This window comes from Mariniflexile ostreae (genome assembly GCF_042427585.1).
In the GTDB taxonomy this organism is placed as follows: Bacteria; Bacteroidota; Bacteroidia; order Flavobacteriales; family Flavobacteriaceae; genus Pseudalgibacter; species Pseudalgibacter ostreae.
On the sequence record NZ_JBHMFC010000016.1, the window covers coordinates 1 to 57,671 of the forward strand.

Annotated in this window: 46 protein-coding genes (1 of these 46 running past the window's edge); 23 read left to right on the forward strand and 23 right to left on the reverse strand. The window is 35.6% G+C overall.

The features are described from left to right. Window positions 1–240 precede the first annotated feature (240 nt). Window positions 241–612 carry a putative zinc-binding protein gene (locus tag ACFFU9_RS05205; RefSeq protein ID WP_379860334.1) on the forward strand — a complete coding sequence of 124 codons (372 nt, stop codon included), beginning with the start codon at window positions 241–243 and terminating at the stop codon, window positions 610–612. A gap of 4 nt (window positions 613–616) precedes the next feature. Here ACFFU9_RS05205 and lipB read toward each other — a convergent pair whose 3' ends face one another. Next, on the reverse strand, window positions 617–1,327 hold the full coding sequence (gene lipB / locus ACFFU9_RS05210; protein ID WP_379860335.1) for a lipoyl(octanoyl) transferase LipB: 711 nt from the start codon (window positions 1,325–1,327) through the stop codon (window positions 617–619). Window positions 1,328–1,423: 96 nt separating this feature from the next. Continuing rightward, window positions 1,424–1,582, reverse strand: coding sequence for a YqaE/Pmp3 family membrane protein (locus ACFFU9_RS05215; RefSeq protein ID WP_379860336.1), 159 nt, complete (start codon window positions 1,580–1,582; stop codon window positions 1,424–1,426). A gap of 355 nt (window positions 1,583–1,937) precedes the next feature. Between ACFFU9_RS05215 and lysS the strand changes: the two genes are divergently transcribed. The 4 genes from lysS (at window position 1,938) to ACFFU9_RS05235 (ending at window position 6,342) form a co-directional block, all read left to right on the forward strand. Beyond that, window positions 1,938–3,626, forward strand: a complete 1,689-nt coding sequence (lysS, locus tag ACFFU9_RS05220) for a lysine--tRNA ligase (RefSeq protein WP_379860337.1) — start codon at window positions 1,938–1,940, stop codon at window positions 3,624–3,626. Window positions 3,627–3,761: 135 nt separating this feature from the next. Continuing rightward, window positions 3,762–4,499, forward strand: coding sequence for a polyphosphate kinase 2 (gene ppk2 / locus ACFFU9_RS05225; protein WP_379860338.1), 738 nt, complete (start codon window positions 3,762–3,764; stop codon window positions 4,497–4,499). A 35-nt stretch (window positions 4,500–4,534) separates the two neighbouring features. Continuing rightward, a complete protein-coding gene (locus tag ACFFU9_RS05230; RefSeq protein ID WP_379860339.1) occupies window positions 4,535–5,743 on the forward strand; it encodes a hypothetical protein in 1,209 nt (402 codons plus the stop codon). 119 nt (window positions 5,744–5,862) lie between these two features. Further along, entirely contained in the window at window positions 5,863–6,342 is a 480-nt protein-coding gene (locus ACFFU9_RS05235) for a DUF4890 domain-containing protein (protein WP_379860340.1), read from the forward strand. 84 nt (window positions 6,343–6,426) lie between these two features. On the opposite strand, the gene hemL is transcribed toward ACFFU9_RS05235, so the two are convergent. The 4 genes from hemL to ACFFU9_RS05255 are packed head-to-tail and all read right to left on the reverse strand — an operon-like array spanning window position 6,427 to window position 9,773. Continuing rightward, on the reverse strand, window positions 6,427–7,713 hold the full coding sequence (hemL, locus tag ACFFU9_RS05240) for a glutamate-1-semialdehyde 2,1-aminomutase (RefSeq protein ID WP_379860341.1): 1,287 nt from the start codon (window positions 7,711–7,713) through the stop codon (window positions 6,427–6,429). A gap of 21 nt (window positions 7,714–7,734) precedes the next feature. Then, window positions 7,735–8,529 (reverse strand): glucosaminidase domain-containing protein, encoded by a 795-nt coding sequence (locus ACFFU9_RS05245; RefSeq protein ID WP_379860342.1) that lies wholly within the window; start codon window positions 8,527–8,529, stop codon window positions 7,735–7,737. Between the two features lie 4 nt (window positions 8,530–8,533). After that, window positions 8,534–9,445 (reverse strand): 1-aminocyclopropane-1-carboxylate deaminase/D-cysteine desulfhydrase, encoded by a 912-nt coding sequence (locus ACFFU9_RS05250; protein ID WP_379860343.1) that lies wholly within the window; start codon window positions 9,443–9,445, stop codon window positions 8,534–8,536. Beyond that, entirely contained in the window at window positions 9,435–9,773 is a 339-nt protein-coding gene (locus tag ACFFU9_RS05255) for a hypothetical protein (RefSeq protein WP_379860344.1), read from the reverse strand. The genes ACFFU9_RS05250 and ACFFU9_RS05255 overlap by 11 nt, the downstream gene beginning before the upstream one ends. Window positions 9,774–9,822: 49 nt before the next feature. On the opposite strand from ACFFU9_RS05255, the gene ACFFU9_RS05260 reads away from it, so the two are divergent. Further along, window positions 9,823–10,002 (forward strand): C1orf53 family protein, encoded by a 180-nt coding sequence (locus tag ACFFU9_RS05260; RefSeq protein WP_379860345.1) that lies wholly within the window; start codon window positions 9,823–9,825, stop codon window positions 10,000–10,002. Window positions 10,003–10,098: 96 nt separating this feature from the next. Further along, complete coding sequence (locus tag ACFFU9_RS05265; protein ID WP_379860346.1) at window positions 10,099–10,647, forward strand: DUF4136 domain-containing protein; 549 nt, start codon at window positions 10,099–10,101, stop codon at window positions 10,645–10,647. An 86-nt stretch (window positions 10,648–10,733) separates the two neighbouring features. Here ACFFU9_RS05265 and ACFFU9_RS05270 read toward each other — a convergent pair whose 3' ends face one another. Next, window positions 10,734–11,483 carry an enoyl-CoA hydratase/isomerase family protein gene (locus ACFFU9_RS05270; RefSeq protein ID WP_379860347.1) on the reverse strand — a complete coding sequence of 250 codons (750 nt, stop codon included), beginning with the start codon at window positions 11,481–11,483 and terminating at the stop codon, window positions 10,734–10,736. Between the two features lie 34 nt (window positions 11,484–11,517). Here ACFFU9_RS05270 and ACFFU9_RS05275 point away from each other — a divergent pair, with 34 nt between their 5' ends. After that, window positions 11,518–11,925, forward strand: a complete 408-nt coding sequence (locus ACFFU9_RS05275; protein ID WP_379860348.1) for a rhodanese-like domain-containing protein — start codon at window positions 11,518–11,520, stop codon at window positions 11,923–11,925. Here ACFFU9_RS05275 and ACFFU9_RS05280 read toward each other — a convergent pair. The 3 genes from ACFFU9_RS05280 to alaS form a co-directional block, all read right to left on the reverse strand. After that, window positions 11,907–12,521: a DUF4230 domain-containing protein gene (locus tag ACFFU9_RS05280; RefSeq protein WP_379860349.1), complete on the reverse strand. Its 615-nt coding sequence runs from the start codon at window positions 12,519–12,521 to the stop codon at window positions 11,907–11,909. The genes ACFFU9_RS05275 and ACFFU9_RS05280 overlap by 19 nt on opposite strands. Before the next feature lie 585 nt (window positions 12,522–13,106). After that, window positions 13,107–14,084, reverse strand: a complete 978-nt coding sequence (locus ACFFU9_RS05285; protein ID WP_379860350.1) for a GSCFA domain-containing protein — start codon at window positions 14,082–14,084, stop codon at window positions 13,107–13,109. Between the two features lie 116 nt (window positions 14,085–14,200). Beyond that, the gene (gene alaS / locus ACFFU9_RS05290) at window positions 14,201–16,813 is read right to left on the reverse strand and encodes an alanine--tRNA ligase (RefSeq protein ID WP_379860351.1); all 2,613 of its coding nucleotides are present in this window, start codon (window positions 16,811–16,813) and stop codon (window positions 14,201–14,203) included. A gap of 212 nt (window positions 16,814–17,025) precedes the next feature. Between alaS and ACFFU9_RS05295 the strand changes: the two genes are divergently transcribed. From ACFFU9_RS05295 to ACFFU9_RS05315, 5 genes are read left to right on the forward strand one after another with little or no spacing between them, the layout of a single operon-like run. Next, entirely contained in the window at window positions 17,026–17,997 is a 972-nt protein-coding gene (locus ACFFU9_RS05295; RefSeq protein ID WP_379860352.1) for a M23 family metallopeptidase, read from the forward strand. Continuing rightward, the gene (locus ACFFU9_RS05300) at window positions 17,997–18,326 is read left to right on the forward strand and encodes a MerR family transcriptional regulator (protein WP_379860353.1); all 330 of its coding nucleotides are present in this window, start codon (window positions 17,997–17,999) and stop codon (window positions 18,324–18,326) included. The genes ACFFU9_RS05295 and ACFFU9_RS05300 overlap by 1 nt, the downstream gene beginning before the upstream one ends. A 12-nt stretch (window positions 18,327–18,338) precedes the next feature. Further along, complete coding sequence (locus ACFFU9_RS05305; RefSeq protein ID WP_379860354.1) at window positions 18,339–18,923, forward strand: LemA family protein; 585 nt, start codon at window positions 18,339–18,341, stop codon at window positions 18,921–18,923. Between the two features lie 13 nt (window positions 18,924–18,936). Next, the gene (locus ACFFU9_RS05310; protein WP_379860355.1) at window positions 18,937–19,377 is read left to right on the forward strand and encodes a TPM domain-containing protein; all 441 of its coding nucleotides are present in this window, start codon (window positions 18,937–18,939) and stop codon (window positions 19,375–19,377) included. Between the two features lie 9 nt (window positions 19,378–19,386). Further along, complete coding sequence (locus ACFFU9_RS05315; RefSeq protein ID WP_379860356.1) at window positions 19,387–20,205, forward strand: TPM domain-containing protein; 819 nt, start codon at window positions 19,387–19,389, stop codon at window positions 20,203–20,205. Between the two features lie 189 nt (window positions 20,206–20,394). On the opposite strand, the gene ACFFU9_RS05320 is transcribed toward ACFFU9_RS05315, so the two are convergent. Beyond that, on the reverse strand, window positions 20,395–20,940 hold the full coding sequence (locus tag ACFFU9_RS05320) for an inorganic diphosphatase (protein ID WP_379860357.1): 546 nt from the start codon (window positions 20,938–20,940) through the stop codon (window positions 20,395–20,397). A gap of 349 nt (window positions 20,941–21,289) precedes the next feature. Between ACFFU9_RS05320 and ACFFU9_RS05325 the strand changes: the two genes are divergently transcribed. From ACFFU9_RS05325 to ACFFU9_RS05340, 4 genes are all read left to right on the forward strand, one after another. Continuing rightward, window positions 21,290–21,664 carry a hypothetical protein gene (locus tag ACFFU9_RS05325; protein ID WP_379860358.1) on the forward strand — a complete coding sequence of 125 codons (375 nt, stop codon included), beginning with the start codon at window positions 21,290–21,292 and terminating at the stop codon, window positions 21,662–21,664. 77 nt (window positions 21,665–21,741) lie between these two features. Beyond that, window positions 21,742–22,146, forward strand: a complete 405-nt coding sequence (locus tag ACFFU9_RS05330; RefSeq protein ID WP_379860359.1) for a DoxX family protein — start codon at window positions 21,742–21,744, stop codon at window positions 22,144–22,146. A gap of 1 nt (window position 22,147) precedes the next feature. Continuing rightward, window positions 22,148–22,573, forward strand: coding sequence for a DsrE family protein (locus tag ACFFU9_RS05335; RefSeq protein WP_379860360.1), 426 nt, complete (start codon window positions 22,148–22,150; stop codon window positions 22,571–22,573). A 10-nt stretch (window positions 22,574–22,583) separates the two neighbouring features. Next, window positions 22,584–23,597, forward strand: coding sequence for a TQO small subunit DoxD (locus ACFFU9_RS05340; RefSeq protein WP_379860361.1), 1,014 nt, complete (start codon window positions 22,584–22,586; stop codon window positions 23,595–23,597). 116 nt (window positions 23,598–23,713) lie between these two features. Here ACFFU9_RS05340 and ACFFU9_RS05345 read toward each other — a convergent pair whose 3' ends face one another. Together ACFFU9_RS05345 and ACFFU9_RS05350 are read right to left on the reverse strand one after the other, a co-directional pair. Further along, window positions 23,714–26,218 (reverse strand): DUF5686 and carboxypeptidase-like regulatory domain-containing protein, encoded by a 2,505-nt coding sequence (locus ACFFU9_RS05345; RefSeq protein WP_379860362.1) that lies wholly within the window; start codon window positions 26,216–26,218, stop codon window positions 23,714–23,716. 63 nt (window positions 26,219–26,281) lie between these two features. After that, window positions 26,282–27,259, reverse strand: a complete 978-nt coding sequence (locus tag ACFFU9_RS05350) for a pyruvate dehydrogenase complex E1 component subunit beta (protein WP_379860363.1) — start codon at window positions 27,257–27,259, stop codon at window positions 26,282–26,284. A gap of 223 nt (window positions 27,260–27,482) precedes the next feature. On the opposite strand from ACFFU9_RS05350, the gene ACFFU9_RS05355 reads away from it, so the two are divergent. The 4 genes from ACFFU9_RS05355 to ACFFU9_RS05370 all read left to right on the forward strand — a co-directional run bounded on the left by ACFFU9_RS05355 (window position 27,483) and on the right by ACFFU9_RS05370 (window position 30,995). After that, window positions 27,483–28,229 carry an electron transfer flavoprotein subunit beta/FixA family protein gene (locus ACFFU9_RS05355; protein ID WP_379860364.1) on the forward strand — a complete coding sequence of 249 codons (747 nt, stop codon included), beginning with the start codon at window positions 27,483–27,485 and terminating at the stop codon, window positions 28,227–28,229. A gap of 86 nt (window positions 28,230–28,315) precedes the next feature. Next, entirely contained in the window at window positions 28,316–29,275 is a 960-nt protein-coding gene (locus ACFFU9_RS05360; protein ID WP_379860365.1) for an electron transfer flavoprotein subunit alpha/FixB family protein, read from the forward strand. A gap of 120 nt (window positions 29,276–29,395) precedes the next feature. Continuing rightward, window positions 29,396–30,016 (forward strand): bifunctional nuclease domain-containing protein, encoded by a 621-nt coding sequence (locus ACFFU9_RS05365; protein ID WP_379860366.1) that lies wholly within the window; start codon window positions 29,396–29,398, stop codon window positions 30,014–30,016. A gap of 154 nt (window positions 30,017–30,170) precedes the next feature. Next, window positions 30,171–30,995, forward strand: a complete 825-nt coding sequence (locus tag ACFFU9_RS05370) for a thymidylate synthase (protein WP_379860367.1) — start codon at window positions 30,171–30,173, stop codon at window positions 30,993–30,995. A gap of 61 nt (window positions 30,996–31,056) precedes the next feature. On the opposite strand, the gene ACFFU9_RS05375 is transcribed toward ACFFU9_RS05370, so the two are convergent. The 10 genes from ACFFU9_RS05375 to ACFFU9_RS05420 form a co-directional block, all read right to left on the reverse strand. Then, window positions 31,057–33,774, reverse strand: a complete 2,718-nt coding sequence (locus tag ACFFU9_RS05375) for an outer membrane beta-barrel protein (protein WP_379860368.1) — start codon at window positions 33,772–33,774, stop codon at window positions 31,057–31,059. Between the two features lie 179 nt (window positions 33,775–33,953). Continuing rightward, window positions 33,954–34,820, reverse strand: a complete 867-nt coding sequence (locus ACFFU9_RS05380) for a hypothetical protein (RefSeq protein WP_379860369.1) — start codon at window positions 34,818–34,820, stop codon at window positions 33,954–33,956. A 117-nt stretch (window positions 34,821–34,937) separates the two neighbouring features. Continuing rightward, window positions 34,938–36,179: a glycoside hydrolase family 88 protein gene (locus ACFFU9_RS05385; RefSeq protein ID WP_379860370.1), complete on the reverse strand. Its 1,242-nt coding sequence runs from the start codon at window positions 36,177–36,179 to the stop codon at window positions 34,938–34,940. Window positions 36,180–36,514: 335 nt separating this feature from the next. Then, entirely contained in the window at window positions 36,515–38,176 is a 1,662-nt protein-coding gene (locus ACFFU9_RS05390) for a RagB/SusD family nutrient uptake outer membrane protein (RefSeq protein ID WP_379860371.1), read from the reverse strand. Window positions 38,177–38,217: 41 nt separating this feature from the next. Beyond that, window positions 38,218–41,331, reverse strand: a complete 3,114-nt coding sequence (locus ACFFU9_RS05395; RefSeq protein ID WP_379860372.1) for a SusC/RagA family TonB-linked outer membrane protein — start codon at window positions 41,329–41,331, stop codon at window positions 38,218–38,220. A gap of 35 nt (window positions 41,332–41,366) precedes the next feature. Further along, the gene (locus ACFFU9_RS05400) at window positions 41,367–42,887 is read right to left on the reverse strand and encodes a fasciclin domain-containing protein (protein WP_379860373.1); all 1,521 of its coding nucleotides are present in this window, start codon (window positions 42,885–42,887) and stop codon (window positions 41,367–41,369) included. A gap of 61 nt (window positions 42,888–42,948) precedes the next feature. Then, the gene (locus ACFFU9_RS05405; protein WP_379860374.1) at window positions 42,949–44,622 is read right to left on the reverse strand and encodes a fasciclin domain-containing protein; all 1,674 of its coding nucleotides are present in this window, start codon (window positions 44,620–44,622) and stop codon (window positions 42,949–42,951) included. Window positions 44,623–44,635: 13 nt separating this feature from the next. Then, window positions 44,636–46,096, reverse strand: a complete 1,461-nt coding sequence (locus ACFFU9_RS05410; RefSeq protein ID WP_379860375.1) for a RagB/SusD family nutrient uptake outer membrane protein — start codon at window positions 46,094–46,096, stop codon at window positions 44,636–44,638. A gap of 22 nt (window positions 46,097–46,118) precedes the next feature. Beyond that, window positions 46,119–49,358, reverse strand: coding sequence for a SusC/RagA family TonB-linked outer membrane protein (locus tag ACFFU9_RS05415; RefSeq protein ID WP_379860376.1), 3,240 nt, complete (start codon window positions 49,356–49,358; stop codon window positions 46,119–46,121). A gap of 22 nt (window positions 49,359–49,380) precedes the next feature. Beyond that, window positions 49,381–51,711 (reverse strand): fasciclin domain-containing protein, encoded by a 2,331-nt coding sequence (locus ACFFU9_RS05420; protein ID WP_379860377.1) that lies wholly within the window; start codon window positions 51,709–51,711, stop codon window positions 49,381–49,383. An 864-nt stretch (window positions 51,712–52,575) separates the two neighbouring features. Here ACFFU9_RS05420 and ACFFU9_RS05425 point away from each other — a divergent pair. Together ACFFU9_RS05425 and ACFFU9_RS05430 are read left to right on the forward strand one after the other, a co-directional pair. Then, window positions 52,576–55,869, forward strand: a complete 3,294-nt coding sequence (locus tag ACFFU9_RS05425) for a SusC/RagA family TonB-linked outer membrane protein (RefSeq protein ID WP_379860378.1) — start codon at window positions 52,576–52,578, stop codon at window positions 55,867–55,869. 14 nt (window positions 55,870–55,883) lie between these two features. Beyond that, window positions 55,884–57,671 carry the 5' portion of a RagB/SusD family nutrient uptake outer membrane protein gene (locus tag ACFFU9_RS05430; RefSeq protein WP_379860379.1) on the forward strand. 87 nt of this gene lie beyond the right edge of the window, so 1,788 of the gene's 1,875 nt are visible here — the first part of the coding sequence; the start codon lies at window positions 55,884–55,886; its stop codon lies off the right edge, out of view.

Sequence of the window (57,671 nt, forward strand, 5' to 3'; positions counted from 1 at the left end):
TATCAATGTTGTCGAAGTCTAGGCTTCACCGTATATATTAACCTTAATTCTCTCTTTTATTCTTTCTGATTATATATCAAATTTAATAAAAGACAAACTTAAGAAGTATTTAGATCCATTCCGTTAACAGGTGGTTTTATGACTTTTGTCATTCTTTTTAAAATCGAAAACTTCCATTTTTGTTGAGGACAACAAATTGCCTCAGGCTAGATTACGTTTTAAGCACTAAAAAAAATAATTATGTCTCCAAAGAAACAAAAAAAACTTCCTATTATATATTCTTGTTCTGGCTGCAGCAATGTAGCCCAACTTGCCAACGATATAGCACTTAAAATAAATGCTGAAGGCATTGCTGAGATGTCGTGTATTGCGGGCGTTGGTGGTAAGGTAAAGTCTCTAGTTAAAAAAGCACAATCCAATAATCCTATCGTAGTTATAGACGGCTGTACATTGCAATGCGCAAAAGCCTGTTTGGAAGGGATAGCTGTTAAACCCACAGAACACATCATTCTAACAGATTACAACTTTAAGAAAGAAAAGAATTCTAAGATGAATTTAGAAGATGAAATACAGATTTACCAAACTATTGTAGAGAAAATCAATAGTTTATAAAGATTTAGCCTGGGCTGTTTTTAAATTCTGCTTCAAAAAGAGTTGCAAAGTGCTTTAATAACTTCATTTTAACCTCGGCTTCATCAACGGTTTTTGTTGCCAGCTCTACATTTAAAGACGTAACGGCTTTACCTCGAATACCACAAGGAATAATATTATCGAAATAACCTAAGTTGGCATTTACATTTAAGGCAAAACCATGCATGGTTACCCAACGGCTTGCCCGCACGCCCATAGCACAAATTTTACGTGCGAATGGAGTACCTACATCTAACCAAACACCTGTTTCACCAGGGCTTCTTTCCGCTTTTAGTCCGTACTCTTCTAATGTTAAAATAATGGTCTCTTCTAGAAAACGTAGATATTTATGTATATCGGTAAAAAAATTCTCCAAGTCTAAAATAGGATAGCCCACAATCTGTCCTGGCCCGTGATATGTAATATCTCCACCTCTATTGGTTTTATAAAACGTAGCACCTCTATCTATAAGTTGCTGTTCATTTAATAATAAATGGGATATATCGCCACTTTTACCTAAAGTATAGACATGCGAATGCTCGACAAACAAAAAATAATTTGGAGTTGGCAACGGTGTCTCTGCCTTTCTGTTTTGGATTTTTGTATCTACAATACCTTTAAATAATAACTCTTGATAATCCCAAGTTTCCTTGTAGTCTTTTAACCCTAAATCCTGAAGTTCTATGTACTTATTCATAAGCTACAAAATTACATTTTTTATCTGGCAAAGCGCCTTACCCTCAAAAAAAAAGCAAAGTCTATTACATGCTCCATAATCGCTTCTATAGATAAACTAAGATTTTGGATTATTGAGTATGACTAATGCTGCTATAACACCAGGAATCCATCCGCATAGCCACAATAAAAAAACAATTAATATAGAACCGCAACCTTTCCCTATAACGGCTAAAGGCGGACAGATAATACACAATAAAACGCTCCAAAAACTCATTTTAAATTTGGGTTTAAAATTTACGGAGCTAAATTTACTCATTTAACAACTATAATGATAGTTTACATCCATTTTAGTTTCAACACTATAAATTTTAAAAACACTATTCTTAATGCATTTTAAATAGCATACCGTTGCTACCCGCTATAAACCGCCGCGTTAGGGATTGAAGAGGAAAGCCCACAGCACGCACCGATGATTATCGGTGTGTGCGAGGACTTAGAACGGAAAGCCCGCCCCTTCCGATTTCTATCGAGAGGGGAACGCCCTAAAAAATCATAATTCAATGATCGCAAATCGTAAATCAAATGTTTATCTTTGTGCCTTTAAAAATTTATACCGAGAAAACTAGAATATGTCGCAATTATCAGAGCAAGAGCTTCTACGCAGAGAAAAATTAACAAAATTACGAGACCTGGGCATTAACCCGTATCCCGCAGACCTGTATCCTGTAGACTTCACGTCTAAACAATTGAAAACCGATTTCGAAAACGGAAAAAAAGTAATTGTTGCAGGGAGATTAATGGCCGTTAAGGTACAAGGAAAAGCAAGTTTTGCTCAATTGCAGGATGCCGATGGCAAAATACAGGTGTATTTTAATAGAGATGAAATATGCCCTGGAGAAGACAAGGTTAAATATAATGACGTCTTTAAAAAACTATTGGATTTTGGTGACTTTATTGGTGTTGAAGGAGAATTATTTACAACGCAAGTTGGCGAGAAAACAGTTAAGGTTAAAGATTTTACTTTATTGAGTAAAGCTTTGAAACCTTTGCCCTTGCCTAAAGAAAAAGATGGTGTTGTATATGATGCCTTTACCGATGCCGAACAGCGCTACCGCCAACGTTATGCAGATTTAGTGGTAAACCCACATGTGAAAGAGGTTTTTGTAAAACGAACGAAATTGTTTAATGCCATGCGCCAGTTTTTTAATGATGCTGGATATTTCGAAGTAGAAACCCCTGTTTTACAACCCATTCCAGGTGGTGCCGCGGCAAGACCTTTTATGACGCACCACAATGCACTGGATATTCCATTATATATGCGAATTGCCAACGAATTATATTTAAAGCGACTGATTGTTGGAGGTTTTGACGGGGTGTATGAGTTTTCTAAAAACTTTAGAAATGAAGGCATGGACCGCACACATAATCCAGAGTTTACTGCCATGGAAATTTATGTAGCCTATAAAGATTACAACTGGATGATGGATTTCTGCGAGCGTTTGTTAGAGCATTGCGCTACGGCTGTAAATGGAACTTCAAAAGCAACTTTTGGAAAGCATGAAATCGATTTTAAGGCGCCTTACCCTCGCATTACTATGGCAGAAGCCATTAAAAACTTTACCGGTTTTGATATTACAGGAAAAACCGAAGAAGAAATAAGACAGGCCGCGAAAGATTTGGGTATTGAAGTAGACGACACCATGGGTAAAGGCAAACTTATTGACGAAATTTTTGGTGAAAAATGTGAAGGCAATTATATCCAGCCTACTTTTATTACTGATTACCCGAAAGAGATGAGCCCTTTATGTAAAGAACACAGGGAAAATCCTGAACTAACAGAGCGCTTTGAACTAATGGTTTGTGGTAAGGAAATAGCTAATGCGTATAGCGAGCTAAACGACCCCATAGACCAACGCGAACGTTTTGAACACCAATTGAAACTTGCAGAAAAAGGTGACGATGAAGCAACGGAGTTTATCGATGAAGATTTTTTACGTGCCTTAGAATACGGTATGCCTCCAACATCGGGAATGGGTATAGGCATGGATCGATTAATTATGTTTTTAACCAACAACCAGTCCATTCAAGAAGTATTATTCTTTCCACAAATGCGACCAGAAAAAAAGATAGAACTAAGCGATAATGAAAAAGCTATTTTAATGGTTTTAAAACCAGAGAAAAGCATGTCTCTTTCAGATTTAAAAACACAGTCTGGATTAAGCAATAAAGCTTGGGACAAAGGCATTAAAGGATTGACCAAGCACAAGTTAGCAAAAGTAGAAAAAATGGATGATACGCTTGTAGTTGAACTTATTTAGCGTGTCTGTAATTTATTTACAGTATTAACTTTATATATTATAAAAAGGAATTAATTTTGATTAATTCCTTTTTTGTTTCATTCAAAAAAGTATAACAAAATTATTTATTTTTTCATATCTTAAAAATGCTTTGATATGCACTTACATGCCTTAGAAAACGACCAAGAGTTCTTGAATCTTCAAACAGAAATGGTTCGCATGCAAAATTGGTTAATTGAACACAAAAAAAGATTGATAATTGTGTGTGAAGGTCGGGATAGTGCAGGAAAAGGTGGTGCCATCATGCGCTTTATACGCTATATCAATCCACGTTTTTATCGCGTGGTCGCCCTCAATAAACCTACAGAAAACGAAAAAGAACAATGGTACTTCCAACGCTACATCCGCCATTTTCCAAATCCGGGTGAAATGGTGTTCTTTGATAGAAGTTGGTATAACCGAGCTGTTGTAGAACCAGTAATGGACTTTTGTTCTAAAGCCCAATATGATTTATTCATGAAACAGGTGGTCCAATTTGAAAATATGCTTACCGAAGATGGCATAGTACTTATTAAATTCTGGTTTTCTATTGACCAAGACGAACAAAATAAACGTTTGGAAGAACGGAAATCCAATCCCCTTATAAGCTGGAAGCTAAGCACGGTTGACTTGCAGGCCCAGTTAAAGTGGGACGATTACACATTCTATAAGGATGAAATGTTTAGACTTACAGGTACCGTAAACTCACCCTGGGTCGTTATTAAAGGAAATGATAAGGATTTAGCAAGAAAAGAAGCCATTCGATACATATTGAATAATGTAAATTACGAATTAAAAGGCATAACCAACGAACGCTTAGAACCAAACCCAGAAATTGTGAGTTTAAAAACATAGAAAAACAAATGAATGTTGCTCCTCCACTTTTGTAAATGTTAAAAAAAATATTTCTTGTCGCTTTTATTTTTAATACCATCTTAAATGCACAACATAAAGATAGTTACTCCATAAAGAACGGCATTGACCAAAGTGGTGTTTTACCAACACATCACTTTGGCATTTTTAGTTCTAGAATACATCAAAACTTCAAAACAACATCTTTAAAAAAAGCCAAGTTATCTGTCGCCTATACTAGTGGCAATACGTTCCACCCCTTTGTAGAGGCCTATCTGCCAAAAAGTCCTGAGCTTAGAAAAAAACTAAGCCAAACCTTATGGAATTTGCGTAAGTTTGATTTCATAGACCAGGAGACCACACCCGCAACATACATGAATATCGTTGTAGATGCTGTAATTAAAGAGTTTAGATTTCGAGTAGATATTCCTTTAAATAAAAAAAACGAATTAAACATGTCGTTGCGATCACACCTTATTACAAAAGGCAATTATCCATTATCTTTTTTTTCAAGTGATGAAACTATTGAATGGTTCCATTCCCATATAGCTGGAGGAGAAGACCCTTATGGACGTCGGTATTATGGTTTGAATCGGGTAAATTTTAAATACACAGATAGGAATGGTCGAGTAATGAAACTTTATAACAATGCTTTTTTTATAAGTGGAATTGAGTTTAGCCATCATTATTATCCGTCATTTCTTTTTAATACTACACATAACATCCATTTAAATTTAGGTTCGCATCTAGGGTTAAACACCTCAACATTCAATGCTTCAATAGATTTAGGTGTTTCGGTAAATGGAGTAAAAAAAATAAAATTTAAAAACAAAAATGAATTTCATGTTGGAGTCGGCCTCAATATTCTTCGAAAAAATATCCTCAACTTTAAAGACGTGATGGATTTAGGTAATAATCGCATTCTAGGAAATGTAGTAGGGAATATTGAATTTACAAAGTACACCAAAACCAAAAGCTATCATGCCTTTGGATTAGATTATCAACTTCAAACCAGATACAATAAACAAGAAGAAGCCAGTTATTACAAGTTATTAGGAAAATGGAACGAAGTAAACGCTGGTTGGCACCATGGTGTGTCTACACTTTATAAGTCCTTATCTACTTGGACTTTTATCTATACCTATGGTCGACCAAGTTATAAATTCTCTTTATTTTTCATGCAAGACCTTTCGGTAAATAATGCACCAGATTTTCAAACAGGCATTAAATTAACACTTCCTATTTAAAAAAGTACTGTTTCTTAGATTGTATCCTACCTGTTAATATGCCGTTAAAAGAGACTACTACATTAAACTTTTATAAAATAACAAAGTCCTAGTACCAAATAAACACAAAAACAATACTTATGAAAAAATTAGCGATAATTGCACTTGCCTTTATTACTTTACAGGCTACTGCACAGAAAAAAGCCAACTCGCAAAGAGAAGGAAGAGATCGAACTGAAAAATTTCAAAACATCTCTGCCGAAGACATGGCAACTTTACAAACAAAAAAAATGACCTTACATTCAGATTTAAATGAAAAGCAACAAAAGGCCATTAAAGCATTAAACTTAGAAAATGCGACAACTAGGAAAGCTAAAATGGAAGCTCGAAAAGCTTCTAAAGAAAAAGGGAGTATCCAAAAACCTTCTCAAGAAGATCGAGTTAAAATGATGAATGAAAGATTAGACCATCAAATAGCCATGAAAGCTAAAATGAAAAACATCTTGAACGAAGAACAGTTTGAAAAATGGGAAAAACAACATATGCGTAATGCGCACAACGATAAAGGCTCTAAAAGAAGACAGGGCAAGTCCCGTAAAGCCATGCAAAAGCAAGGATAATATATTAAATTAGTTTTAGTTTAGTTCGTTAAATTGTTAAAAAGCATTTCTGTATCCAGAAATGCTTTTTTATTACAGTCGCCTTTAAAGGCTTTTGGCAACATGATTGACTGCAGAAATAGTCTTATCTAAATCTTTATAAGACAATGCATCGGCAATAAACCACGTTTCAAAAGCACTTGGCGCAATATAAATGCCCTGTTGTAACATGCCATGAAAAAAGGCTTTAAAAGTATCGTTATTCCCATTTGCTGCAGTGTCAAAATCTATCACTGCATCTTCTGCAAAATGTACAGAAATCATAGACCCTACCCTATTAATGGTATGCACCACATTATTATCATTTAAAACCTTAGCCATGCCTTTGTGCAAATAGCTTGTTTTTTCTTCTAATCGATTAAAAATTTCGGCATCTGTATTTAGTTCTGTAAGCATCGCCAAACCAGCAGCCATAGCTAATGGATTACCACTTAAAGTCCCTGCTTGATAAACAGGTCCTATTGGTGCCAAGTAATCCATAATCTCATGCCTAGCTGCAAAAGCGCCTACAGGCAAACCGCCCCCTATTACTTTTCCAAAGCAAACAATATCTGCCTTTACATCAAATAATTCTTGGGCACCACCTTTTGCTAATCTAAAACCAGTCATTACCTCATCAAAAATTAAAAGAATGTTATGGGCATCGCACAGTGTTCTTAATTTTTTCAAAAAATCATCTTTTGGCGGAATACAGCCCATGTTTCCAGCTACTGGCTCTATAATTATACAAGCAATTTCATCTGTATTAGATGCTATAAGAGCTTTTACATTTTCAATATCGTTATATTTTGCAAGTAACGTATCTTTTGCTGTACCCTGAGTAACCCCTGGACTATTAGGAACACCAAAGGTACTAGCCCCACTTCCAGCCTGTATTAAAAATGAATCGCTATGCCCGTGATAACACCCTGAAAATTTAACGATTTTATCTTTTTTAGTAAAACCACGAGCCAGTCGCACAGCACTCATACAAGCCTCTGTTCCCGAATTTACAAAACGGATTTTATCAATATGAGGCACCATAGATACGGCCAACTCTGCTATTTTAGTTTCAATTTCCGTTGGCATCCCAAAAGAGGTTCCTTTTTTTGCTTTTTCAATAACAGCATTTACTACCGGTTCATAGGCATGGCCTAAAATCATGGGGCCCCATGAGTTGATATAATCTATCAATGTATTGCCATCTTCATCAAACAAATACGCGCCTTTTGCTTCTTTCACAAAAATAGGCGTACCCCCAACACCTTTAAAAGCTCTTACTGGAGAGTTTACACCTCCAGGAATTACGCGTTCTGCTTCTGAAAATAAGGCACTGCTTCTTTTATAAATCATAAGATTGATATGTTTTTTTTACTATTTAACTCTTAAAACTTGACCTATGCCAATGTTCGCATCTTGAAGGCCGTTCATTTTCTGAAGCTCCTTAACAGTCACATCATAACGTCTGGAAATAGAATATAAGGTATCGCCTTTTACAACAGTATGGCCTTCCGTGCGAACGGTCGTGTCATGTTCAATTTCCATGGCATAGGAGTCGGCACCTAAAACCTCCATATCATATTCATGTAAGTTATAGCGCTCTATTAAGCTAATCAATTTCTGTGGATATTTTTTATCTGTTGCATAGCCCGCTGCTCTAAGCTCTTTGGCCCAACTTTTATAATCTCCTTTTTTAAATGTAAACAATTTAGCATAGCGCGATCTCATGGTTAAAAATAAAGAGTGGTCGCGAAATGAGTACTTGGCGTCATGATATTTTCTAAAACACTCCCCTTTTGCATCGTCGTCATGATAAATTCTATCGCCCGTCCATTCATGGCATTTAATTCCGAAATGGTTATTCGCTTCTACAGAAAGTCTCCCCATACCAGAACCAGATTCCAAAATACCCTGTGCCAAAGTAATACTAGCGGGAATATGATACAAACGCATCTCCTCTTGAGCAATGCCTTTATAGGTGTCGATGTATTGCTCTGTAGCATTAGCATATACTTTTTTAGGTATTTCTAAAACGCGTTCTGAAGGTTCTTTAATAACCACATGCTCTATTTTAGCACGCTTATGATGGTTTTTTTTTGCGACTGTTTTTTTTGAGCCACAGCTATAAAACAACATCCCTACTAAAAAAAACATTATAATTTTATTCATATCACTATTCAATTAAAGGCCAATTTTTTTGTTTCAGAGTCTTGTTCATACCGATTATGCCCTGTAATCCACCAGTGTGAATAACAAGTATTTTTGATTTATCTGGGAAATAACCTTTTTTAATTAAATCGAAAATTCCATACATCATTTTCCCCGTATATACGGGATCTAATGCTATGTCATGATCTTTTTTAAACTGATTTATAAAATCAATCAAAGCTATATTTATTTTAGCATATCCCCCAAAGTGATAATCTAGAATCAGACTCCAATTTTTCTTATTTGCAAATTTACTAATATCTTCTTGTAAAAAGTCACCTTTTAATGCAGGAAACCCTAAAACCTGTTGGCGGGACTTCGAACTATTAATTAGTCCAGAAATAGTGCCACCGGTACCTACAGCACTGCACACAAAATCGAAATCGACATCACCTGCATTCAAGATTTCTTCACATCCTTTAACCGCCAAAGTATTGGTGCCGCCCTCTGGCAACAAATAAAAATCATTATAAAAATGCCTGAGTGCCGTTAAAAAGGATTCTGAATGTTTATGTCGATATGCCTCTCTGGACACAAATTCAAAACGCATTCCACAAGACGCAGCAAAAGACAATGTGCTATTTTCTTTTATTTTAGACCTCAGCTCTTCACCTCTAATCACACCAATCGTTTCAAAGTCGAACATTTTTCCTGCATAGGCCACTGCTGCAATATGGTTGGAAAAGGCTCCGCCAAACGTAAGGAGCTTTTTAAAGCCTAAACGCTTTGCTCCTTCTATATTGTATTTTAACTTTCTGTATTTATTTCCTGAAATAAAGGGATGAATGGCATCTTCTCTTTTTACAAAAAGTTCTACCCCATAATTATTGGGAACTAAAATGCGTTGATTAACACTATTTTCCAACTTAAATACCATGCTTGCAAATATACTTTAAAAATTGAAAACACGAACGCTTTTGCAGGTAGTCCAGATTAAACTCTTGAGCATAAGCTTCGCGTTCAAAAGAAATATTTCGATAAGCGGCATCATGATTTTTATATTGTATAAACCGAACAACATATGCCAAGATATACCACACATAAAAAGGGATAATGAAGAGTTCTAATTGCTGTTTTAAATGAATTTTTTCATGATTAAGCAAAACCGATCGATTTTTAAAACGTTTATGTTTTAAAATGACGAAAGGAAAAATGGTAATTCCCAAATAGCCTTTCGGCACTAAATATTTTGAGATAACAATCATGCATTAAGCATCTCAAAAATTAGTCCAAATTACATTATCTTTGTTATATATGAAGAAAATAATTCCTGTAGAAGAAGGCGATTTTTATTTAACCCCAGAAGGCTATCGTTGTTTTACAGAACGTTATCATTTAAAACGAGGGTATTGTTGTGAAAGTGGTTGCAGACATTGCCCTTATGGATATAATGCAAAAACCAATACAACATTAAAAAATAAATCCTTTAAATAGTTTGTTTTTTGATAACAAGCAGAATATTAAGGCATTAATAACAAATGGTATGATTATTGATGTTTTTTAACCCAAAGATAACCAATAAAAAAAGCTATGAAAAAATCAATTTACATGTTACCGCTTTTAGTAATACTATTTGTGGTGAGCTCTTGCAGCTCTGTGAGAGTAGCGGCTGATTATGATAAAAAAGCAAATTTTAATGATTATAAAACCTTTGCTTTTTACAAAACGGGTATTGATAAAGCTGAAATCAGCGATTTAGATAAACGGCGGATTCTTCGTGCCATTGAAGCTGAACTTTTAGCAAAAGGGCTTAGTAAATCTGAAAATCCAGATTTACTTGTAAGCTTATTTACAAAATCACATCAACGTGTTGATGTTTATAATAATGCCTGGGGCTACGGTGGCTGGGGATGGGGAGGATATAGCCCTTGGGGATGGGGTTATAATATGCAGCCTTCGGTATCCACATCTGCAGAAGGCACATTGTATATAGATTTAATTGATGCCAGTAAGAAAGAATTGGTTTGGCAAGGCATGGGCTCTGGATATCTGACCCAAAACATGGAAAAGAAAGACGACCGTATTAAAGAATTTGTTACAAAAATTATGGAGCGTTATCCTCCTGATACTGATAATTAAAAACTTCCAAAAAGCGACTAATATTTAAAATTTAGTCGCTTTTTTTTTTAGATAAAGATTACGACTGTAGCGTTTTAGTCAACTTGCTATTTGAATCGCTTTAAGGTCGCTTTGGTAAAAGCACTTAATACAAGCGCCCCACTTATTTCGGCGCGCTCGAGCAACAAGGTCTCCCAATGGTCGGTGTTTTGCCAAAACACCGTTTTCATTTCTTTTAATGCCTCTGGATTATACCCGCTCAATTTCCCAGCCAGTATTTTTACGGCATCATCCATAGCTTCGGTTGTTTCGTATACCTCTGCATACAATCCTTTTTCTTTTGCCCATTGGGGAGAAAAAAACGCTTCCGCATTTAAAGTCATTTGCGATGTAGCACTCAATCCCATTTTTCTTGAAACTGCTGGTTCAATAACAAAAGGCCCAATGCCAATACTGAATTCGCTTAATTTTATCGCGGCATATTGAGTTGCTAAACAATAATCTGCTGCTGCTGCCAACCCCATACCACCTCCAACTATTTTCCCTTGAACACGCGCAATAATAAGTTTAGGGCAAGTACGCATGGCATTGATAACATTGGCAAAACCCGAGAAAAAAACCGTCCCTGTTCCAGCATCTTCAATACTTAGCATTTCATCAAAACTGGCACCAGCGCAAAACGTACGATTCCCTCCACTTTTTAATACAATAACTTGTATAGCATTATTTTGACCTGCTTCTGAAATAGTTTTTGCCAATTCCCTCAAAATAGTACTGGGTAACGCATTGTGACTAGGATGGGAAAATTCAATGAAACCCACTTTGTTTTCTATACTTAAGCTTACATATGCTTGCATGTGTTCGTAATATAATTAGTGTTTTATCTAAAGGATGAATATACATAAAAAATCACATAACCTTTATACCTACTATCCTTCTTGTTTTAAAAAAAAATTCGTATTTTGTTGTAAAATTGGAGCTATGGGGTTTTGGGATTTTATTTTTGGAGCAAAAAAAAGACAAGTTACATTGTTTCTAGAAAATGGCGCTACCATACTAGATGTTAGGAGTAAAACCGAATATGATGCTGGAGCCGTACCAAAATCGATACACATCCCATTACAAGAGCTACACAACAACATTGCTAAATTAAAAGCCATGAACACTCCTTTTGTGGTGTGTTGTGCTTCTGGTGTTCGATCGGCAAAAGCAACAAAATTTTTAAATTTGAATAATATTCAAGCCACTAATGGCGGAGGTTGGATGAAACTAAGTGAAACTTATAATTTAATAGACTGAAACACCTCCATATTGGTAATGGGTTCTTTATTATATTGTAATGTCCAACCTAGAGAATTTGTAAGAATATAAAATTTAGAAAGCTCACTAATCAGTCTATTTTCAGCATTCTTCTTTAAATCAGAAGCGTCTATTTTTTTTATAAGTGAAGCATTTACCTTGTTTTTAATATCGTTATAATCTGAGCCATCAAAGGGATTTAAAAAATCTGCTTTAATATCATAATATTCTAAATCTGGATTTATTTTAATTTCTTCTTTTGGAATGCTTAAAATGGTAAGCGTTTTAGTCGATTCATCAATGTCAAATTCAATTTTACTTAAATCGTAGGCTACAGTAACCTCTGCGTTTACAACTACCAATGCTTTTTTTTCTGTTGTGATAAAAGGACCAAAAAGCGCTTTTGAGTTTTTATAATTGAACACTTGGCTAAAGTGCCCTTCTGTTACAATAAGCTTTCCTACATTTTTAATTTGCTTTTGAATAAGCGCTGAGTTTTCTTGAAGAACAGCATGGTCTCGTTTTTTAGAATCACAATACTTAAACGTGAATAAAACAACCAAGGTAATAACAACACCAAATAGAATTTTTCGCATGGACTAATTTATAAATTATAATGGAAAAAAAACCTTTAGTTTTTAAAATAAAAAAACATCAGTTTTCTTCGACATAAGAAGCCTAAACCAATGCATTTATGAAATATTACTTTCAGGACAAAAATAACCCCTTTTTATCAAAAGCATATTACCGTAAGGTTAAGTAAGTGTTATGGTTTATGTTAAATAATTCCGCTTTAGCATTTTTAATGCCTTCAACGCATACTGAGATTAAAATTTTTGACTCATATCTTTAATATCTTTCTAATGTTCCTCAAACTCTAAATATCCTTGCACAAAGTGAGTGTCTCTAAGCAGCACCTCACCTTTAAAAAAAACATTCCTTCTAAAATCTATTTGAACTAACCGTATTCAAAATCATTCAAAAAAAAAATACCCATTGTTCAACTTATTAAAGAAAGGACAATGGGTGTTTCAAAAATGAACAGATTAATAGCATCCTAAATTTAAATAAAAAAGTCACTATCGAACTAAATTTTCGACAAAGTGTTATTAAAAAAAGATTAAGCAGCACTGCCTAATGGCCAAACATAATAAACCTTACAATAAAAACTTACTTTAAGATTACTTAGCATGGAACACTATGCAAGAATGCTGTTTTTGAAGCTTTATTTTTCTATATTCTAATTTTTGAAGAAAGCCCCGATGCGCTTCCGAATTTGCATTAAATGGTTTGTGAAGAATACTCTTTTGTACACCATCAACTTCCTCCATTGTTTTTAATGCTGATTCTGACATCCAAACCTGTTGAAACTTCTCCCATACATATTGAATCGCTGTTTCATTAGGATGAATCATATCTTCTTTATAAAAACGATAATCTCGAAGTTCATCCATCATAATTTCATAGGAAGGAAAATAGAATGCGTTACAGCTTGTGATGCACGATTGTTGGTTTAAAAATTGATGGATTGCTGTAATTAAATGCGCCTTACTCTGCATGTTTTCGATAAAGCCATCTTTTAAATGTCGTATGGGTGACACTGTGAAAACTACAGATGCGTTGGGATTGATTCTTCCTATTAAATCCACCATGGCATGAAGAGATTGACAAATAGCCTCCACCCGCAACAATTCTTTTTTAAATTCTTTTTGTGATACTTTATGGCAATTAGAAACGATTTCGTCACTTTTTACAAAACGATATACCCAGGCTGTCCCCAATGTAATAATAATGTGAGAAGCCTTTTCGAGTCCTTTATACGTGGCATCAAGCTGCTCATTAAGCTTATTCAACAATCTGTTCTTGGAGCTATGGCTTAATTTTGAATGTGCTTCAAAACAATGCCATTGTTCTGTATGGAAAAAAACATCTTTCTCAGAGTATTTTTTTTTATTTATGGCCTTTGAAATTAAAGTTTCAATGGCTTTTGGATGAAATAAGATTCCTAAAGGGTTCTGTAAATTATAAAACTTAAAATACGCTAACTTTTTACCGATATTGTCTGAAAAACAGGAGCCTATTAATACAATTTTAGAGTTGTAATCTATTAAAGCATTAGGCTCCTGTTTTTTTAAAGCTATTTGAGTTTGAAGTTTCATTTTTTATATTGCGATTTTTTTTTCGTGTTAAGTCAATAAAAACAGCCAATATAAAAGGGACTCTATTTTAAATGGAAACATTACCATTTAACCAAATTACCTTAAGCTTTATGTGTTTAAATTAAAAACTTTTTCGCTGCTTCTAGAGCTTCAGCAATCCCTTCTGGATTTTTACCTCCCGCAGTGGCAAAAAATGGCTGTCCGCCACCTCCACCTTGGATATATTTACCAAGCTCTCTAACAACCTGCCCGGCATTCAATCCTTTTTCAGAGACTAATGGTTTTGAGATGTAACAAGACAACAAGGCCTTTCCATCTTGTTCTGTTGCAAATAAAAGAAATAAATTTTCGAATTTACTTCCCATTTCAAATGCCAAATCTTTTATACCTGAAGCATCTAAATCTATTTTTTTTGCTAAAAACTGTATGCCATTTATTTCGGTAAGTGCAGCCTCAAGCTCCCCTTTCATGTTTTTGGCTTTATCTTTTAAAAGAACTTCAATCTGTTTTTTAAGATTAGAATTCTCTTCCTGTAAACTGTGAAGTGCTTTCACGGGTTCTTGAGCATTGTTAAGCATTTCTTTCATTTTAAAATACACCCGATCATGATCAAAATAAAAATCCTTTACTGCATCATTAGTTATGGCTTCTATTCGTCTGATTCCAGAAGCCACAGCACTTTCTGATACAATTTTAAAGTGCCATATATAAACGGTATTCTTAACATGTGTTCCTCCACAAAGCTCCATAGAGCTACCAAATCGAATGGTTCTAACCGTATCGCCATATTTCTCGCCGAACAAACTCAAAGCACCATCTGCAATTGCAACTTCTTTTGGCACATTTCGTTTTTCTATCAATGGCAAACGCCCTTCAATTCTCGCATTTACAAAGTTTTCAACATCTCGCAACTCTTCTGTAGTTAATTTTGAAAAATGCGAGAAATCAAATCGTAAATGTTTCGACCGCACCAAACTTCCTTTTTGTTCTACATGAGAACCTAAAACCTCACGCAATGCTTGGTGCAAAAGATGTGTAGCTGTATGGTTGCACTCTGTTCTATAGCGTTGTTTTCCATCGACAGCCGCTTTAAACGTTTGTTTAACATCTTTCGGTAAGTTTTTCGTAAAATGGATGATTACGTTATTCTCCTTTTTAGTATCCAATACATATACCACATCGCCATGAGGATCCTCTAAGTAACCTTTATCACCTACTTGGCCACCTCCTTCGGGATAGAATGGGGTTAAATTAAACACCAATTGGTACATATCACCCTCTTTTTTAGACGTAACCTTTCTATATCTCGTTATTTTAACTGTAGCCTCTAGGGTGTCGTATCCAATAAACTCCTCGACGTCGTCTTGTTGTAAGATCGTCCAATCATCGGTAGACATTTCACTAGCTGCACGAGAACGGTTTTTTTGTTTTTGAAGTTCTTCATTAAAACCTTTTTCATCAAGGTGCAGTCCTTTTTCCGCAAGAATTAGAGCCGTTAAATCGATTGGAAACCCATATGTATCATACAATTCAAAAGCTTTCTCGCCTAGAACGGTATTACCCGATGTTTCTTCAACAATTCTATTTAATAAAACAAGCCCTTGATCTAAAGTACGCAAAAACGACTGTTCTTCTTCTTTTATAACATTTTCAATAAGCTGTTTTTGTGTTTTTAATTCTGGAAAGGCATCGCCCATTTTTTTACTCAACACATCTACCAGTCTAAAAATAAAGGGCTCTTTTTTGTCTAAAAAAGTAAATCCGTAACGAACAGCACGACGTAAAATTCTTCTAATAACATAACCCGCCCCTGTATTACTAGGCAATTGACCATCTGCAATGGAAAATGCAACGGCACGAACGTGATCGCAGATAACGCGAATGGCTACATCTTCCGCTTCATTAACACCGTATTTTTTTTCTGTTATCACTTCAACTTCACGAATTATGGGCGTAAACACATCGGTATCATAATTAGATTGCACCCCTTGCAACACCATACATAAACGCTCAAAGCCCATTCCTGTATCAATATGCTTGTTTGGCAAAGGCTCTAGGCTACCATTGGCTTTTCGGTTGTATTGCATAAAAACCAGGTTCCATATTTCTACAACTTGCGGATGGTCTTGGTTTACCAAATCTTTACCAGGTATTTTCGCTTTTTCTTCTGCAGAACGGATATCCACATGGATTTCACTACAGGGTCCACACGGTCCTTGATCGCCCATTTCCCAGAAATTATCTTTTTTATTACCCTTTAAAATACGGTCCCGATCTACAAAGGCACTCCATAATTCGAAGGCTTCAGTATCCATAGGAAGCTTATCTTCTTCGTTGCCTTCAAAAACAGTAACATATAATATGTCTTTATCGATTTTAAAAACCTCTGTAAGCAGCTCCCAGGCCCAAGCAATAGCTTCTTTTTTAAAATAATCACCAAAACTCCAATTGCCAAGCATTTCAAATAAAGTATGATGATAAGTATCATACCCTACCTCTTCTAGATCGTTGTGCTTACCTGAAACTCTCAAACACTTTTGACTATCAGCAATACGATTGTTTTTTGGCTGTGCATGTCCTAAAAAATATTCTTTAAAAGGCGCCATCCCAGAATTTACAAACATTAAAGTAGGATCATCTTTAAGCACCATAGGTGCCGATGGAACGATGCTATGTTTTTTTTCTTCAAAAAAACTCAAAAACTGTGATCTGATATCTTGTGACTTCATATACTTCCTAAAACTCTTGGTCTAACACTTTAATTTTTACAAACACGACTTAAATTTATCATAATTTTAAGGGCAATGCTACCTATTTTAAACTTTTATCACTTAGTTTTACTAAATTTACAGTGAATAATATTTTGTAGGTTTGCTCGTTTACTTATAAAAACTGACGATTATCGTCCTAAATTGAATGCAAAAATAGTATAATTTAAGTAATGAATAAGGTAAAATATTATTACGATTCTGAATCGCTTTCTTATAGAAAAATAGAACGCAAAAAAAGAACAACGTTTAAATATGCCTTTGTGTTTTTTTTGGCCGCTGCCCTTTTTGGATTTATTACGGTTTTTATAGCAGGACAGTATGTAGAGTCCCCTAAAGAAAAAGCCCTAAAAAGAGAGCTACAGAACATGCAATTGCAATATGAGTTATTTAATAAAAAAATGGCGCATGCCGAATTGGTTTTAGAGAATATAGCAGACCGAGACAATAATATATACCGCGTTTACTTTGAAGCAAATCCTATTCCTGAAGAACAGCGCAGGGCCGGATTTGGTGGTGTTAATCGCTATAAAGACTTGGAAGGTTTTGATAACTCGAAACTAATTATTGAAAGTAATAAACGTTTAGATATTCTTCAAAAACAAATAGTTGTACAATCTAAATCGTTAGACGAAATTGCAAAACTTGCAGAAGAAAAAGAAAAACTTCTGGCTGCTATTCCAGCAATCCAGCCGGTTAGGAATGAAGATTTAAAACGTATGGCTTCTGGTTTCGGGATGCGGTCTGACCCTTTTACAAAAGTAAGAAAAATGCACTGGGGCATGGATTTTTCTGCACCAAGAGGCACCCCCATCTATGCTACGGGTGACGGTGTAGTGGTAAGAGCAGACAATAATGCCACAGGGTACGGCAACCACATTAGAATTGATCACGGTTATGGTTACGAGAGCCTGTATGCCCATTTGTTCAAATATAATGTCAAGAAAAACCAAAAAGTAAGTAGGGGCGACCTTATTGGCTTTGTGGGCAGCACAGGACGATCTCAAGCTCCTCATTGCCATTATGAAATCTTTAAAGATGGCGACCGTATTAACCCTATAAACTTCTATTACGGTAGTTTAACGGCTGAAGAGTTTAATAAACTTTTAGAACATGCGTCTTTAGAAAACCAATCTCTCGATTAATGCATATAGACCTTCCTGAAAAAAGATATTATGGTATTGGAGAAGTAGCCAAAGCATTTGGTGTTAACGCCTCTTTGATTCGCTTTTGGGAAAAAGAGTTTGATGTTATTAGACCTAAAAAGAATGCAAAAGGAAACAGGAAATTCACTCCAGAAGATATAACTAATTTAAAACTCATCTACCACCTAGTAAAAGAACGTGGTTTTACATTGGACGGTGCAAAAACATATTTAAAAGATGGAAAAAAAGAAAGACTTGCTAACTTTGACATTATTAATAAATTAGAAGATATTAAAAACCAATTAATTAAAATAAAAGACCAACTTTAAACCTTTACGATTATGAAAAAATGGATTATACCTGTAGTATTAATTGTTATTATAGCCTTTTGGGGCATGAGTGTTAACAACACAGCCGTAGGACTTCAAGAAGATGCCACCAAATCGTGGGCAAATGTAGAAAGCAGTTACCAAAGGCGTAATGACCTTATTGGGAACTTAGTTAAAACAGTACAAGGCGCAGCAGATTTTGAAAAAAGCACTTTAGAAGCTGTTATAAACGCACGTGCTAAAGCAACTTCTGTAACCGTAGACCCTACAAACATTACCCCTGAGCAATTGGCCAAGTTTAACGAAGCCCAAGGTGGGCTATCAGGTGCCTTAAAAAGCTTATTAGTAACCGTAGAACGTTACCCCGACCTTAAGGCTAGCCAAAACTTTCTAGAACTACAAAGTCAATTGGAAGGCACCGAAAACAGAATTAATGTGGCTCGCGACCGGTTTAATGAAGCTGTAGCCCCTTATAACAAACATGTTAGAACCTTGCCAAACAAATTAATTGCTGGCGTGCTAGGCTTTAATGAAATGGGGTATTACAAAGCAGATGCTGGAAGTGAAAATGCTCCAGATGTAGATTTCGAATTCTAAAAACCTATCAAACATGCCCAATTCCGTTGAGAAATTTTTAACACCAAGTGATGAACAAGATATTGTAGAAGCTATTAGAATAGCAGAATTAAACACCTCTGGCGAAATACGTGTGCATATAGAAAAAACCTCTAAAGGCGACCTAGACCGTCGTGCTTTAGAGGTCTTTCATGCTTTAAAAATGGACAACACCAAGCTTCAGAACGGCGTTCTTATTTATGTGGCGGTTGAAGATAAAGCATTTGCCATTTATGGCGACAAAGGCATTAACGATTTGGTTGAAAAAGACTTTTGGAACAGTACTAAAAACAAAATTGAAGCCCATTTTAAAACAGGGAAATTTAAAGAAGGCCTGGTAGATGGTATTTTAAATGCTGGAGAGCAACTTAAAAAACACTTTCCTTATACCGATTTAGATATCAACGAACTCTCTAATAACATCTCTAAAGGATAATCTCGCAACATGTATCTTCTTAAAACTAGTTATCAGCTTTTTACCAATACAAGACGTATAACACTTGCTTTTATTATAACCCTATTGGCTTTTGGGACTTGCTATGCGCAATTTGATATTCCGAAAAAACCAAAATCCCAAACCAGTGTTTACGATTATATTAATTTATTGTCCCCTTCAGAAAAAACAAATTTAGAACAAAAACTCATTCAGTACTCCGATACCACATCCACTCAAATTGTAGTGGCCATTATAGGGTCTACAAAAGGTGAGAACATTAATTACCTAGGGGCACAATGGGGGCAAGCTTGGGGTATTGGTCAAGCAAAAGAAGATAATGGCATTTTAATTTTACTGGCCAAAGATGATAGAAAAATAGCGATAAACACTGGTTATGGTATTGAACACCTATTAACCGATGCCTTATCCAAACGAATTATTGAAAGAGATATTATTCCCTATTTTAAGCAAAATAATTATCCCGGCGGATTAAACCGTGGAGTAGATGCCGTATTTGAAGTCTTAAACGGCGAATATAAAGGGTCGAGAAAAGTATCAGATTCTGGGTTCCCTATGGAAATAGTGTTTATTCTCGTTTTTATATTTATTGTCATTTTATCATCTATTTCTAAAAACAGGCGTGGAGGCAATGGATCCAATGGCGGTAAATCTTCTGGAGGCTTCAGTATTTTAGACGCCATTATTTTAAGCAGTATGGGACGCAGCAGTTCAGGAGGAGGTTCTTCTGGAGGTTTTGGTGGCGGGGGCTTTGGCGGCGGTTTTGGTGGTGGTGGTTTTGGTGGTGGCGGAGCTTCTGGAGGCTGGTAGCATGGTTTGCATGATTAGGGCTGTTCCACATCAAAAGCAAAATACCGCTATCTGATTTAAACGCCGTACTTTTAAAACAGCCAACAAGGCTGTTAAGACTAAGAAATAGTTAAATATGGATTGTAAAACTTATATAAGAAAGACTGCCTTTTTAGACAGTCTTTCTCGTTTTTTTATCAGCCTTAATAATTATATTGTAAAGGTGCGGTTTTTCTTGTGATCGCTGTCGTCGTAGCGCTTAACACACTCTTTATAGATTTCAATTGCAGCTTTAGCATCGCCCCAACCACCTGTATCGACTTTTTTCTTTTCTAAGTCTTTATAAACCTTAAAAAAGTGCTCTATTTCCTTTAACCTATGCGGATTTAAATCTGAAATATCATCTTTATTACTCCATATAGGATCCGAAACGGGAACACAAATAATCTTTTCATCAGGCCCTTTCTCATCGGTCATATAAAAAACACCAATAGGCCTAACTTCCATAACCACCATAGGATAAGTAGGTTGATGCCCTAAAACCAAGACATCTAAAGGGTCTTGATCTAAAGCTAATGTTTCCGGAATAAATCCATAATCACCTGGATACATCATGGAAGAAAATAACATACGATCAAAGCGTATTTTATTCAACACAAAATCATATTCATATTTATTTCTACTTCCTTTAGGAATTTCAATTAAAACATCAAATGTTACTATTTCCTTCTTTTTATCACTTCCTTTATCACTCATAATTTCTTGGTTTTACGGTCTTCGCTATAAAATGCTAATGGGTTGTTTCACGAAAACCTATCTGCTTTATTATAAAGTTTTGAACTTTTAAGCCTGCAAATATACTTAACCGTAACCCGTTGAACAATAAAACTTATTTGTTTTTATATGAATATTTCAAGAGTTTAAAATTGTTTCAACAATTACATGACATCATTTTTATATTTAAGATAAAAAAACTGATAATAGAGCATATGTATATATTCTTTGCATCAAATTAAACATGCTCTTTGCTTTTATTAAGAAAGATATAACAAACATTAACATAAACGCAAAAAAAAGATATGTGCTTATGCTATATATTCGCATTGTGAAAACAAACACAAATAGAAGGTTTTTATTATGGTCCGTATTAGGACTAATCATGCTATTGGTTTTTTCTCCATGCCAAGTTAGAAACGCTATGCAGTCTGCTTTCGGACTTGAGCAAACAAGCGTTTTAAATAAAAGCCAAACCACAGTACAGACTTCTTCTTGTGCCATTATTGACCGTTTACAAAGCTCCAATACACTCTCCAAAACCAAAACGAAAGTTACCCTTAGTTCTGGTTTAACAACCTCCTTATTTACGCTGGCCAAGTTTTTCCCAAAAAAGCAAGCGCTTACCTCTCTTACAAAATGGCATACAACCCTTCCTGTAGTTCCCTTGTATATTTTATTTAAAAATCTTAAAGTTTATCTGTAAGACCCTTTCAATATTGAAAGACAACCACCTTATGTCCTCGTTGCCATAAGATATTATTATTACAAATAGATAAACCAATGAAAACTCAACGTAAAACACTTGAGGTAAGCTATACATCCATAGTTATACTTCGGGTAATGCTTAGCCTTATATTTATTGTAGCAAGCTTAAGCCATCTTATAAACACAACCGCAGCCGTATCCAGAATTAAAAATTCGAGCATGGCATTTATAGGTCATCTTTTAGGTCCTCCTAAAGTATCTGTAATTGTTAGTGGTATTGTTATGCTTATCGGTGGCCTAGCCTTACTTGTAGGCTATAAGGCCAAATATGCAGCCCTAATGCTTATTGCCATATTGATCCCTATTACATTAACCATTCAAGTGGGACAAATGTCTAGTATAGGGCCCTTATTTAAAAACATTTCCATTTTTGGCGGACTTCTCTTTTTCGCCATTAACAAATCATTAAAACCTTTTTAAAATGAAAAAAACACGTCTGTATATTTTTGTTTTTTTAACGTCTATTTTTGGCGTTAAAGAAACACATGCCCAAAGCGATTTTAACAAAAAAAAGCAGCACTATATAGTTCTTACTAAAAAAACAGAACAATTAAACCCCATAATACTTGCCGCAAAAGCACTAGCGCTAGAGGATGGAGAAAAACATGGTGAATTCCATATCGTGGTTTGTGGGAAAACTGTAGAAGACTTAATAAATACGGTAAAGATGAAGCCCCTAATAACTATGGCCAATCAACAAGATGTTAAATTATTTGCTTGTGGTTTTTCACTTAAAAAATTCAACATCAACGCTCAGGAATTACCCCATCCTATTAAAGTGGTTGAAAATGGTATTTTATATCATTTTCAACTTCAGAAGAAAGGCTTCAAATCCATAACACTTTAAAGATATAAACATGAAAATAAACATAAAAAATGATTCAGGGCTTTTAGCTCTTGTAGTAAGACTTGTTATTGGCTGGACATACTTTTCTGCATTCTACAGAAGAACAATATTGGCCGATAAATTAGACCCCGAAGTAGCAGGGTATATTGGTGAAAAATTTAATCACTTCTTACCTAATGCCTTAGGAATAAAACCTATAATTCAATATTTAGTTGAAAACCCCGATGCACTTTTGCACGCCATGGTCACTTTTACCATAATAGAAGGTATTGTAGGCTTATTGATGATTCTAGGTATATTTACCCGTTTAATGAGCATTGGTGTGTTTGGCTTAGCCATGGGAATCCTGTTAGGTTCTGGTTGGATTGGCACCACATGTTTAGATGAATGGCAAATTGGCGTCTTAGGCATTGCAACAGGGTTTATGTTGTTTTTAACAGGCAGTGGCAAGTATTCTCTTGACAATTACCTTATTAAAAATAACATTTCAATAACAAAAAAGAAATGGTTCCCTTGGTTGGCTTCTGGTAATCTACCGATTAAAGACACTGTATTCCCTAAGTTTGTATTGGTGGGTGCTATTTTAATTTTCGGACTTACCTTATACACAAATCAAGTGTTTCATGGTGGTTTATTTGGCACATTACACAATAAATCTGTTAAGCCTAAATTGGAAATAACAGCAGGTACATTTAACAATAACCAACTATCTTTTGATGTTTATAGAACTGAAGGTGTTGATGTTTACGGGGCTTGGATTATAGGCATTGAAGTAAAAGACCAACAAGGTAGGGTGCTATTTAATCTTGAGCATGATGATCTGGCAAGTCTAAATTCAAATCAAATAGACAATTATTATATTGCAAAAGTAAAGCCAGGAAAACACAGTTTAGTTATTCCTTTAGGCTCAAAAGCAAAAATAAGTTTAGATGATATTGCTTTTGGCTCTTTCCCAAAAGGAAGCTACAGATTAAAAATTACAGATATTAGTGGTGCAAGCTGGGAGCATACCATAACGAAATAATAACGTCAAAAACACCTATATCTAATATCTAACAATCTCCTAAAAAAGGGATCAAGTCTTCTTTTTTAGGAGATTGTTTTTTATATAAAATATGCTTATTTTCAGAAAGAGCACTTTTAAAAATTAAACCCAAAAGTACCTGTAACCCCAAATTTACGGGCATCTGGATAGTTTACAGCGTCTTTATAGTTTCCTCTAAAGTTAAAGTCAATCCTAAATATCTTAAAAATATTACCCACGCCAAAGCCATATTCCCAGTAGGGCTCGTCGTTTGGTGCTACTAATACAATATTATTAGGATTGCTAGTTGTATTTAATGCTATGTTTTCTTTTGAAATTTCACCCCAAACCCCACGTAAGCTAATAATTTCGCGAAGGTTTAGTTTACGCAAGAGTGGAATTCTAGAAAAGAAACGACCATTAAAGTTATGTTCAAAATGAAAGGACGCATAGGTATCCGATACAAATTCGTAATAATCTAATTGAGAAAAAGTATTATATATTGAAAAGTACGATTGATTCCCTGGAATAGCACTTAACAAACCAAGAGGCACTTCTCCAAAAGTTTTTCCAGCCTCAATAGTGGTGTATAATCTACCTAAACCACCAATCTGCCAAGGCTGTAAATATGAAAACTGTACTTTTGTATAATCAAAATCACTTTCAAAAACACTTTTATCACCACGACTTACTTGGGCTAGAATACGAGGAAACCCATCGTTTGCCTCACTCCGTTCCACGCCATAACCTGTCATTTTACGTTTAGGAAAATAAGACACCGACAAAGTACTTTCATACTGCTTAATTTCGCTTTCCACACCATCAGGCGTGTTATAATCTAAACTAAACGTAGGCGAAGCGGAAGATAAGGTTCTATAATTGCCCCCTACTCTAAAAATAAGATTACGCAAAGGCTCCACTTCTAATGTTAAGGTGGTTAAATTAACATTGGTCAATTTATCATTTGTACCAGTACCCACAATAGATGAAGATGCTAAACTCCTTCCCAGCACATCTGTAGAAGTAGTTAAACTGGCTCCAATTTGCTCTATATCACGCCTATTGCCTCCGGATATAATAAATCTGCTTTTTTTATCAAGTAACCATTTACCAGAAATGCCGTATTTAAATTTATCATCTTTAAGACCATATGCTGTAAACCCTTCCAGTCTCCAAAGATCATTCGTACCAAAATAAGTACGACCACCAGCACGCAGCCTTATACCCTCTACCTCATTAAACCCAAAAGTGGAGAAAATAGGACCATAATCTAAAGGAAGGGTATTGAATTCTATATAGCCAGAACCCAAAATACTTCCTAAATTATAAAGCCGCTTAAATTTCTTAACTGTTTTTAGTGTATCCAGCATTTTATAAACGCCTTTTTCATCTTTATTTAAATCTTCTAGGCGGTTTTCTTTCCAAAACGCATCATCCCTATTGTATAAGTCTTTATTGTAATTATAAACCTCTTGGTCATAAAACTTTTTATCCTTTGGAACATTAAATTTATAATTTTTGTACAAAGTAGTTCGCTTACCATATACGCCTCGTGATTTTTCTTTTTTAGCAAAAGCAAAATCAGACATCATATAATCGCGTTTCACAAGAAACAGAGAATCATTTAACACTTCAAAATCTTGTTCAATATAAATTTCTTTTACCCAGTTGATATTGGCACTTTTTGAAGCTTGCAAGTTTATTTTCTTTATTGCAAATGTGGTATCGGCTACCCAGAAATTTCCTTTAAAGGTTAGCTCGTTTTTCCGTCTTGGATAATAAATAATATTATAGCACCATTTATTTTCGATAAACGAACTATCGGATAATACGTAATTATACGTGTTGATACCTGTTTTAGATAAAGGGCTCACAAAACTTTTATCGAAAAACTTCAAATAATTATCATACACATTAAAATCGGAATACAAGTCACCAATAAAATCGATAATAATTTGATTTTCACTAAAACCTGAGTTTTTATTGCCTTCTAAAACTTCTTTTTCCTTTTTTAGCTTCGTATCGCCATATACTTTAGACACTGCTTCATTAATAAAAATAGGCAAATAGGTTTTACCGGTAATTCGAGACGTATCGACTTCATTAAAAACAAACTCCATCCCTTTAAACAACTTACTAGTAATAAGCGCGCTGTCTATCGTATTAAGATCAAACTCAACTTTCTCATATTTATCGTAGTGATATTGATCAAATTGCTTAAGGCCATTTTGCCGTTTATGCTCCCAAATTTTCCTAAGGATATCTATGGCTGGATTGTTTTTTTTAGGCTGTTTTCCAGAAACAATCAGCACTTGATTTAACTGCGCCGTTTCTTCTTTAAGATTAAACTTTAAATCGTAATTTACTTTTTTATCCAAAGCTATCTGCAAGGTTTCATACCCTATAAATGAAACCGTCATAACCGGCCATGTAGATTTAGATTCTAGATAAAACTTACCTTGTTCATTCGTTATCGTGCCTTCGGTAGAGCCTTTAAATATAACATTTGCATAAGCGACGGGCTCATCAAACTCATCGAAAACATAACCACTAACTTTTGTTTGTGATATGAGAGACCATGCTCCAAAGAAAAAAAACGCAATAAGGATCCTTAATTTCATAGTAAAAAAAAACTTCATCAACAGTCCTGCTAATGAAGTTTATATAACGTGAAAATATTGTGTTTATTTATATAATACTTTTTTTACAGCTTTGATAACCTCATCTTTATTTGGCAACCATTCTGCAAGTAAAACCGGTGAATATGGTGCTGGAGTATCGGCAGTATTAATTTTTATCACTGGAGCATCTAAGAAATCAAAAGCTTCAGACTGAACAATATAGGTGATTTCTGTAGAAACGTTTCCAAACGGCCATGCTTCTTCTAAAATAACCAATCTATTGGTTTTTTTAACAGATTTTAAAATAGCTTCTTTATCCAAAGGTCTAACAGTACGTAAGTCTATGATTTCACAAGAAATACCTTCTTTTTCCAATTCATCTGCTGCTTTGTATGCTTCCTTGATGATTTTTCCAAAAGAGACAATCGTTACATCCGTTCCTTCACGCTTAATTTCTGCTACACCAATAGGAATGATATATTCGCCTTCTGGCACCTCTCCTTTATCACCATACATCTGCTCACTTTCCATAAAAATAACCGGATCGTCATCTCGTATAGCAGCTTTTAAAAGGCCTTTAGCGTCATAAGGATTAGAGGGCACCACAACCTTTAAACCAGGCGTGTTTGCAAACCAATTCTCAAAAGCCTGTGAATGTGTTGCTCCTAATTGACCAGCAGAACCTGTTGGGCCACGAAAAACAATGGGACATTTGAATTGTCCTCCAGACATTTGACGGATTTTAGCAGCATTATTAATAATCTGGTCGATCCCAACTAGAGAAAAGTTAAAGGTCATATACTCTACAATAGGCCTGTTACCCGTCATGGTAGACCCAATGGCAATACCTGCAAAACCAAGTTCTGCAATAGGCGTATCGATCACTCGTTTTGGCCCAAATTCGTCTAACATCCCTTTTGATGCTTTGTAAGCACCATTATATTCTGCTACTTCCTCACCCATTAGATAAACACTTTCATCTCTGCGCATTTCTTCGCTCATGGCTTCGCAAATAGCCTCTCTAAATTGAATTGTCTTCATTGAATATATTTTAAATCGAGTTGCAAAAATAACAATAAAACCATTAGTATTCTTAAAAGATTACTGTAATTTTACTATGCATGCATATTAAATAATTAAAATAAAATAATTAACTTCGTAGCCTATAGTTACGGCATTTACTACATAGATGACATTCAGAACGCTATATGTAGTTTATTTCCGTGTTTTATAATTATAAATATACGAATTAAAATGTTTTAATATGAAAATATTAGTGTGCATAAGCCACGTTCCCGATACAACTTCAAAAATTAATTTCACCGAAGCTGATAGTAAATTTGATACCAACGGTGTACAATTTGTAATAAACCCTTACGACGAATTCGGTTTAACCCGAGCGATGTGGTTTAAAGAAAAACAAGGCGCCCATGTTACGGTTGTAAATGTTGGAGGGCCAGAAACAGAGCCCACCTTGCGCAAAGCCTTAGCTATTGGCGCAGACAGTGCTATACGCGTGAATAGCGCAGCAAAGGATGCTTTTTTTGTAGCTAAGCAACTGGCTAAAGTAATACAAGACGGCGATTACAATCTCATTATAGCGGGCCGTGAGTCTATTGATTATAATGGTGGCACGGTACCTGGTATGGTAGCAGCACTAATAGACTCCAATTTTATAAACAATTGCATTGGTCTAGAAATAGATGGTGAAAATGTAGTGGCCATACGAGAAATTGACGGTGGTAAAGAAACCATTTCTACAACACTTCCTTTAGTTATTGGCGGACAAAAAGGCTTGGTAGAAGAAAGCGACCTAAAAATCCCTAATATGCGCGGCATCATGACGGCGCGCCAAAAGCCATTAACGGTTTTAGAACCTACACCAGACGGTGCGCAAAGCACATCGGTTTCATTTGAAAAACCTGCACCTAAAGGCGCAGTTACCTTAGTGGACGCAGATAATTTAGATGAATTGATAACCCTACTTCACAACGAAGCAAAGGTAATCTAAGGCCCAAAAATACAGCTATAAATTCCTAAATTATTGGCCTTTGTTGCCATTAACTTTCGGGATTGAATCTTAAAATTTAAAAAAATATGTCAGTTTTAGTATATACAGAATCCGAAAACGGTAGCTTTAAAAAAATCGCTTTTGAAGTGGCCTCCTATGCCAAAGCCGTTGCAAATGCACTAGGAACAACAGTAACTGCGGTTACCATCCATGCAGACGACACATCAAAATTAGGCGCTTACGGTGTGGATAAGGTTTTAAACATAAACCTTCCCGATTTAAAAACTTTTGATGCCAAATTGTATGCCGCCGCTATTAAACAGGCTGCAGAGAAAGAAAGCACTAAAGTTATTATTCTCAGTTCTAGCATAAACAGCAAATACTTGGCACCGCTACTGGCTATTGGTTTACAGGCTGGCTATGCCTCTAATGTAGTTCAAGCCCCCATAAGCACGGCACCATTTAAGGTAAAACGTTCTGCCTTTACCAATAAAGCTTTTGAAATTACCCAAATAGATACAGATATTAAAATTATTGGTGTTTCCAACAATTCCTTTGGTTTGGTAGAAAACAATGTTAGTTCGGAATCTGAAGATTTTGAGCCATCATTACCAAGTTCTGGAATAAACGTAACATCTGTAGATAAAGCCACCAATAAAGTATCCATTGCCGATGCTGAAATAGTGGTTTCTGGTGGTCGCGGTTTAAAAGGACCAGAAAACTGGGGCATGATTGAAGAACTTGCCGAAGTTTTAGGAGCAGCCACAGCATGCTCTAAGCCCGTATCAGATTTAGGTTGGAGGCCACACGGTGAACATGTTGGACAAACCGGAAAGCCTGTTGCCTCAAACCTATATATAGCTATTGGCATCTCTGGTGCTATACAGCATTTAGCAGGCATAAATGCTTCAAAAGTAAAATTGGTAATCAACAACGACCCCGAAGCTCCTTTTTTTAAAGCTGCAGATTATGGCGTTGTAGGCGATGCTTTTGAAGTTGTTCCAAAACTTATAGAAAAATTAAAAGCTTTTAAAGCCCAGCAATAAATTATTTTTTTATAAATTGTATAACCAAATAAGGACTGTTTAAATTTATTTTTATACCTAAAACTGCATGAAGCAGTTGGTAAAGTCTAAATTTAAACAGTTCTTTGCGTTTTTAAATTTATGAGCTTAGTAAGATTAAATATTAAAGGAATTTCATACAGTCAAACACAAAATGGCGCCTATGCACTCATTTTAAATGAAGTGGATGGCGAACGTAAACTCCCTATTGTTATTGGGGCCTTTGAAGCACAGTCTATTGCTATTGCTCTTGAAAAAGAAATTAGTCCGCCACGACCGCTAACCCATGATTTGTTTAAAAATTTTGCCGATCGGTTTGATATTGTAGTCAAGCAGGTCATCATCCATAAATTGGTAGATGGTGTTTTCTATTCTAGTTTAATTTGTGAACGTGATAAAATTGAAGAAATTATCGATGCACGCACCAGTGATGCCATTGCTTTAGCACTTCGTTTTCAAGCTCCGATTTTTACCTACAAAAACATATTGGATAAGGCAGGGATCTATCTTAAAGTAGACCGAAAGAAAGAAGATGAGTCTACCCAAGACAGTATTCTGGTAGATGATCTTTTAGCAGATGAAATGGAGCCTACCAAAACATCAACTACGGAAAGCTATAAAACGAAAAGTACAGAAGAGCTTCACAATATGTTAAATGAAGCAGTTGCCAATGAAGATTATGAAAAGGCTGCCAATATTCGTGACGAAATCTCTAAACGCTAATCTCCATTTTCAATTAGCGCTTTAGACCAGGCGTTAGTGTTTTTTAAAACACTTTTATTTTAAACTGGAAAGACGGACTTCTTCTATATTTATAGTGATTTTTAAATCTATTTTTATTTATTCAAAAAAATAAAGTTTTTACACCTCTTTAGCTATGCAACAATACCATGACTTAGTACAGCACGTTTTAGAAAACGGCAACGACAAAGGAGATCGTACAGGCACGGGCACCAAAAGTGTTTTTGGGTATCAAATGCGTTTCGATTTAAGCGAGGGTTTCCCTATGGTAACCACTAAGAAACTTCATTTAAAGTCTATCATTCATGAATTACTTTGGTTCCTAAAAGGCGATACTAACATACAGTACCTTACAGAAAACGGTGTACGCATATGGAATGAATGGGCCGATGACAAAGGCGACTTAGGGCCTGTTTACGGCCATCAATGGCGCAACTGGAACAATGATGAGATTGATCAAATAAAAGACATTGTCGATACGCTAAAGAGCAACCCAAATAGCAGGCGCATGATGGTTTCTGCATGGAACCCTTCAGTATTGCCAGACAGCTCAAAATCTTTTTCAGAAAATGTTGCTAATGGAAAAGCCGCTTTGCCCCCTTGCCATGCCTTTTTTCAATTTTATGTTGCCAATGGCAAATTATCCTGTCAGCTTTACCAACGCAGCGCAGATATTTTTTTAGGAGTGCCGTTTAATATTGCATCTTATGCTTTATTTACCATGATGATGGCTCAAGTTTGTGGTTATGAAGCTGGAGATTTTATCCATACGTTTGGAGATGCCCATATCTATAGCAATCATTTCGAACAATTGGAACTCCAACTATCTAGGACATTGAAGCCGCTTCCAAAAATGATTTTAAATCCTGAAATAAAAGATATTTTCGAGTTTAAATTTGAAGATTTTACATTAAAAGATTACGACCCACACCCTCATATTAAAGGGGCTGTTGCTATATAAAAAAAACGCTTTCTAATTTTATATTTAGAAAGCGTTTTTTTTTATAAGATAGCCTTTATTTTTACAAGGCATAAGATCGACCACCTCTTGTTTCACCAGCTTTCCCCAGACTATTGAATTTCCAACTAAAACTAAGCATAAAATATTGCTGCAAAACAGTACTTTGTGAGTCTTGAATGTAGTTATCTGTAGCCACACGAATAGCATTTGTACTCTGATTCAACAAATCATACGCTTTTAAACTGACCATCCCCTGCTCTTTAAGTACTGCATATGCCAAAGTAGCATTCCAAAACCAAGCACTTTTCTGAAAACCAGGAGCAATATTTGGATTATGGTTAAACTGGATATTATTTCGCCATTCAAATCCTTTTGGTAAAAAAGTAGCTGTATTTAAATTTAGCGAATGGTTGATGAATTTTTTATTCTCAAAACGTTCAATATCATAAGATGTTTTATTAAAGGCCAATCTGTATCTTGGATTAAATTCCATAACATCTTTCCAAATAAAGCGCATACTGGCCGAAGGGGTAATAGACACGTTTTTACTGGCATACTGAATCGTATTGCTAAAATTTACCGTGCGATTAAGCCCTGGTCCCATACCAATATTAAACTGTATGGTTCTTAACGAATCTACCGCCACCTTTTTACTATACGCGATATAACCATTATAGCGGTAAGAACCATTCACGTTTGTATACGTTGTTTGTTTAACAAGAGCTTTATTAATTGTTGATTTTGAAACCACTTTATCCTCTTCAAAATAGGCATTTAAATACCCATAAAAACCAGATCCCTTTTGAAAATCATAGGCATTGTAGCGCATATATACCCGATGGTTCTTTTCTGGATTCAAATTAGGGTTTCCAACAACCGTATTTAAGGGGTTGGACACATTTTTAAAGGCCTGCAGTTGCGTTAGTCCTGGCGCATCGCTATTTAATGAATAACCAAGCCCAAAAGATTCTTTTGAACTAAACTTATATCGGAGCCTATACCGCAGCTCCATGGCATTAAAGTCACGGCTTAAGTTAAACATAGGTCTCAGGTTGTCTTTACTTTCTAAAGTTCTGGATACATATTTCGCTTCTACACTTGTTGATAGTTTTTCATTTCTAAATTCTAGCTTCACCGAAGGTTTAGACGTTTCGTTTACATATTCAAAAGCCGTGCTTAAGTCTGTATTAAAAAGCGTGTAAGAATGAGCAATACTGTCTTTATCAAAAGTACTTTTTATATCCTCCTGTTTATTTCGATTATAGTCGTATTTTAAATCCACAAAAAAAACATTACCTACCAATGGCAACCTGTAAACCAGGTTAGAATTGAAATTACTAACCTCTTTTTGCTCTTCCGTTTGTTGATTTCTAGAAATAGTCTCTGGATTATCTCCATAAACATGGGTTTCAGAGTTTAAAAAATCATGTCTTTCCCTAGTGTTAAAACTGTTTCTTATTCTAAACTTCAAGAAAGCACCTCTAGACCCAAAGCGTTTGGTCACATTTATATCATTATCAATAGATTTGGCTATGGTTTCCACATTAGAATTTGATGTAGACTCATTAGTTACCACATCCATTTCATTTTTAGAGTTCTCATGTTGCGAAAAAACGGTCTGATTTTTAGAATATTTAGCTGAAGGCTTGATATGAATCAACAAGGTAGGATCTACTTTTATATCATATTCTAAATTCATACTATGATTTTCGTTATCACTATATGAATTGGATTTTAAATCTGTAAAATAACGTGAGTCTGGTAAAATATTTTCCCTTTTTCTTGTGGATTGATTTTCAGAGTTACTTCCAGAGTAAAAGTAATTTGCAGAAAACTCTTTTCCTTTTCCAAATTCATCGGCATAATTTGCTCCGATATTTTTAGATTCTGTAATGCCTTGTCCACCCCCAAAGGACCTACTGTCTATACTGCCTCCAAACATTTTACGAATTTCCCCAAAACTAAAACCGGGGGAATTAACATTGTTGCCCCCTGCCAAAACACTTATACGCTGGTTATTGTTAAATTTATTGAACATGCCCGCAAACTCATATCGATTATCGGTACCTGCTCCAGCGGCCACACGTCCAAAAACACCTTTATTATGTTCTTCTTTAATAACTAAATTCACGGTTTTACTCTCCCCATCCACAGTTTCGCCAGTAAATGCTTGATCTTTAGATTTAGTGTCCAAAATCTGTATTTTCTGTATAATGTCTTTGGTTAAATTTCGGGTAGTTATTGTAGGGTCATCGCCAAAAAAAGGTTTGCCGTTTACGAATATCTTATCTACATCCTTTCCATTTACTTTGATATTGCCTTCTTCATCAATTTCAACGCCAGGAAGTTCTTTTAACAAATCTTCCACATTAGCATCTTTTTTTGTTTTGAAAGAACTTACATTAAACTCTAAAGTATCTTTTTTAATGGTAATTGGAGCTGTAGACCGTATGACCACTTCATTTAAAGCATGACCATCAACCTGCATGTTAATGGTATTTAAATTAATTTTAGATTTATCGAGGGCTATAATTTTAGAATACGTTTGATACCCTACATAAGAAATAGAAAGTTTTAACTGTTTATCGTGTGACTTGTTTTCTAATAAAAAAAAGCCATTTTTATCTGCAATCGTATAGGTTACGAGAGTACTATCTTTAATACGCTCTAAATAGACCGTTGCAGCTTCTAAAGGTATGCTATCTTCTTCAGAAATCAATGTTCCTGAAATTTCAAAAGCTTTAGATTGCCCATAACCCCATGTGATGAAAAATAACATTGTACAAAACAAAAAAAACCTCATTACTAAACTGATTTTCAACATTAAAACAAAAATACCCCGCTAAAATCGAGTTGTTGTTAAAATAATTTTAAAATAAAAACCGCTTGTTGCCTATCTGGCAATAAAAAGCAATCCCTTATCGATTTTTAAAATCTATTTATGACTTATAATGCGTTTTAATCTACTGGGGTTTCTATAATTTTTCTAGCATCTTCTGGACTTGTTTTTTGTTTCCCTGTAAGAAGATATATGATCATACCAGCATCTGAGGGGTCGAAATCCCCCTTTTTCACACAGGTCAGCTGTCTTTTATACAACCAATCTAATTGGTTTGCGACTGTTTCTGAAGCAAGGCGAATGGGCGATGTTTTAATCCAATCGAACATCGCCATTGGTGCTTTCATGCCTTCATAATCTTTCCCTCCATTTTGATCCACTATTCTATCAAGAATAAGTCCTGCTTCTTCAAATTCTTCTTTAATATCATTCCAAGTCCAACCTGAGTGTTGCTCCCATTCGTATGGTTTGTCGGCATGCCTATCGTTCCAATTGGAATGCGAAATTAACCTAACATATTTTAATTTCGTTTTTTTAGCGTTTGCAATGGCACTACCTACAACATGCATAGGCCCTGCAGCCACAATCGTTAATGGATTACTAGCTTTAGATTTATTAATTTCTTTAACAATAGCTGTTATGGCTTTGGTAGAATCTGCTACAGCTTCTATAAAATTACTATTCTTAAAATTAAAAATCTTCTGTCCTTCCAATGCACTGATCTGCATTTCTTTTAATGCATTTTTCTTAGCATAATTGCTCCCCCAAATATGATCACTAAACGTGTAAACAGTCAGTTTGTCTTGAAGTCCTCTGGCTGCTAACAATGCTAAGGTAAATGGTGTTGCTGCCCAATCATCATGATCGTGTTCGTTTCCATCTGAACTCACTACAATGCGACCTATTGAATAAGGGATGGTCTGTGAAAAAACATTCGAACTTAAAATCGAAAAAACACTAATAATCAACATCCTAAGCTTTATCATATTTAAAATTTTATAGATTATACAATTCCTTGTTTTTTGATTTCAAAAAAAAATACCGATTACAGAACGAATCTATAATCGGTATTAAATAAAAAAACAATATCGGCACACCAATAATTAGTTTTTATTTACTGCAACAGCATCCTTTTGTTTAGAGTTATTCAACTTTTTTAAACGTAGTAATGCTTCCATATAATAATAATCTGCATAAATTATAGGAACATCGATTTCTGAGTTTTTAGGATAATGTCCTGTAGAATGCAATAGCAAAGCTTGATTTACATCGCCACTTAAATAATTATTGGTAGACAACTCTTCTAAATAGCTTTCAGCAGCATTAAAATACTTTTGCTGTAAAGCTTCATCTTTCACCAATTCTGAAAGCTCTAACAAACCGCATGCCGCAACTGCTGCTGCAGACGCATCTCTAGGTGCGTTTGGTATTTTAGGATCATCAAAATCCCAGTATGGAATACCATCTTCTGGCAAGCGATCCATATAGTGGTCTGAAACCCTAATGGCCGTATCTAAAAAGGCTTGCTCTCCAGTTTCTCTGTACGCCATAGCAAAGCCATAAATGCCCCATCCTTGGCCTCTAGCCCACATAGATTCGTCTGCATAGCCTTGATGCGTATAACCTCTTAAAAACTCACCTGTACCCTCATCAAAAGACCCTACATGATATATAGAATTATCCTCACGTACAATATGTTCCATCGTTTTCTCTGCGTGGCTTTTTGCTATATCATACAAGCTCTTATCTCCTCCATTTTTAGCTGCCCAAAACAACAACTCTAAATTCATCATGTTGTCGATAATAGTATTGTATTTATAATTATGCATTTGGCTGGGCCAAGACAAAATCGTTCCTACTTTAGGATTATATAACGTCGCTAAAGTATCGGCTGCAGAAAGCAAGATATCTTTATACGCTTCGTTTCCAGTTAATCTATAACCATTACCATAGCTGCAATACACCATAAACCCAATATCATGATTATCAGCAGGAGCATATGCTATTTTTTTAAGCGGATTGGTAAAACTTTCAGCTTGTTCTTTTAAGTATTCATCGCCAGAAGCCTCGTAAGCATACCACAGCACACCTGGCCAAAAACCACTACACCAATCTTCTACATCAACAAAATTCCAATTGGTTTTATCGTTATCAATATTTCTCGGAAAACTATCTACACTAGACAGTGTTTTGACGGTTTCTTTAGTTTTTGAAACATTTAAGTCTAAAACTGTTTGAGGATTAAATCCTGAAACCTCCTTCTCTGAGGATGTTTCTTTTTTTGTCGAGTTACAAGCCAACACTAAAAATGCAGCTAAAACTAAAAAGGGCTTTATTCTATTCATATCATTAGGTTTAAAAAAAATCATGTTTTAATAATCTACAGAAACATATTTAATGCGTTTTCTACTTTTTAGGGCCTAAAAAAACCTATAAATTAAAACATTCAAAAAACGTATATTTCTGAAAGGCAATTTTAATTAGAATGCCCTATATCAATAATAAATTATCATCCAAAGACTATAAAACATCACTCTTTTCGGTGTATTTAGCAGTGTACTCCTTTGTTTTCTATGGTTTCCAAAAAAACACTGCTAATTCGAGCACATATTACCCCCTTATATAAATATTTAGAATTGACTAATTCCTGTCTGCTGTAAAAACAAAATTCTTGTATTAATTAATTGTTTTTTGGAACAAAATTCTCAGGAATGGTTAATGGCAAAAACCAATTATCTGGATTCATTAATTTTTGTTGCACTTGATTTGCTGTAGCCACATCGCCAACCGTTCCAAATTTACTAGCCACAGCGTCTGCTAATATGCTTGGGTTATTATTACGCATTGAAAAACGAAGTAAATCTTCCCATCGCGTACCTTCAAAGGCTAATTCTAAAGCAGCTTCATTAAGAATAAGTTGTCCAACGGCTTCAATGGCATCCATTTCACTTAAATTAGGATCCACGCTTACAGCTGCCATATCCACTCGCCCTCTAATGCCTTGGTTTCCAGCGGTAGGTACCCCACTAGAATTAGCGGTATAATACTCCCCTATTGGAAAGTTTAAATAAGGTTCAACATTAGTAAATAAGGGCGCAGCGTTTGCTGGCTCTGTAGTATTAAAAATTCCATTTACAATTGCTAAAGCTTGCTGTGGGTAGCCCGCGAAATTAATAGCCTCTGCAAAACGAAGATAAATTCTTGCTGCTCTGTTCCAGGTAAAATACTCATAATTATACTTGTAAATTCTAGCTGTTTCCTCTGTCCAAGAAAAATTTATGACGCCTACAGTGCCCGTAACAGAGCCTAAAAGCCTATTATCTCCTGGGAATTGAGGTAATTCTGAATCATAAGGCACCCCTTCAAAACTTTTCTTCTGAGAAAGCCAATTTTGTAATATTAATGCAGAAGGTTTCATTTGTTTTGTAATGATGTCAAAACCACCATTTGGTTGTCTATACTGATCGCTAAAAGCGACGTAATTGATGATTTCTTGTGAAGCGGGAAGCTCCAAACTAAAAATAGAAGGCCAACTAGTTGTAGTACTGTACTTTCCACCACTAAGCGTTGTATTTACTGTGTAAGCTGCTAAATTATAAAGAGAAGCACCACCGTCTACATTTTTATCTAAAAAGGCTTTATAATGTATAGCTGCTGATACATAATTTTTTTTCCATAAATATAAATCGCCTAAAAGCACATCGTTATCGGGTATCATATTAAATATATTATAGCCCAATGAACTTTCATATTTTGTAACATTTTCAATACCTGTAACAGATTCTAAATTTAGGATCAATTGATCGATTCCCTCACTAAATGTAAGCAAGGGATATTCTTCTTTTAAATGATCTGTAGTTGCAATAGGTTTTGTAATATAGGGCAGCTTACCGTAATGAATTAGAATTTGCATTTGTGCCCAGGTTCTAATACGCATAATAGAAGCATAATCGTCTTCTAAAACCCCATCATAAGCTTCTATATCCATCCCCTTTAAAGCAAAATTGCAATTGTTAATGATAGAAAACAATATGGATGGATCTACATAACTATTGTCTGCGGTTATATTATGGGCATTGATTTGCCTAAGATCATCTTCCGTATCGGGAGTAACATCTACTAAATCGGCCCTCATTTCGCCAAGCGCTACATATTGCCCAACGATATCTTGCATTTGTGATAGCACTCCAAATAGTGCGGATCTCGCATCTAACTTATCATCGCCTAAATAATCTTCTTCTAACAATACTTCTTCGGGTTCAACGTCTAACAGACTTTCACAAGACGTAAATAAAGCTAAAGTAACCAGTAGGCTTAAAAAAATATTTGTATACTGTTTCATGTGTTTTTTTTTAATGATTTCAATCTTCGTATTCCATAAAATTACAGTCCTAACCTAACCCCTACTAATACAGAGCTGTATTGAGGCGTAAACCCAGCATCTATGCCCTGTAAATAACTTGTTTGAGAGGCACTTACTTCTGGATCGTAACCTAAATAGTCTGTTATTGTAAATATGTTATTTGCTGTAACATAAAACGTTGCGTTAAAAGCATCTGGACTATATGATAGCGATAATGTTTTAAGACGAATATAAGAACCGTCCTCTATCCATCTATCTGAAAATCTTGAGTTGCCAACAGCGTCTCCATATACCGCACGTGGTATACTTGTATTTTGGTTATCTACCGTCCAGCGGTTTACAGTGGCTAAACTTTGGTTAGAAAACCCATCCATAGATTCTGTTTTCCATCTTAAAGCATTGTAAATGTCGTTCCCTTGACTAAATGAAAACACTGCCGATAAGGTGATTTTCTTATAAGTAAATGTATTATAGACCATTCCCGTAAAATCTGGGTTAGGATCACCAATTACCACTCTATCATCTTCGTTGATGACATTATCAGAGCCATTCGTGTTTACGAATCGAACATCACCAGCAACAAAAGGCTGTTCAAAACCTTTAAGATCTCTCCATACCAAACCATCAGTAGATGCCTCGGTTGCATTGTTATAAATACCATCTGTTTGGTAACCATAAAACAAGCCTAATGCGCTTCCTTCTTCATTTAAAATAGTTGCATTTATGCCTGCAACATCAATAATCTGTCTCGCCCCAGGAAGGGATGTGATTTCATTTTTATACTTAGATATATTACCACCAATATCCCAACTAAAGCTAGGCGTATTAAATACACGGGCATTCATGCTAAATTCTAGCCCAGTATTTTTTAGTTTTCCATCATTTGACATATAGTTCCCTTTACCATAAACGGGATCTAATTGCGTAGTATTAAGCAATCCATCTGTTACGTTATTAAAGTAATCGAAATTAAACGATAAGCGCTCATTAAACAAACCTAGATCCAAACCTAAGTTAGCCTTAGTGGTTTCTTCCCATCTAATAGAACTGTTAGCAATATTGCCGTTTACAAGACCCGCACCCTCTAAAAATCTTCTAGAAACAAAGTAAGATTCCGCATTATAATTGCCAATACCATCATTACCCGTTAAGCCATAACTGGCGCGCAATTTAAGTTTATCTATAGCAGCATAATCGTTCATAAAGGTTTCTGAAGAAATTAGCCAACCTGCACTAACAGCAGGAAAGATGCCAATAGGCTTATCATCTCCAAAACGAGATGAAGCATCGGCAGAAATATTATAACTTACAAAGTATTTATTTAAGAACGCATAGTTTGCATTACCGTAAATAGAACCATACTTCCAATTCCCTATACTACCTGATGTTACATTCGTTAATTTATCGCCACCATCCAAGGATGTAAACTGGTCATCTCCAGAGTTACCGCTTATAGAGTATGAGTTTTCGTATTGATTTGTATTAAACCGAAATCCTAAGTTTACCGAAAAATCATGAATATCATTTACATTGTGTTTATAGTTAAGTCTCGTATCATTATAAAATGCAAACAAACTTTCGGCATTTACTTTTGATGTTCTATACAGTGCATCACCAAAATCATTATATTCTGTAGAAAGTCCTAAATCTGGTAAAAACACATTTTGTCTGTTTTTTATGTAATTAACCCCTACTAAGGAATGAACATTTACTTTTTCTGATATTTTGTATCCAAAATCTAAATGGCCATATAAGTTATAATCCTTCGCTTGAAAGGTTGCATTATCTATAATAGCTCTAGGGTTACTAAACCCACCTATATTGTCTATATCCTCATAAGATTCTGTTACAACCCCATCTGCGTTTGGTATAAACGGCGATAAAAAAGGCGCCTTATTAAGTGCTGAAAAAATAGGCGACGTACTTAATAAACCATCATCAAATAAGTTACGCGTTGTATAACTTACACTTAGATTTGTTTTTAAAGACAACCTTTCTGTAATGCTCGTTTCTGCATTAAAACGTGTTGTAAACCTATTAAAATCGGCATTAGACAACACACCTTGATTGGATGAGTAACCAATAGATAAGCCATATTTTGCCACCTCATCTCCTCCAGTAACCCGTAAGTAATATTCGTTTACAAAGTCGTTACTAAAAACTTCTTTTTGCCAATCTGTAGCGTTATGATACTTTTGATAATCTTGAAAAGCAGTATTTTCATTAAAGAAAGGCAAGTTACTTATCTGGTTACTTGTATAAAGGCCCGAGTTATTCAATTGATTGGATAAATAAGAACGATATTGATTATTGTTCATCATAGGCAGGTTTTTTGGTGCAAAATTTAAACCACCTTGAACATAAAAATCTATTTTAGTTGATACATCGCTAGTTTTATTCGTTTCAATAAGTATAACGCCGTTAGCCCCTCTTGAACCATATATAGATGCCGCATCTTTTATTACGGTTATATTAGCAATATCCTTTGGATTCATATCCGATAGCGGATCGTAACTATAGCCGTTTATTAATGTATTATTAGTAAATGTATTGGTTTCAAGCATCATTCCATCCACAATAATTAAGGGCTGGGTCGATCCGTTTAAGGTATTATACCCTCTAATAAAAATATTGGCACCAATTCCAGGAACACCTGAGCGCATTATGGCTCTAGTACCACTTATTTCGCCATTTAATATATTGGCAACAGACTCTTTTGGTGTAGATATATCTACTTTTTTAGTATCTATGGCACCCACAACCGATGTGTTTGATTCTTGTCCTAAAGGCATATGAACTGTTTTATAATAAGAATTGAAGTCGTTATTATAAATAGCTATTTCCACATTCTTGCGTCCTTTTAACGCTACCTCTTTTGTTCGGTAATTAGGACTGCTAATTGTAAGGGTTGCTCTTCCATCTGGAATTTCTATAGAAAACTTACCGTTTTCATCTGTTAGTACAGATGAAAAAGAACCTATCCTAACATTTATTCCCGCCAATTCTTTCTTATTGGCCGCATCTATCACCGATCCTGTTACAGTATTCTTAGATTTAACCTGTGCTTGTAGTGCAAAAGTAATCCCCAAAAATAAAATACAAAAAAGGATATACGTGTTTTTTAATTTCATCATAGTCAGATAATAATTCATGTTAATATTTAGTTGGTCTATTCTACTGGAACTAGTTCTGCGTAATCAATGCCAAATCTGCGATCATATAGTATCAACTCAGGCTCACTAACATCCACAAACACCTTTAGCTTTACAGCAAAGTCGTTGTTCTCCTCTTGGTTTATGTATACTGGTATCGTGTAGGTGTCTCCTATCTGAACAACATTATCCTCCTGATTACCCACTACAACAAATGGTATTTGATGAACCACTTTGTTTTTATCCGCATCTGTATAGCTAAACTCAAATCTCAATTTAGTCTGTTTAGAAGCGCCTACAGGCACAAATTTAAGGTTCAACTTATAACGTGCGGACAATACATTTGTAAACGCTATTTCAAAGTAATTGTTCGTTTGCGCTGCATTTGGATTTTGATCTAAGCTCACAATATTATAAAACTGACCTGAAGCAGAGGTACTAAATTTTTTCTGAACGTTTAAAGCTAATACATCGCCAATAGTTCTTCTTTCTGAGTTTTCTACTTCATAACGAATCGCTTTATAAATAACATCTTCAGGATTGTAATTTAACTCATTAACAACAAACACATTCCCATTACTTAAAGAGACGTTTTCAGTTATATCGCTTGGGTTTAATGTGACTAAACTCCCTTTAGTAGTATAAACCGGAGCACCACTTAAGTTATCGGCATCTAATCCAATAAAATTTAGATTACTAAAAATGGTTCTGTTTGTATTGGCTTTTATAGAATCTTCAATAGGATAGTTATAATACTCTTTAAATCTATTATAAATTCCCGTATAAGCAGGTTCTGTTAAACCAACAAAGGAGTAACGTTGTTCTTCCGAACTTAAATCCCCAATCGTTTTAAAAAAGGTGTTTGATGGAACAAAAATAGAATCATAAACCGCTTGCCCTAATGAATTGGTCCCTACCTTAACACTGTTCTGTTGGTCGAAAACCGTTTCATTATATTGAGAAAAAAACGTTAGCAATGAAGGAAATTCACTTGCATTATCATTCAGATAGCCCCAAATATTTGGGCTCACCTCTAAAACCTCGTTAATTGTATGTACAACACCATTGGAAGCCAATATATCTTTTTCTATAAGATTTAAACCACCAAAAGTTGACCCCCCCGTTGTATTATTAAATTCAATATATTTATTATTGAACATTTTAACAAGCGCTTCTGGGTTACTTGATGTGTTATAAGAAAACGAACTGATATGATTTCCTATAAGTTCTTTTAACAGGTCTGGATCATTTAGCACCTCACTAGAAACCTCTGAAAACCCTGCATTTGTTGGAGCCCAAACGGTAAACGCTTGAGAGGTTTTTAATTGACTGCTATACCCCGTTTGTTCTAAATACCCAACAAACGTTGAATACTCTGGGTTTTCAGACAATACGGTGAATATGCTTTTTTCCAATCTCTCGTCTTGCTGATCGTAGTGCTCGTCCCATGCCTCTTCTTTACAGCTTACTGTAAAGAAGATACAAACGACTACCAGTAATCGACTGAAATTATATACGTGTTTGTTTTTATTTTTCATTATAAATTCTTTAGTTATCTTTTTGATTAATTCACAGGAATTCTATTTTTTAACCGTCTCCCTAATTGTCTGCTCCTGGAGGACATTCTGAAGGATCTGCTGGAGCATTATCCACAACAGGTATAAACTCGATAAAATCTAGAGGACTCCCCCCCGCTTTTATAGCTTGAAACCGAACAGTATGCCTTTTTTGCTCAGAACACAGCAACTCTTTAGTTACAATGAACCTAATTTTATTACTATTGTCATATTGATTGGCCCCCGTATTATCTGTAATACATTTATAACCGTGACGCCAGCCATTAGATTCCATAACAGCTTCATCTGGCCACCCTATACTGGTTCCTTTTTTTGTCATGTCATAAACAGAACCAATAGGCTCACCATCCCAATATACTTGTAAAATAGCTCTAGCATTATTACCTCCATTCCCTAGTACTAACATTTCGTATTTTCCTTTAGGAAGAACAGGGGTGTCAAATTCAATCCAAGAATACCCACCAACATCAAATACAGAGTTTCTAAAGTTTTGCTCCTTTCCTCTTCTCCAAAAACGCTTATTCCCTTCTGGAAACCATCGTATGTTCTCATAAGTTGTACTGGGATAATTTGTACCACTTTTAACAAGGCCAGATTGGTATTCTGGTTGATCTGTTACAAGATCAAATATAATATGCTTGGCTTTTGGTGTAAAAATGGGCATTTCTTTATTGACCGTGTGGTATACTCCATTTTTAGCAGGGTAATTACTCTGCGCTGCAATTAAAGAGGTCCAGGTATCATTTACACCTGTTTCGCTTTCATTAATTTTAAGTTCTTTGTCTGTTTTAAACGCTTTCCATGCATTTCTTGGCAATACTGTATTAACAAAACCATCTGTTGGAAAGTTTCTGGAATACAAGAAATTTTGAGTGGCATGATACGCTACGAATCTATTTAACTCGTTCTCAGGGTTAGTATAGTCTGTATCTCCAGGGGAGTATTTATTGGCCAGATCTTGAAAGGAATGAATCCCATTTTCAGCATAAACCGCATCAGACTCTGCTAAAATGGTAACATTACTTTTTGCACCAAATTCATTAAAAATAACCGAAAATGTGTCATAATACCCTGTTTGCTTTAAGGCATCCACAAAAATAGTATGCTCACCCGCTTTATCCATAACTACAGGAACTGGGTCTACATAAGGATCTAATACCCCATCAATGGTGTGTATAATACCATTTGTAGCTTTAATATCATATACCTCTAAACCTACTTCTCTATTAATTTCCACATTGGCTATCCCGCCACCCTTTAAAAACGACGTGGTAAGGTAATCTCCCGTAAAAGTAGTATCCGCAAGCCTTCCTTCTACAAAACCACTTGTACCTCTACCAGAAGGGATGGTGTGAAATTTAACAACCACCTTTAAAAACTCAATATCTTCAGGAGAAGTAATCTCACTTACAGATTCTACATTAAATTTTTCTTTTATATAGGCTTTAACCGCTGCATTTGTAGGCGTAAAACTCGTATAGTTCCCATAACTCTTAAAGGCATTATAGAGTTCTGTTTTTTGAAGAATTTCAACATAAGAAGAAAACACCTCTGGATTAGACTCCAATGTTTGAATAATCGTCATATCATCACTAGTAAAAAATGTAGTTCCATCTAGACTATCGTTACAGCCCATTATGGATAGCATCATAAACACAATACCTCCTATCCAAGCAATAAATTTATTTGTTTTCATAGTTTTTTACGTTTTAGTTTGTGTAATAAGGATTTTGAATCAAGTTAGGATTCAAATTAATCTCATTTTGATAAATAGGCAGATAATACGACTCTTTATCAGAAAAGTAGCTCAAAATTTGATCATAATCATCGGGACCAGCTTTCTCTATAGCTAAATCCAATATAAGATATTGGTTTTCAAAATTATTTCGTTTTGCAAAGCGCAATAAATCGTACCATCTTTTACCTTCAAAAGCAAATTCTTTTTGGCGTTCTTTCAACAAGGCACTTAACAAATCTCCTTCCAATATATTAACATCCAGAGGGGCTCCTGTAGCACGCTCTGCTACTTGATTCATGAGCGCATAAGCCCTATTTAAATCTTTGTTTTCTGTAGATAAAATATAGGCTTCGGCTTGCATTAACAAAACATCGGCATATCTATAAAAAATAAGCGTGTTATAAAACTGATCTGAAGCTCTATAAAAACCAAGATTATTTACTCCTGCATATTTAAAAACACTATTGTACGCTATATCGAAAGTTGCAAGGTCTTCCCTTACATCATCTGGAAATTCTCGATACAATTCTTGTATTCCGCTATATGGTGCATAGATTGGGTTAACATAGTAAAATGAATTTTTTAAAGTGGCATTGATCTCGCTAAATTGAAGTTCAAAAATCCCTTCACTAGAATTGCCTTCGAAAAATATGTCATTAAACCAATCGGCACCATTAACCAAATTATACTTATTTAAACCTATAAGCCTGTTGGTTGCATCTATACATTTATCGTACTGTTCATTCCATAAATAAATATCGGCAAGTATTGCCAATGCAGCACCTTTTGTCATTTTTCCTTTATCATGTGCAGCAGATTGTGCAAACCCTAAACTAAGTCCGCTAACAGCTCCCTCTAGATCTGCAGTAATTTGAGTTATAATTTCCTCCTCCGTGTTTTTGGCTGGATAAAAATCTACTGCGGTACTTGATGTAGCCGTTAATACTAATGGTACTTCTTTAAAATTTTTAACGAGTATGGTATAAACCAAGGCACGAATGGTTATGGCTTCAGCCTTAATCCTTTTTAGTTCTTGCTCAGAAAAAGACAAGTCATTTGCTTGTGCTTGATCGGCAAAAGTGAGCACCAAATTACAATGGTTAATGGTTTTGTAGAAAACATTCCAATTAACGAATCCGTTACTAGGAAACATGTAGTTTTTCATCATGTTTAATTGGTCGTTTCCTGCTCGTACAGAAACCAGCATATCACCTCTTAATTCTCCCCATAATAAGGCTCTATCTGTAAAACCAGACTGGTTCATGGAAGCATAGCAACCTGCAAGGGCTGCAGATACCTGCTCTTTATTCTTCCAAAACTCCTGCTGTATCAAACTATCTTCTGGTTCCAATTCCAAATAACTATCACATGAAAATAATGTTATAAAAAGCATTGGAATGATGGCGTATATTTTAATTATGTTTCGTTTCATAATATTTTTTAAATTTTACAATTTAGAATGTCAAATTAACCCCTAGCGTTATTTGTTGAGATCTTGGGGTTTGGCTATCGTCAAAACCAACTTCTTTCCAGTCACTACTATTTCCTGTTTCAGGATCTGGACCAGAGTATTTCGTAAAGGTCAATAGGTCTGTTCCTGTTATAAACAACGATGCATTATAAAAGTTGATTTTCTCTACAAATGCCTTTGGCAAATCGTATTTGAATGTTAGAAATTTCATTCTTAAAAATGAAGCGTCTTCAAGGAAACGATCGGAACCCAATGTGTTTACAGGACTATTAAAAACAGCTCTTGGGATATCGGTAACATCACCTTCAAATCTCCAACGGCGTAAAACGGCTGTATTTTGGTTATCATAGTTAGACATGCTTTCGGTTTCCATTCTAGCTAAGTTTATAACCTTTTGGTTATACCTAAAATTAAAGAAAGCATTTAGGCTAAAGTTCTTATATCGAATAGTTGGTCCAAAACCACCATACAATAAAGGGTTTGCATTCCCTAAGTACACCACATCTAAATGATCTATACTCCCATCATTATTCACGTCTTCATACCTCGCTTCTCCTGCTTGAAAAGCTCTGTTTTTATTAAACACCATTGTTTTGGGCTCTCCGTTTAAATCGTATATAACCCCTCCGTTTTCATCAAGTGCAGCCAAATCATCACTAGAACTATACACCCCCAGATAACGATAACCATAAAATGACCCAATAGGATTTCCTTCTTGAATTCTTTTTAGATATCCATTAGGGCCTGTAGCTAACGGATCGCCATCTTCAGTGTCCTGCGCATCAGATATTTTTGTAATAAGGTTTTCATTACGTGCAATGTTAAAGTTAAACTCTAAAGAGAAATCTTGATTCTGAATCAATTTTGTTCTTACGCTAAGCTCAAATCCTCGATTCGTAATATTACCAAGGTTAAGAAACGGAACATTTGAAAAACCAGAAGTTGAAGGAATTGCCGTATTTTTACTCAACAGATCTTTAGTTTCTTTTTCATAAAATTCTAAATCGCCACTAATGCGGTTATTAAAAAAGGAATACGTAAGCCCTAGATTTTTTTGTATAATCGTTTCCCACCTTAAATCGGTTAATTCCATATTGTCTGGCAATACAGGGCGTTCACCAAGATAATTATAATTATAAGTAGAATAGGTATTGTACTGACCATAGTTAAAATTGGGCGAGTTACCGTTTACACCATAACTACCTCTTATACCCAACTCGTCAATAAATTCAAAAGATTTCATAAAAGGTTCATCGGAAAGTATCCATTTAGCCGCTATACTAGGAAACGTTCCATATCTGTAACTACTCCCAAATTTAGAATTCCCTTCTGAGCGAATACCTCCACTTAAAATATAACGATCTAAAAACTGATAATTGAAGGCAAAGTTATAAGCCAATGATCTGTTTTGCGTAAACGATGACGATAATTCGTTTCCAGATCCTTCTATTCTGGTTTGCGCAATAGGCGTTTGTATTAAACTACTAGGTGAATTACTGGTTATTGCAGAATAGCCCTGACTTGTTTTCTCATACGTTTGTATAAGCCCACTTGCAAAAACAGAATGATCATCTCCTAAGTTAGGGTTCCAAACTACTTTATTTTCAGTACGCATTACAAAAAACTCTGCATCGGCAAATCTAGCTTGGTTGGCATTAGAATTTGTCCATGACGCCCCAAATCCAGATTCGGGAACAAAATTTGATGATTTGTCTGTATTGATGTCAAATGCCACATAACCATCATACATCAATTGCTTTGTAGCTTTGTATCGTACTCTAAAGATTGGAGATATTCTATTATTTTCAGTATTGGTTGTGGATAACTCTGCCATAGCAAGTGGATTATAATAACTTGACCCATTCCCTTGAAAAGCATCAACAGGTGTAAAATACACATCGGTTGGGTTTCCAAAATTATCCAATTCATAAATAGATTGATTAGGCATTTTCTTTAATGCCAACTCTCTTACGCCTACTTTGTTTAAAGTAAAAGACCTGTCTAAAGACCCGTGACTATAAGACAACTCTGATGAAATAGAAAGTTTATCTGAAATATTATAATCCAAAATAGCTCGTGTAGTAAATTGTTGTAACCCTGTACCTATAGTGGTTCCCTGTTGGCTTTTATAACTTCCAGAAACACGGTATGCAGACTTCTCACCACCGCCAGAAACACCCAAAAAGTTTTCGTGTGTGTAACCTAATTGCGTTATTTCGTCAATCCAATTCACATTCTTGTTGTACAAATTATAGTTTTCATAATTTGGATCATACTCGATTTGCGGACGACTTACTACATCGTTTACAGCCGTAAGTTCTTCTTTAATTAAGGTTGAATATTGATCTCCATTCAACATAGGGATCCCTTTAGGCTGCCATCCCACACTACCTTTGTAACTATAAGAAAACCTTGCAGGCCCTTTAGCACCTCTTTTGGTTTTAATAAGCAAGACACCATTTGCCGCACGAGATCCATATTGAGCAGTTGCAGCAGCATCCTTTAACACTGAAATTTCTTCAATATCATCAGGAGACACACCAATCATGGCTGCATATTGTTGTTCATCGGCAGACCCGAAATCGAAAAGAGCATCGATTTCTGTTTCAAAAGGCACCCCATTAATTACAATTAAAGGCTCGGAAGAAGCATTAAGGGAAGAGGTTCCACGAATCCTGATAGACATACCAGCTCCTGGCTCTCCAGAACTAGCTACGATATCTACACCACTTAAACGCCCTTGCAGTTGATCGACAATACCAGCAGAAGCAGTTTCACTTATGTCTTTCATATCTACAGTTTCAATAGCGGTGGCTATTCGGCGTTTAGAGATTTCAAAATCTCCTGTAAAAACTTTTCTTGTGCCACGTATTAAGACAGCATCTAACTCTGCTAAATCTTCTTTTAATGCAATATTAATTTGGGCTTGTTTTCCTGGCACCATTTCTTTGGTAACAAATCCTACATAAGAAAACGTTATAGTATTATTTGGGTTTTTAATTTTTAATGAATAGTTACCATTGAAATCTGCAACAACACCGTTAATTATACGATTGTTTTTATCCTTCTCTGCAATTGTTGCTCCTGTTAAGGGCTGTCCATCTGACTCTGATGTGATTACACCTGTAATAATAGTTTGAGACTGAGCCGACATGTTGTACATTGAAAACAATGTAAACACTATTATTAAGGCATAGGAATATGACTTGTGTTTATCCTTCATATTAATCAAGCTTTTATATTTTCTAATTTAAATAATTTCCAATTTCGTGAATCACCACTCGTTTTGATAGTAGATTAGTCACACTTCCCGTTTGGGTTATAATAGCTCCTGTAGCTGGTTTTTTTACGGTTAAATTTGATGTGGCATGGTCGTTTTCAAATACATACTGCTCGTAAACCGGCACAAAGTCTATTACCTTACTAAAGTACATAGACGAAAATGTTCCCGATGTACTGCCATCTGTAGCGATAGCTTGCTGTATAAAATGTCTTTTAACAAAATTTAAAAGGTCTTGTTTAGCAATGGCCAGCTCTAAAGGTGTTAAGCCACCTAGAGCACTTGGATCTACAATGACCCCATCTGCAATAGCTTGGTTAACCGCATTGTTATTTGGTGCCAATAAAGTAAATGTGCGTGACAGGTTTAAGAAACTTATCAATTTATCATCTGCAACATCGGGTATAGCAACTATAGCGTCTGCTGCTGTAAGCACGTCAATGAATCTCGAAAAAGTGGCCGACTCATCAACCAGTGCACCGTATGTAAACTTTAAAGGTCTCTCTATGGCACGAGACATATCATAAAACCTACCATTATCTGTATCTCTAACCGACTCTACTAATGCAGGGGCATTTGCCGTAAAGTTACCGCCACCAGAGACTCTGTCTCCTTGAGATGCATAGATAAACTCCCCACTTTTTGTTTGATAATAGTTATTATCATTAAGGTCTACATGACGCTCAACAATTTGATTAAGAACAATGTCTTGTAATGTAGTTGCAACATAACTCAAATCTGCAGCCGAAGGTTTGGTAGCACTAGGATCGGGGTAAACACGATTATTTGAACCATCGGGATCTCCAAACACTTCCATATATACCTCTGAATTCGGGTCCACCATTAAGTCTGTACGCACTGTGATTTTTCGAGTAGCACTATTAGGATCGGCTATTAATTGAAATTGATCATTCTTAATTCCGAATATCGAAAATTGCGACCCTTTACTTTGTAACGCATTATCGATTCCCGCATCCTGTACCGCCTTTAACATGATGGTGTAATTAGGGTCTAATAACAAGGGGCCTATTATGGTTGAAAAATTAGCATTGGTGTATACTTTGTCTACACCGACAAAGAACCCATTACTACAAAACTTTCGATCCACAACATCTTCTAACTTGTAGTCTACAGCACTTAACCCTACATTTAAAACACCTCCTTGGTTACTAGGGGCAATATCCCAAAAATCGGTAAAGAAAAATGTGCTAAGGAATTTACCAAGAACATCTAAAGGCATATCATCATAAGACGTATAAAACTGACCTAAAACACTATCGCCCATCAAGTACTGCTCTAGAGCATCGTTTGTAGGCACGACTAAACCAGTTGCATTTGCCAATGTTCTATCAACATTATTAAGCAATTTTGGGTACGCTTCATCATTAGGCCCAAAAGGGAGCAAGTTTGCTGTTATTCCTGTTTTATGTATTAAATAATAAACCGTTTCTACTTCTCCAGTAACTTCATTTACTATTTCTCGATCGTCTAAGTATGCAAAACGATTTATTAATTTTTTAAAAAGTGTATATTTATCTCCATATTCTTCTGAAGTAAGGTTTTGATATAAATTCTTTTTGGGTTCTATAACTTTATCTAAAGCATATATCATCCCGTTCTCTGCTATAATATTAGTTTGCGAAACGTTTGCTTCAAATACCTTCATACCGTCTGGGGTAAAAGTTTCACCGGGAAACATAAAGGAGTAATCTGATGTTTCGAAACGTGGCTTCGCATCAAAATAAGGCTGAAGAAAATAGGTAGTGGGCTTAATTCTCCCACCACTTTGGTCCACTCTATATGTTCCTGGAGCCACATAATGATTAGGATCGGGGTATGGGTTAGGAAGCTCCACCTCTGTATTCACTTCTATAATAGAATCGCGATACAGTGTTTCACGTTTAAAACTATTTCCTGCATAAAACCCTTTATCATAATAAGTTAAAGTTGTCGTATTCCAACCACTGATAATAATTGAGTATTGGACTAAATGCAACAACCTATCAGCTGGGATATCGTTAACAGACATGTAATTTTCTTCCTGCATGAACTTTTCAAAAGCTTCATCGGTTGGAGCAAAAACAGTAAAAGACCCACCTTTTAATAAAGGCTCTTTATATTCTGTTTTATCAAGGCACTGCAAGTAATAATTAAACGTCCCCATCGATTCGAGTTGTTGATATATCGTCCCTGCCAAGTTTTCTGGTCGGGCGTATTCAAGCGAATCTGGCCTGCAACCAAAAGTGGCCATAATTACAAATGCCAGCATTGTAATCAAACCGTTTTTTTGCTTCATTTTTTTTCTCATATTTAGTTTAGCTTTGTTAGTAATAATTTTAAATATTTTATGTAATAATTTAAAAAAACAACATGGGTAGGTACTTGTTTTTTAGAATAGCTTCTAGGGGTATAAGCTAGTTTCATAAAAAGGTTAAAGCAAAGTTAAAATGCATATCATGCTTCACTATAAACTATAATGCAATGATGATAAATTATCAACCATTTTAGTTAATTATCACATAAAACCATCAGAATAATGCAACAAAAACACAATTTTTAAACAAAAAAACAAATAAGAGTGTTATAGAAACGTTAAAACTTACCTCGTAAAAACCACACCAAAAGTTACAAAATTTAACGTTTTTATAAGATTAAATATTTGTTTGTTTCAAGACAAGCTATTTATGTGTGTGTGTTTTTTAGAAGCAAAACACCTTTACAACCCTCTATTCTCTATATATAAGCAAAACAACCAACAAGCACTAAGCATTTTATTTTCAATAATAAAATCCCACCTTAACCCTTGCTTTACTTCATCACCACAATAGCACAGCCCTTTAAAAACACAACATCTTATATCTTACTCAAAGCACATATACTATTATATTTTCAAAACTATTTTATAACCTATAATACTTCTGAATTCACTACTATAATCATGGACAGAAACCCCAACTCACTAAGCCGATTCCCGCATGCATAGTCCAAATCAAGAAAACAAAACCCTAAAATGACTCATAGTTTATCATCATTGCACAATAGCTTCAACCCATTTAATTACATTGTTTCTAGATTTGTGTCAACACTAAATATAAATTTCAATAACTCATTAAAAAACTTATTAAACTCAAATTAATTACAAACTAAAAATGACATTTTTATGACTAAATTAAAACACATTCAGATTAATCTGAAAATTTTCGCAAGCCTATTCTGGGTAATGGGAGTGCTATTTAGCGGAGCCTTTTCTCAATTACATGCGGCTTCGCCAACCACTATAGTAGACGAGCAAAATAAAACGATTAGTGGTTCTGTTGTTAGTGCAGAAGACGGAATGGGCATCCCAGGGGTTAACATTATAGTAAAAGGAACCTCTACTGGAGCTGTTACAGATTTTGATGGAAAATACAGTATCAGTGTGCCATCAAACAATGCTGTGCTAGTTTTTTCTTATATGGGCTATGTAACCCAAGAAATAACCACAGGAGGCAACTCGACAATAAATGTTACCATGCAACCAGATATCGCCGCTTTAGACGAGGTGATTATTGTAGGTTTTGGTACCCAAAAGAAAGCGACCCTTACAGGCTCTGTGGTACAAGTAAAAGGTGACGATATTTTAAAAGGCAAGGGAACCTCTAACGCCACTTTAGCTTTACAGGGTGAAGTACCAGGTTTGGTCGTTACCAGAACGACAGCTCGCCCAGGGAACGAAGGCTCTAATATTAAAATTCGGGGCGATATTTCTGTAAATGGAATTTCACCGCTTATAATCGTAGATGGTTTAGAAATACCAGAATGGCAGCTTGCCACCATTAATGCAAATGATATAGAAAGTTATTCTGTATTAAAAGATGGTGCAGCGGCAATATATGGTACAAAAGCAGCCGGTGGTGTTATTTTGGTTACTACTAAAAAAGGGAAACAAGGTAAAATGAAAATTAGCTATATAGGTGAAACCCAAGTCAACTTTTCTGGGGACATGCCTGTTGCAGGTATGCAAGAATGGGGAGAACTATATCTTCAAACGCTTAATAATGATACGTTTCCTTACCTAGACAACGACGGTATCATGCAACAATCTACAGGAACATTAAGATTAGGCCTAACTCGAGAAAATTATGAAGCTATAGCCAATGGTACTTTTCCATTAGCGCCAGACACCTTTTTTCTTGGCGGAAAAGAGCAGCGTTTTGCCGATGTGGACCAATTTGATGCGGTATATGGCACAACAATTTCCAAAAGACACAACCTATCAGCTTCTGGAGGTAATGAAAATGCTACTTACAGAACATCTGTTAGCTATTCTGATGAGCGCTCTCCAGTATCCTTTGTTTATGATGGTGCTAAAAAATACAACTTCCGTACCAACCTTACTTATAAAATAAGCGACTTAATAAAAACAGAGTTTAATATCTCTTATGACAATAGGATTGTAGACGAACCTACTTTAGGTGTAGGGGAGTCTATTAACGATATGAATATTTTCCCACTTTATAATCCCCAAGGACAATACTACGATATTTTTGGTGGTAACAACATCCTTTCTAGATTAGATGAAGGTGGACGTACAGTAACTGACGAGAAAATATTTCGTTTAGGTGCTAAATTAACACTGGATTTAGATCAATACGCAAAAGGCTTATCTTTAACGTACTTTGGCAACATGAGCTCACGTAATGGTCTTCGATCTGAAAGAAAAAAATCTGTTACAAATTACGATTGGTACGGAGACCCTAATGTAGGCGTGTCTAAAAACACACTACTTAACTCGTTTATTAAATTGTATGAGACTCAAGTCGATTTCCAAAACCATGTCATACAAGCCAATTACGAACGATCTTTTGAAAAACATAATTTCTCTGCAATGCTAGGTTTAACCGCAGAAGAACAACAGATAAATAGATATTTTACAAGCCGTTCTAATATGGCATCTGATGATTTAGATGATATTAACACCGGTGATGTTACGAAACAAATTACAGGAGGCTCACAAAAACAAACTAATGGTTCTACATTCAACTCTGGAGCTGAGGCAACAGGCTTGGTATCGTATATAGGGAAGATTAATTACGATTTTGATGGTGTTTTTCTTTTAGAAGCCTTAGGCCGTCGTGATGGATCGTCTCGTTTACATCCTGATTATAGATGGAAAAACTTTTACAGTGGCTCGGCAGGTGTTAACTTGCACCGCTTAAGCTTTGTTGAAGATTTAGATATTTTCAACAACCTAAAGTTCTACACCTCTTATGGTGAAACTGGTTCTGTTACCGGTATTGGTGCTTATGATTATATTTCTGAAATAAGTGCAGGTTCTACTGTATTTGGTTCTACACCAACCCAAAGCAATACCGCATGGATTGGCAGCTTAATCTCTACAGACCGTACGTGGGAGCGTGTTGCAACCACAAACTTTGGTATTGATTTTGCGGTACTTAATAACCGTTTAAAAGGTGTTGCAGAAGTATTTAACCGCACCAATAACGATATGTTAATTTCGGTAACCTACCCACAAGTACTGGGCGCTACAGCACCTAAAACCAACAGTGGTGATTTTACCAGTAAAGGTTGGGAACTTTCTTTAAACTGGAGAGATCAAATAGGAGACTTTAAATACAATGTAGGTGCTATGCTTTGGGATAGTAAAAGTGAAATTACTCGCATGGACGGCGCCACCTCTATAGCTCCTGGAGAGAACAAAACTGTAGAAGGCAGACCCATTAACGCCATTTACGCTTACAAAACAGATGGCTTTTTACAAAACGACCAAGAAGTATTAGAGTATTATAATAATCTTGGTTTTGTAAACCCAACCGATCAAACCCAAATGATAGAAGGGTCATTAATTCCAGATTACAGAACCTTAAACCGCTTAACACCTGGTAGTGTTAAACGTATAGACACCAATGGTGACGGCACGATTACTTCAGACGACTTAGTTTATATGGGAGATGCAAATCCTCATAATAGTTTCGGCATCACTTTAGGTCTTGAGTATAAAGGTTTTGATTTTAGTGCTTTCTTTCAAGGTGTTGCAAAGCAAAACATTGTACGTACAGAAACCTTGGCTTACCCTTGGAAACGTTGGTGGCAAAACCAAAACATTTCATTTATAGATTCCTCTTGGACTCCAGAGAATACAAGTGCTGAACAACCTGTAATCTCAATGAATAGCTATCGTAATAACTGGAATTACGCCCATACAAATGATGTTAACATCATTAAAGCAAGCTACATGCGTGCTAAAGTAATTTCATTAGGTTACAGCTTACCTTCTTCTTTAATTGAAAAAGCAGGTATCGAAAGACTTCGCTTGTCTATAACTGGTAACGATTTATTTGTTATTTCTAACGTAAAAGACGGCCTAGATCCAGAAGCAGGGAGCAACTCTGTTACAGGTAATGTAATACCTTTTACCTCTACGTTGATTTTTGGCCTAGAACTTAACTTTTAAAAAAAATTAAACACATGAAAAATATAAATATAAACGTGAAAACGCTATTTTTATCTCTACTCCTCTCAGGCTTTTTCCTTGTGGGTTGTGAGCAATATTTAGATCAAGACCCTCAAGACTCTGTAACTGAAGCAGTATATTTTAAAACAGCAGAACAATTTGAAAATGCTTCAAATTATTTTTACACACGTCTTTCATATGAAGACATAGAAGAAGCCAGTGATCTCTCAGGAAACTACACCACACCAGATTACGGACAAGGCCTTATAGCGCCAGTAGACTCAGATGATATTTGGAAAAAAAATTACAGCTATTTACGAGCACCCAATCAATTAATTGAAAAAGCTGTAGATTTTCCTGGTGACCCATTAGATATTTCTGCGCCAGTTGGAACTGCCTACTTCTTTAGAGCTTGGCACCATTTCACTCTACTTCAGCGTTTTGGTGGTGTCCCTATCGTTACACGCGCTCTTGATGTAAGCTTTGAAGAGCTTTATGCACCAAGAAATAGCCGTTACGAAGTTATATTTCAAATATTGTCCGATTTAGATGTTGCCATTGCAAAGTTACCAACCGCAAATAATGTAGAACAAGGAAAAATTTCTACTGAAGCAGCAAAGGCTTTCAAAGCCCGTGTATTGCTTTATGAAGGGACTTGGGACAAATATGTTGGTGAAGCTACAGATGGTGATGGCATTAACTCTGGTGCAGGATCTGCAAAACCTGCTGGATACCCAAACACAACCGCCATGCTAACCGAGGCCAAGCAATTGGCTCTAGAGATTATCAACAGCGGTGCATACGAATTATGGGACCAACGCAGTGCTTTAGGAGAAGACCACTTATTCTACTTGTTTAACTTAGAAGAAGGTTCCAATCCAATTGGGCTTACAAAAGCGGACAATAAAGAGTTTATCATTCAAGCCGTTTACGATTTTTCTTTTAGAAATCTAAACAAAAATACGTCTCATGCTAAACCCGTAACTCCTTCACGGGAGCTAATGGACACTTATTTATGTATTGACGGACTGCCCGTTCAACACTCTCCTTTATTCCAAGGATATGATAACATGACGGACGAGTTCCAAAACCGTGATTTTCGTTTAAAAAGTTTCGTTAAGGAACCTTTAAAAGAATATTGGGGCCGTGGTAATTCTATAGACGGAGGTGGCGCACAATACGACAAAACATTTGCGACAAGTGGCGTTAACTTTGATTATCGTTATGTGCCAGAATTATCTACCATTAGTGTGGGTAGAAATATAGGATACCAAGGACGTAAATTTGTTTCCGAGCAAAAGAATAGAGAAGGAAATTCTGCATCTCCTAACTGGCCTTTATTGCGTTACGCAGAAGTATTGCTTATTTACGCAGAAGCTACAGTTGAACTAGGTAATGGAGCCATCTCTGATGCTGACCTCGACATCTCTATTAACAAGATAAGAGAGCGTTCTGGAGTAGCTCCTCTAACCAATGCTTTAATCGCGCCATTTACCGACCTAAACATGTTGGGAGAAGTTCGTCGTGAACGTTCAATAGAGCTATTTGGTGAAAATGTTCGTTTTGACGATTTAATGCGTTGGGGAATTGCTGAAGATGAGTTAAACAGAACCGTAAGTTTAACCTACATAGCAGGTACAGAGTACGAAACCGCAGACAACCCTAAAAACCCAAGCAGTAAAATTTATAATCCCAATGGTTTCCCTTTAGGATTGACAACATCAGAAATAAGCGTTTCAACCTATTCTGGTATTGCTACAACCAAACCTGGCGCTCTAATTCTTGATATTGGCGCTAACCGT

Bases quoted from the DNA above. Each gene is read 5' to 3' on its own strand.
- ppk2 (WP_379860338.1), top strand. From the start codon at position 3,762: ATGCACTTACATGCCTTAGAAAACGACCAAGAGTTCTTGAATCTTCAA.
- ACFFU9_RS05215 (WP_379860336.1), bottom strand. From the start codon at position 1,582: ATGAGTTTTTGGAGCGTTTTATTGTGTATTATCTGTCCGCCTTTAGCC.
- ACFFU9_RS05425 (WP_379860378.1), top strand. From the start codon at position 52,576: ATGACTAAATTAAAACACATTCAGATTAATCTGAAAATTTTCGCAAGC.
- ACFFU9_RS05310 (WP_379860355.1), top strand. From the start codon at position 18,937: ATGCCCAATTCCGTTGAGAAATTTTTAACACCAAGTGATGAACAAGAT.
- ACFFU9_RS05375 (WP_379860368.1), bottom strand. From the start codon at position 33,774: ATGTTATTTTTCATCACATGGGGTTATGGGCAATCTAAAGCTTTTGAA.
- ACFFU9_RS05260 (WP_379860345.1), top strand. From the start codon at position 9,823: ATGAAGAAAATAATTCCTGTAGAAGAAGGCGATTTTTATTTAACCCCA.
- ACFFU9_RS05395 (WP_379860372.1), bottom strand. From the start codon at position 41,331: ATGATGAAATTAAAAAACACGTATATCCTTTTTTGTATTTTATTTTTG.
- ACFFU9_RS05350 (WP_379860363.1), bottom strand. From the start codon at position 27,259: ATGAAGACAATTCAATTTAGAGAGGCTATTTGCGAAGCCATGAGCGAA.
- ACFFU9_RS05315 (WP_379860356.1), top strand. From the start codon at position 19,387: ATGTATCTTCTTAAAACTAGTTATCAGCTTTTTACCAATACAAGACGT.
- ACFFU9_RS05285 (WP_379860350.1), bottom strand. From the start codon at position 14,084: ATGAAACTTCAAACTCAAATAGCTTTAAAAAAACAGGAGCCTAATGCT.
- ACFFU9_RS05300 (WP_379860353.1), top strand. From the start codon at position 17,997: ATGCATATAGACCTTCCTGAAAAAAGATATTATGGTATTGGAGAAGTA.
- ACFFU9_RS05370 (WP_379860367.1), top strand. From the start codon at position 30,171: ATGCAACAATACCATGACTTAGTACAGCACGTTTTAGAAAACGGCAAC.
- ACFFU9_RS05355 (WP_379860364.1), top strand. From the start codon at position 27,483: ATGAAAATATTAGTGTGCATAAGCCACGTTCCCGATACAACTTCAAAA.
- ACFFU9_RS05360 (WP_379860365.1), top strand. From the start codon at position 28,316: ATGTCAGTTTTAGTATATACAGAATCCGAAAACGGTAGCTTTAAAAAA.
- ACFFU9_RS05295 (WP_379860352.1), top strand. From the start codon at position 17,026: ATGAATAAGGTAAAATATTATTACGATTCTGAATCGCTTTCTTATAGA.
- ACFFU9_RS05400 (WP_379860373.1), bottom strand. From the start codon at position 42,887: ATGAAAAATAAAAACAAACACGTATATAATTTCAGTCGATTACTGGTA.
- ACFFU9_RS05305 (WP_379860354.1), top strand. From the start codon at position 18,339: ATGAAAAAATGGATTATACCTGTAGTATTAATTGTTATTATAGCCTTT.
- alaS (WP_379860351.1), bottom strand. From the start codon at position 16,813: ATGAAGTCACAAGATATCAGATCACAGTTTTTGAGTTTTTTTGAAGAA.
- ACFFU9_RS05230 (WP_379860339.1), top strand. From the start codon at position 4,535: ATGTTAAAAAAAATATTTCTTGTCGCTTTTATTTTTAATACCATCTTA.
- ACFFU9_RS05335 (WP_379860360.1), top strand. From the start codon at position 22,148: ATGAAAAAAACACGTCTGTATATTTTTGTTTTTTTAACGTCTATTTTT.
- ACFFU9_RS05420 (WP_379860377.1), bottom strand. From the start codon at position 51,711: ATGAAGCAAAAAAACGGTTTGATTACAATGCTGGCATTTGTAATTATG.
- ACFFU9_RS05250 (WP_379860343.1), bottom strand. From the start codon at position 9,445: ATGGTATTTAAGTTGGAAAATAGTGTTAATCAACGCATTTTAGTTCCC.
- ACFFU9_RS05280 (WP_379860349.1), bottom strand. From the start codon at position 12,521: ATGCGAAAAATTCTATTTGGTGTTGTTATTACCTTGGTTGTTTTATTC.
- ACFFU9_RS05380 (WP_379860369.1), bottom strand. From the start codon at position 34,820: ATGATAAAGCTTAGGATGTTGATTATTAGTGTTTTTTCGATTTTAAGT.
- ACFFU9_RS05205 (WP_379860334.1), top strand. From the start codon at position 241: ATGTCTCCAAAGAAACAAAAAAAACTTCCTATTATATATTCTTGTTCT.
- ACFFU9_RS05275 (WP_379860348.1), top strand. From the start codon at position 11,518: ATGAATATACATAAAAAATCACATAACCTTTATACCTACTATCCTTCT.
- ACFFU9_RS05345 (WP_379860362.1), bottom strand. From the start codon at position 26,218: ATGAAATTAAGGATCCTTATTGCGTTTTTTTTCTTTGGAGCATGGTCT.
- ACFFU9_RS05415 (WP_379860376.1), bottom strand. From the start codon at position 49,358: ATGAAGGATAAACACAAGTCATATTCCTATGCCTTAATAATAGTGTTT.
- ACFFU9_RS05410 (WP_379860375.1), bottom strand. From the start codon at position 46,096: ATGAAACGAAACATAATTAAAATATACGCCATCATTCCAATGCTTTTT.
- ACFFU9_RS05270 (WP_379860347.1), bottom strand. From the start codon at position 11,483: ATGCAAGCATATGTAAGCTTAAGTATAGAAAACAAAGTGGGTTTCATT.
- ACFFU9_RS05390 (WP_379860371.1), bottom strand. From the start codon at position 38,176: ATGAAACAGTATACAAATATTTTTTTAAGCCTACTGGTTACTTTAGCT.
- ACFFU9_RS05385 (WP_379860370.1), bottom strand. From the start codon at position 36,179: ATGAATAGAATAAAGCCCTTTTTAGTTTTAGCTGCATTTTTAGTGTTG.
- ACFFU9_RS05255 (WP_379860344.1), bottom strand. From the start codon at position 9,773: ATGATTGTTATCTCAAAATATTTAGTGCCGAAAGGCTATTTGGGAATT.
- ACFFU9_RS05245 (WP_379860342.1), bottom strand. From the start codon at position 8,529: ATGAATAAAATTATAATGTTTTTTTTAGTAGGGATGTTGTTTTATAGC.
- ACFFU9_RS05405 (WP_379860374.1), bottom strand. From the start codon at position 44,622: ATGAAAACAAATAAATTTATTGCTTGGATAGGAGGTATTGTGTTTATG.
- lysS (WP_379860337.1), top strand. From the start codon at position 1,938: ATGTCGCAATTATCAGAGCAAGAGCTTCTACGCAGAGAAAAATTAACA.
- ACFFU9_RS05320 (WP_379860357.1), bottom strand. From the start codon at position 20,940: ATGAGTGATAAAGGAAGTGATAAAAAGAAGGAAATAGTAACATTTGAT.
- lipB (WP_379860335.1), bottom strand. From the start codon at position 1,327: ATGAATAAGTACATAGAACTTCAGGATTTAGGGTTAAAAGACTACAAG.
- ACFFU9_RS05330 (WP_379860359.1), top strand. From the start codon at position 21,742: ATGAAAACTCAACGTAAAACACTTGAGGTAAGCTATACATCCATAGTT.
- hemL (WP_379860341.1), bottom strand. From the start codon at position 7,713: ATGATTTATAAAAGAAGCAGTGCCTTATTTTCAGAAGCAGAACGCGTA.
- ACFFU9_RS05265 (WP_379860346.1), top strand. From the start codon at position 10,099: ATGAAAAAATCAATTTACATGTTACCGCTTTTAGTAATACTATTTGTG.
- ACFFU9_RS05340 (WP_379860361.1), top strand. From the start codon at position 22,584: ATGAAAATAAACATAAAAAATGATTCAGGGCTTTTAGCTCTTGTAGTA.
- ACFFU9_RS05365 (WP_379860366.1), top strand. From the start codon at position 29,396: ATGAGCTTAGTAAGATTAAATATTAAAGGAATTTCATACAGTCAAACA.
- ACFFU9_RS05235 (WP_379860340.1), top strand. From the start codon at position 5,863: ATGAAAAAATTAGCGATAATTGCACTTGCCTTTATTACTTTACAGGCT.